The organism is Hyperthermus butylicus DSM 5456 (genome assembly GCF_000015145.1).
GTDB lineage: Archaea > Thermoproteota > Thermoprotei_A > Sulfolobales > Pyrodictiaceae > Hyperthermus > Hyperthermus butylicus.
On sequence record NC_008818.1, the window covers coordinates 802,228 to 859,898 of the forward strand.

The window sequence follows — 57,671 nt, forward strand, 5'->3', positions numbered from 1 at the left end:
CGGAGTTGCCACAATTATGAAGCTTGTCCGTTGTGAGTTCCTAATCTCGTCCCAGAGCTGAGTATAGCGGTTTTTCATCTCTTCCAGCTTCTCCAGTACAGGGTCGCTAGGCTTAACCTTACGGCCAAGAGCTTGAGCAATAGCATAGCGCAGCGATACTATGCGTTCGCGCAGCTCTATGAGCCTATTTACCCAGAACACGTAGAGCTTAGGGAGGAGCACTACCCTTACAGCTACACCCGTCGGCGGCGTATCTATAACCACATAGTCTACATCTCTCCTAGCATACAAGCTTGCCAGTATCCTTAGAAAGATCTCCTCCTCGAATCCTGGCGACTCACGTATAGCCTTGACGATATCGTCTATGCCTAGTGCCGAGAGCCCCGGAATAAGACGGCGTAGTAGTAACGCATACTCCTCCGAGACTTTGCGGGCAAGCACATCAATACCATATTAACCGCTCTTAGCCCAGGCTTAACCTCGGCTTCCTCTAGGGGCTTACGGAGCCCAAGGTATTCTAGGAGGTGGCCAGCAGGATCAAGACTTGCAAGTAGAACCTTGCCACCACTAGCACTAAGCTCATATGCAAGCCTTATGCAAACAGTTGTTTTGCCAACACCGCCCTTGCCAGTAACTATAACTATGTGTGGTTTAGACCAAGCCGATACATCGAGACCATCAATAATCCTCAAGGCTCGCTACCACTCCCCGCCAAACCTGCTAAAGAAGTCTGCTATGGTATCACTGCCCCTCCACGTCCGGTCAAATAGTATGTGAACCTCCTTTTCAAGATAGGGAGCTAACTCAGCAGCAATACCAAGAGGCGCGAGAGGGAGGCCCACAAGGCTTCCAAGCACCATGCTTAGAAACGCGTGTTCAAGCTCTATGTACTCTAGCTCTAAGGCCTCAACGCTCTGTTCGATGAGAGCTTCACCCATACCTTTAAGAAATGCAAAGAACTCCCTAACAACGCGCAACAACTTGCCAAAGAGGCTCAATGTTGTACCCACGCTCCCATTCTAGGCTTGACTGTATACGCCTGCGAGAAAAATACTATCGCTGGGAGAGGCAGAGAATGTTGAAAGTATGAGAGGGTTGAGACCTCGAAAAAACCGTGTGGGAGAGTGTCTTACAGAAGTTCCTTCTCTCATGCTGGCTGGGTTCCTGCTTGCTTCTTAATCATTTGCAGTCCGCGGACGAAGAGGTATAATAGCACTAGATCTAGCGCGAGCGATATCGCAACGATGCTGCCTGCGCCGTACTTCTGTATCGGCGGGTACTTTGGCGCAACGTATACCAGCCACCAGAACAGAGCTACCGTCACTGTTATCCATAGGAACCATGCTGGCACTTGTATTAGCCAGGTGACTTTGCCACGCACCTTGAGTATGGCGTATACCCACAGGGCGCTGGTTAGTAGTGCTAGTGCTGCTAGTAGCTGGTTGGTGCCAGCGAAGGCAGGCCATATGATGTTATATGCTGGCTGTAACTTGCCACCAATCATTACGTATGGATAGGCTAGCACGAAGCCTATAGCTGCTGCTATGAAGCTTGCCGAATACCTGTTAGCGATAAGCTTGTATGCTGAGCGGCTCCTCTCCTCTAGCCAGTCGAACATCTCCTGCCACGCGAACCTGGCAAGCCTTGTTGCAGTGTCAAGCGTTGTTAGAATGAATGATGCTAGAGCTACTGCCGCAAAACTTGCCATCACCTTGCCGACAGTGTCTAGGCTGCCGAACGCCTTACCAACCATGTAGCCGTAGCCATAGATGAACCTCTGAACCTTATCGAGAGCTAGTATGCCACCCTCCTGGTAGTCCGGTATGAGGTTAGCCTTGCCTGCCGCCTCTAGCAGCTTGGGGAAGTCTGGCTGACTCCATGCCAACGCTATCGGGATGATAACTGCAAAGCTTGAAACAGCACCTTCAGTTAGCATGCCACCATAACCCACTAGTAGCGCATCAAGCTCGTTTGCTAGCTGCTTGCTCGTAGTACCGCTCGCCACGACACTGTGGAAGCCGCTTAGAGCGCCACAAGCGATTATCAAGACTATTGCTGGCCAGAATGGCGTCTCTACTCCCACGAAGATTTTGGGAGCAAAGCTGGTGTATGCTGGAGCGCTGAACTTGTAGGTGAATACGCCTAGGACTCCTATCAAGCTTATGATTACGAAGCTCCATAGCAGGTAGGCGTTGAGGTAGTCGCGTGGCTGTAGTAGGTACCAGACCGGCAGCACGCTAGCTACAAAGGCATAGGCTGCTAGGAGGATTACCCAGAAGTGGTAGGAGTCTATGGTGAAGCCCAGGAAGCTTATCGTCGGCAGATAGAATGGATACTTCATTGCATACGCTATGCCGAGCACCAGGATTAGTGCTATTATTGCAGTACTCTTAACGGTGCCCAGTCCCGTCCTATACATGAGTATGCCCAGCATCACTGCCAGCGGCATGTATATCATGGCTACCGTGGCTGCCTCAGGTGTTCCAGCAAGTACCTTTGCTGCAACGCTTAGGAAGGCTCCTATGACTAGGATTAGCGCTGCATAGACGTATGCTAGGAAGATATACCTAGCCTTGCGGCCCATAACGTTCTCGGAGACCGACATTATCGATACTCCGCCGTGCCTCACGCTAGCCATCAATGCTAGGTAGTCGTGGACAGCGCCGATGAACACGTTGCCAAAGAGAACCCATATTATTGGCAGTAGCCAGCCATAGGCCATCGCTATGGCTGGTCCTACTATGGGGCCTGCGCCGGCGATACTGGCAAAGTGATGACCGTAGAGCACATACTTGTTCGCCGGCACATAATCTACACCGTCAAACTTGGCAAGTGCTGGCGTCTTCCTCGTAGGATCAGCCCTTACAACCTTCTGCTCTAGGAGCTTTTTACCGTAGAATACGTAGGCTAGAACGTAAATTACGATGATTATTGAGGCTGTAATACCTGCGGTTGCGAGCGCCACGGTCACCTCACCTCTCAGCCTGAAGCCTCTTCCCTATACTGGCTGGAGCAGTACCAAAGGCTAGTGCTGGGCCTATGAGGAGGCTAAACCAGCCGATTATTATTGCTGCAGTATCAGCTGTCATTCTCTCCTCGGAGCCTAGATATCCCTTGGATGGACCAGTAGCGAAGGCGTAGATGAACAGTATTACCCCCAGCGTTATCAGTAGGTATCCGAGCAATCTAACCGCTTGGCTCTGAGCCATCCGTACACGCCCCCGGTTCACAGCAGTATGCCAAAGCATTTCCTTGTGTTTGTTCGCGATTGTACAGCTTATTAAAAATTATCCTAGATTTGTTAAAGGCGTATACTATTTGTGAAACCGGTCTGAAGTAGGCAGTAGCTCGAGGACAGGCGATACTACTCTTACCCCTGGTGTGCCGCATAGTAGCCTAATAGACTGTAGCCATATTGCTGGTTTATCGCTGGAGGAGCTGGGTGTAGGCAGTTGAGCAGCATACTAATGCTCTACATCATAGCTATTGCTGCTGCTGTATCAGTTGTATGGTTCTTCCACATAAGGCGCGTCATGCTGATGAGGATGAGGGGGCTCGTATCCCTACTCGAGAGGAGTTTCAGACCGAGGGATACACAGTACATGCTTCTAGGCTACCTTGTCGGGTTCCGCGCAGAATACCTGCTCGGCGACGGGCCAGCTTCTAGGGCTTGGATACTCTACACAACCCCGCCCTACCACGTGTTCTTCTATCTCCCAGTCATAAGCCTGGGCAAGCGTAGGGAGAAGCTTGAGATAACACTGCGGCTCCGCAGCCCCTTGCCAGGAGAGGCCCATATCTATGATCCCGGTGACCGTGGCGTTGTGAGGGCCGTAGTGGCTGACACCGCTGGTGCTGGCCGGAGGCTCTATCGTGGGACAGTGAGTATTGCTGGCCGCGAATTAGAGGCACTCTATAGCGGCGACATAGCGCTCGCCAAAGCCAAGAGCCTCTTCGAGGAGCTTGTTGCCGCCGGCGTGGATGTTAGGAGGGTATCCATAGTTGATCGGCTCCATGCACTCCATGTCTCAGTGGTACCCCAGCTGGATACCGTTGAGGAGCTTGTTAAACGGGTGATGGGGTTCGCTGGAGAGCTACAGTCTAGCCGTTGAAGGCTTAGTTGTAGAGCTTGATGGACGCACCATACTCCGTGGAGTAGATCTCGCTGCTGAGCGTAATGACTACCTTGTTGTTCTGGGACCTAGCGGCTCGGGTAAAACCACGCTGCTCCGTGCTATAGCTGGGCTCGTACCGGCTGCGAAGGGCAGGATACTGATCCAGGGGAGGGATGTTACCAGGCTACCACCTTGGGAGCGAGACGTTGCCCTGGTACAGCAGATACCTGGGCTCCTCCCCCACCTCACGGTTGAGGAGAACATTGTACTGGCGGCTATTAGCCGTACTGGGCTCCCAAGGAGCGAGGCGCGGAGGAGAGCTAGGGAGCTAGCTGAGATCCTGAGAATAATGGATGTCCTCAACCGGAAGCCGGGGAGCCTCAGTGGCGGCCAGCTACAGCGTGCAGCTATAGCACTCGCACTCGCCATGGAGCCCTCCCTGCTACTCCTCGACGAGCCCCTAAGCCACCTCGACCGCCCACTAGCCGAGGAACTCCGGGGGGTGCTTAGAAGGCTGCACCGCGACTACGGTATAACGATAGTACACGTGACCCATGACCAAGACGAGGCTCTGGCGCTTGCCACGAGAATAGCGATAATGAGGAGCGGCAAGATAATAGCATTTGGGGAGGCACCTACTATATACTATAGGCCGCCTAGCCCCGAAGCCGCAAGATTTCTCGGCCACAACTTGGTTGACGCCCACCTCCTCGGCCAAGGCGAGGGAGTAATAGCCATACCTCCGGAGGCCATTGAGCTGGGGAGCGGAGAGTACGAGGCAACCATAGCTTCCGTTGAGGTTGAGAGGGGCCGTTACACTATGAGGCTGCTGGTTAACAACACCGTGGAGCTTAGAGCATACGTTCACCCGCTAAGGGCAAAGAGGCTGAGGCCCGGCACGAAAACCCGCTTTAATATAGACTGGAGCCTTACAATCACATACCCGGCTGAGACAAAGTGAAGCACCCTAGGGGGAGGAGGCTCTACATAATCTTAGCATTTGCACTGGTAGCCGTAGCTGCGGCTAGGTATGCTGTGCTGGTGCATACTGCTAGTAGCTCGCTTGCAGGCTTCTTCGGCAACGGGTTCTGCGATCCGGGCAGCTGCGCCTTCTATATAGAAACCAAGGGCATACTGAAGAGCTTAGACATAAGATTCTCCAGTGAATGCGTTAAGGCCCATATGCCGGGCTATGGTGTCCCCGTGGACGAGTATCTCGAGGCAAAACTGTGGAGGCTAAATAGCAGCACCTACCGTATCGTAGTCAAGACAACACCACACACATACCTGGACTACGTTGTGGAGACTAGTCCTTGCACGAGGCCCCGTGGCAATCCAGTTCAACTTGTCTATACCCGGGGGCTGATGGTGAGAGCTAGGACTGTTGCACCGGTAGAGCTCGAGGACGTCGTGCCCACCGCCTGGTACGCCTACACCATACTGGTGAGTTTTAATGGGAGCTGTAGCCTCAGCATAAAGCTGTACGCGTTCCAGGACCGTGTGGCGTGGGAGACTGTTCGCGAGGGACAGACCAACACTTCAACACTACTAGTGCCTGCTGGTGGCGCATTGGATGTGGAGGGTTATGGGCCAGAGTATACTAAGCTCGTGCTTGTAAACTACTCGGATACGAACTGCACAGCAACCGTTAGGGTCTACCGCGTCCCCGCTGTAAAGGTTGGAGCAGTATTCGAGGACTATAATGTAACGCTCTCCCTGCCACTGCTTACAGGGCTCCCAGCTGGCAGATAGGCTTGAGCTAGTGGAGGCTGAGCCCGCCAAGCTTGTCCCCTAGGAGGCTTGCAGCGTAGCCTAGGGCTAGTCCGGCTGCTACATCTGCAACGTAGTGGTTTGCTGTGTAAACTGTGGCAAACGACATTGACGCTACCCAGGCCACTGCTACCAGGAGGGAGCGCCTCGAGCCCCCGTATAGTTTGACATAGTAGTAGCCAAAGATCACCGCCATCCCAACATGCATGCTTGGCATTGCAGCATAGGGGTTAGGATCTATCCGAGCCCCCATAACAAGCTCAACCAGCTTTAGCACGAGGTTGGGAGGCCTCTCAATACATGGCAATGCTATCCAAGGCGGCGCCGTAGGTGATAGTACGTAGACAGTTATAGCTACAGCGCTCGCTACTAGGAATGCTGCTAGCAGCCTACGGAAAAGCTTGGGTTCGCGAAAGGCTAGGAGCACTGCGAAGGCGAAGAAGTAGACGGGGTGTAGGGCGTAGACTATGCCTGTATAGATGTCGAGTACTAGGAGCCGGTGAAACTGAAAGTACACCGCGAGTGGAACCCCGAACAACGCAACTTCAAGGTCTACGTAGGGAGCGTAGACAGCATAGCTCTGGAGGCGGAACGCAATACCACGAGCCATCTCGTACCCGGCGTAGGCTAGGACGAATGGAACCATGTAGAGTAGTACGCGCAAATACGGTCTATCCAGCCGCAGCTTCCACATGTTCACACCAATCTCTTAGCACCACTAAGCTTGGAGGTGTCCAGGTAGCGCTGAGCCCTCTTCCACCGGGGCCCGAGGATGTTCCGGAGCCTTTCAAGGGTTAGCTCGCCCTTCTCTCTGAACTCAACTATCCTCCTAGCAGTCCTAGGCCCAATACCCGGAACCCTCAACAACTCTCTAAACTTCGCGGTGGTAGGATCCACCGGATACCACTCAGGATGAGCCCATGCAAGCCGATCCTTCAGCCTCGCCGTATCGGGAGGAATGTTTCCCTGCTCGTCCAGGAGCGGCTCAAAATCCCCCAGCTTGAATCCATACCTTGACAGCAGCATCCAGGCCTCGTAGAGCTGCCTAATCCTCCACATCGGCGTAGGCCTCCGTATCTTCTCGGCGAGCGGTGTTCCGGGCACGGGGGTATAGGGGCTGAAGTGCATAATGCCAACACCGCTTGCAGCGAGGCCCTCAGCGAGCCGTAGAATGTCGAGGTCGGATTCGCCACTAGCACCAACAACCAGCTGCGTGTCTACACGCTGCGGGCTACCTGCTACACGAGCAGCATAGAGGAGCTTACTGAGAAGGTCGAGGCTCCAGCTACCCTTGCTCGGCGCTATCTCTGCAAACTGGGTAGGCGATGGAGCTTCAAGGTTTAGTCCGACACGGTCAGCGAGCCTCAAAGCTTCACGGATAAGACTCGGCGGAGTACCAGGCATGAGCCGTACATGAATGTAGCCGCTGTAGCCTCTCCTCCTAAGCTCCCAAACAACACTCAACAAGTCCTCAACAACACGCTCTGGATCACCGTAGAAGCCGCTACTTAGAAACAAACCCCTCACGAGACCCCGACGGTAAGCCTCAAGGAAGACCCGAACCAGCCTTTCAAGTTTCCAAGCCTCGCGGCGAACACGACAAGTAGTAGAGAGTGGACAATAGCGACAGTCCATCCGGCAAGCACTACTCAACAACGTCTTGAATAACGGACCCCCCGTACTGCGATACACTGGGATTTCTACACGCTCGAAGCGCTCAGCACCCTCCACTAAAATGCTCGGACTGCGCCACTTCCAGCTCCAAGCCACAAACTACCAGCCCAGCCCTATCCTCTACACGGGTGATACCAGGTATAGCCTTCCCGCCATGACGGTTTACCAGCACAGAATAGTGTGGGCCAAGATCTGGGTTGTAGCTTAAAGCCCAAGTTTTCTCCTTTGGAATATGGGCATCTCTTTTAGAGGCTCCTAGATACATCGCGGCGACGAGGACTAAACCTGCATCATCTACCTCGAGGCCACCAGCCTTGTGGGCTTCGAGTAAGTGATCACCGTTTGTGTAGACGGTTAGTTGGTCCGACACCCTATTCCAGCCTTGCACCATCATAGTCCACGTCTACGACTCTAGCCTCCAGAGACCCCCAATACTTCTCTAGCACGGCTGAGACCCTTCTCATAACCTGGTCCTCCTCACCCTCCCTTACAACTGCGAAGAGGGTTGGTCCTGCGCCGCTTATGTTGAATGCTAGCGCGCCTGACTGGAGAGCCTCCTTCTTGGCTTCCCAATAGCCTGGAATCAGCTTTGCCCGTGTCGCCTCAATTGGACCTCCATAATTTATTGTCTTTATTGCTTCGTATGGATCTGCACCGCTGAGGCCGAGGGCTAATGCAACCGCCTTTTCTACCCATTCAACTGCATCGCTGTGCTCTATAGTTTCTGGGAGAACCTCCCTCATAACTTGTGTTTTAGCCTTTCCAGGCAACAGTCTTAACACCATTGTCTTCGGGATAAAGAGGACTATTCTCATGCCTGGCGGTAGTCTTAGCCGTGCTATTCTCGGTTTTTTACGGTTTAGCAGAATGACCAAACCACCCAGTAGGCTGGCAGCAACGTTATCGTAGTGTGGTGCACCCGCTGTCAGCGCCTCAGCAAGGCCAGCAAATCGTACTAGCTCTATCGGCTCGAGAGGACTACCAAGGAGCGCGTTGATAGCGTACACCGTGGCTGCCGCTGTAGCACCACTACTCCCGAGACCCATGCCGGGCGGTATGCCCTTCTCAACAGTATACGTACATGAAGCTTCTCATCTAGATACTCTAGCAGTTTGCGGGCTGCCACGTATGCCGTGTTAGACTCACCACTAGGTGCACCAACAGCTTCAACTTCAACTCTCGGCTCTGAAGATTGTCTCCCAACAACTTCAACGGTGACTGTGTCGTATGCATAGCTCACAGCAAGTGCTGCAAGGTCGAAGAGTACGCCTAGATTAGCAATGCTTGATGGTGCTTTAACTCTCACCCTGGATACTGTCATTGCAGTGCACACCTATGGTATGCTAGGCCTTACTCGCTACCGGTAATTTGAACCTTTCTTATGGAGTTAGCCGGGAGACCATATAGAGCCAGAGCCACTGTAGGGCAATGATTGTAGATAGCATACTGCCCGTATGCTGACACGTGCTATCCTCATAAAAACATCTAGATAACCTATGCACCAGTGTAACCGGTGGCAGGCATGAGTACAAGACGTGATAGCCGTGAAAAGGGCCCTACCACGAAGGTTATCCAGGCACTGTCTTCAGCTCTGGGCAGCGACCCCTATGCTCCAATAGTTACCCCGATATATCGTACCGCGCCATTCATGTTTCCTAGAGAAGATTCGCCAATGATACGTGGTAGGCCCTACAAGTACTCTAGGGAGGATAACCCAACCATAGTTACCCTAGAGAAGGCTATTACGATTCTCGAGGAGGGCGAAGACACGCTTGTATTTAACACCGGGATGGCTGCAATCTCGACTCTATTATTTGCATTACTTGGCCCTGGCGACCGTGTAGTAGCGACACGGGAAGCCTATGGATCGACACTACACCTCCTCAAGGAGCTGGAGAGGTGGGGCGTCAAAGTCGTCCTAGCAGGCCCGGACAGCGGGGATATCGCCTCCGAGGCTAGCAAGCCTGGAACGAAACTCGTGTTTGTCGAGACTATTACTAACCCACTTCTACATGTTACGGATGTACCAGAGGTTGCCAAGGCTGCAAGAGAGTCGGGGGCCATACTCGTAGTGGACAATACTTTTGCAACGCCAATCCTCTTCCGGCCCCTACGCCACGGAGCTACGCTTGTAGTACACAGTCTAACCAAGTACATGGCTGGCCACAACGATGTAATGGGTGGCTCGGTAACCGGGCCAGCCAGCATAGTGTCTGACAGGCTCTGGGAGTGGAGGAAGATCATGGGTACAACTATGGATCCCGAGCAGGCATTCCTCGTGGCGAGGGGCTTGAAAACACTTGAAATCCGGGTGAAGAGGCATTGCGAGAACGCGCTCAAAATAGCTGAGTTCCTAGCTGAACACCCCAAGATACGCGAAGTGTACTATCCCGGCCTGCCTGGCAACCCATCTCACAGTGTTGCAAAACGCCTATTCCCATCCGGTATGTATGGCGGAGTTGTAAGCTTTAGAGTTAGGGGAGGAAGAAACGAGGTACTGAAGCTGATGAGGAGGCTCACACTAGTAAAGCCTTCACCAAGCCTTGGAGCTCCAGAGAGCCTACTAGCATACCCTGTTGAGAGTAGCCATTCATCACTATCGCCGGAGGAGAGGAAAGCTCTCGGGATAACGGAGGACCTTGTCAGGCTCAGTGTAGGCCTTGAAAACTATGAAGATATAATAGAGGACCTCGACCAGGCACTATCGGCGTTATAGCTCGATCAATGTTTTACACACTAGCCGGAGAGGCTAGCTCACATACATACATACATCAAGCATTGTGTTTGGGGATTGTTAAACCTAGGGCGTATCCACCCCTAAAAACCTGTATAGTACTGGCTCCAGCCGTTTCCTAACCTCAAAGATGTGATAGCCGACTAGTATCTCCTTAGGCCACCTAGACGACTTCCTACGCGCCTCATCCCAGAGCCTCATATGCTTCCTCGGTAGGAATACCACTACCTCCCGGAGCCCCCTAGCAGTTAGGTTAAACATAACCTTCGCCAGTATGTCTGTCACTAAGCTGTGAAGCTTGGGGTTTTCGAGCACGATCTCCGGTGGGACTTCATAGCAGCAAGCAGGGTACTCCTCAGCCTTCTCGTATGGGACTAGGACTAGGAGGTCGCTGAAGTATAGCCATTCTATGCCGCGTGGTTTGTTAGCCTTGCTGTCCCATAGGCCTAGACGGCGGAGGAGACCGCGAATACGTCTACTCACGGGGCTCTTGGTGTAAGGCTTGACATTACTGCAAGGTGTTACTATCGCAACGCTGCTCTGGGGCGTGTATTCCTCTCGGAGCCATGTCCACCACTTTGCTACTGCCGGGTGCTTGAATGCTTGAGGGCCGACAAGCTGTGGATCCAGAGGGGCTTCGTGGCGGGGCAAGAATCTCCCCTCACTGTCTTTACGGAAGCTTATCCTGCTAGGCCTAGCTGTCAAACTTATGCTTGGCTGATGCTGCAGACTATACTCTACTGCTGCCTCGGCCAAGACGACAACCCAGATAAGGTAATACCCATGAAACCGTGTAAAAGCCACGCGCCCCCACTCCAGAGCAGAGCGTCACCTCAGAGAACGAAGAGGTAGGAATGAAGGGGGAGCGGCGGACGGCTGAGCCACGCCAGGCCCGCTCATCAAGCCGCCAAGGGCGGCGGCTTTGCGGGCGGGCCCTGGAGTGCCGCCATGATATGATTATTGTAGTGCTAGACTCCCTTATGAGGATACTCCTAAGCGGGTTACGACTGGCTAGTCTACAGGGGCTGAGCTGACTCGTTGTCTAATTCTATGTTCGAATTGCAGGACCGGATTAGAATGGTATATGGTATAGGAGCCATTATTTGGACATAGTATTGTTCACTACGAATGACTGTTAATACCATTATTGTGTCTTGAAGGAGGGGGAGAGTGTGATGCGTATAGTTGATCTTACTATGACGTTGAAGACTGGCGCGCCCGTGTTCCCGGGTGATCCACTGCCAATAGTGCGTACATGGACCACTATAAGGGAGCATGGCTACTACTCGAATCTACTAGTGTTTGGCGAGCATACGGGAACCCATGTTGACGCTCCAGCACACTTCATTGAGGATGCACCTACGGTCGATGAGGTGCCAATAGAGAGGTTTATGGGCAGGGGCGTGGTAATCGATGCTTCTAGCCTTGATGGGAAGGCGCTAATTAACAAGGAGTTTATCGAGGCTGAGCTGAAGAAGCTTGGGGTTAATGTTGGGCCTGGCTGGGTGGTGTTATTTTACACTGGCCACGACGAGAAGGCTGGTAAGCCCGAGTGGTTCGAGCATCCCGGCCTTGACGAGTCCGGGGCAAGATACCTCGCAGAGAGGAACGTCAATGCCGTGGGTATTGATGCTCCTAGTATAGACCATGAACCGTTTCCTGGCCACAGAATCTTGTTGTCGAGGGGCATATTGATATATGAGAATCTTACGAACCTACGAGAGCTGCTCGGCAGGCCAGGCTTCCAGTTCATCGGGCTTGCCGCTGAAGATTCTGAGAGGCTCAGCGAGTCCGGTGCGCGCCATAGCGATACTTGAGGCATAAGCCGGGAGGCCAGGCAATGTTGTGACCTCTAAGCTATAGAATCGGGAAAGAGCCTATTCCGACGGGGGAGGCGCAGAGGAGGCGGGTAGGACCGCCCGGAAGGACTGTAAAAGATGCAAATGGGAATGATCCTTCCTAGATCACCCTATCGTTTTAGTATACGCCTATGCTGAATATTCTCTCCTCATCTGCTACTGCTGCTTCGCCGCGCGGCGCTAGAGATAGGAAGCCTAGGCTAGCAAAGACCGCGCCAGCAGCAGCAAATGCCTTCGCTATGGCGGGGGTGCCGCCTATCTTGTCTATCAGATTCTTGGCAGCCTCGTTAGCCCAGGACACACCACCCCAGTCTACGATGGCGCCACTGGCAGTCTTCGTGGCCTCGTTGACGCTGCTTGCTCCGGCCACAGCTAGGAGCCACGCGACAGCCATCAACACAGCCCCGATCTTGAGGGCGTTGTTGTTAAGCTTTATCCCCAGCATCCAGATAGCAGCAATCCCCATAACATGGTAGAGGAGCAGCAGTACGCCACCAGTACCCGCTAGGCCCTCTGCGCCACTATAGTAGCCCGTCAGTATTCCCGCCACGCCGAGCAGGCCAATCAACCCTATACCGGCGAAGGTTGGCTTACGAGCCTCCGCGCCATAGGATAGCCAGCCAGCAGCCGTCAATACCGCCGAACCTGGACCCGCAAAGGGAGCGGATAGGTAGCCTATGCTGAGCAGTATCTTGGAGTACACGCCGGGCTCCCCAGCACCTAGATGATAGGCAAGACTGGGCCTAGCAGTCTAGGGGGCTAGTAACACCGCTACAACCCAAAGATGATGTGTATGGAGAACTCTAAGAGCGTGCTAGGCGTGGAAGAATATTTGGAGAGAAGAATTGAAATACTGTTGAGGCTATCCTGTGCGGAAAACGGTTTGGCAGTTACTTTTTCGCGTACAGCCAGCAGGCTACCTTGTGACCCTGCTTGACCTCGACTAGTGGTGGCTCCTCCTTCTCGCAAAGGCTGCGTACCTGTTCGTTCTCATCGTAGGCTAGGCAGCGTGGCCTGAATCTACAGCCTTTGGGGAGGTGTATGGCACTTGTGACTTCGCCCTTTATTGGGAGGTAGCGTGTCTTCAGCCTGTTGCTGGGGTCGGGCTCGGGAATCGCTGAAATAAGTGCCTTGGTGTAGGGGTGGAGTGGGTTGTTTATCAGCTCGTCTGCCTCAGCCTCCTCCACTATTTTGCCCAGGTACATTACTGCTATCCTGTCACACACATAGCGCGCCAGAGCTAGATCGTGGGTAATGAATAGCTGTGCCAGCTTGTGCTTATCTCTTAGTTCATTAAGTATCTCCAGCACCTCAGCGCGTATGGAGACGTCGAGCATCGACACAGGCTCGTCGGCCACTATAAACCTCGGGTTTAACAGTAGAGCCTTCGCTATGGATACACGCTGCCTCTGCCCGCCGCTAAGTTGATGCGGGTAACGGTTCACGAAGTCCTCGGGTGGTGTTAGCTTAACCATCTCCAAGGCCTTCATAACTATCTCGAGACGCTCCTCGTAGGTCTCGCCAATGCCGTGTATTAGCAGGGGCTCCTCTAGAATCTCGCCTATCTTCATGCGTGGGTTTAGGCTGCCAAAGGGATCCTGGAAGACTATCTGTAGCTCACGACGCAGCGGCTTCATATACTTGTCAGGCACCTTGTAGATATCCACTATTCCCTGCTCCTTGTCAACAATGGCTTGGGGGGCTAGCTTAGCTATCTCCTCAAGTGTTTTCTCACTGGGCCTAAAGAGAACCCTACCGCTAACCACGGCGTTCTCTACAAGCCTTATCAGTGCACGGCCAGTCGTGGACTTGCCGCAGCCGCTCTCGCCAACGAGGCAGTATGTTTCGCCTGGCTTTATCTCGAGGCTAATCCCGTCTACTGCGTGTACGTAAAGCTGGGGTTTACGGAGAATAACGTCTAGCAGTGAGCGGCGTACCGGGTACCAGACCTTTAGGTTTTCAGCCTTAATTACGAAGCTCATACCCAGCCCTCACCCCTCACGCCTCCTACCTCCTCTTCAGCCTGGGCTCGACAACTGTCTCGAGGGCTAGGCCTAGGAGTACGAAGGCTAGCGAGGTAATGCCTATCAGTATGCCTGGTGGCAGTATCCACCACCAAATTCCATAGCTACCTCCAGAGCCTATGTAGGCGCGTGCATCGGCTAGTATGCTACCCCATGTTGGTAGGCCGTGCTGTATGCCTAGCACACTGAGACCTGCCTCTGTCAAGATGGCGTTTGGCACCGAGAACACCAGCGTTGCCATAGCATATGGCACTATCTGTGGTATAATATGACGGAATATTATCCTCACGTTGGAGGCGCCTATCGCCCCTGGCAGCATCTATGTATGGCTCGGCCTTAATGCTAAGCGTCATGGAGCGCACTATGATTGCTAGGCCTCCCCAGCCCAGCACCACTAGGACGCCGATGATTACAAACAGCCTATACCACGGACTAACATCCATCGCTTGCAGCGCTACACCGATGAGCACTAGGATTGGTAGGAGTGGAATATTACCGATAACGTCCACTGTACGCTGTATAAGCTCGTCAACCCAGCCGCCATAGTAGCCGCTAACCACGCCCGCTATAAGGCCTATAATCACGCTAGATACGGCAGCAAAGAAGCCTATTAGCAGTGCTACAGGGAAGCCGTAGAGCAGGCCTAGGTATAGGTCGCGGCCCTTGTCATCGGTACCCATGTAGCCGTAGGCGGAGCCCTGCACTATTATCTCCAGCTCCTGTACACCAAGCCTATTCTGCTCTATCTGCTCCATGAGGGTTTGCATCCGCACGCCTGGAGCAGAGTACAGCAATACAACGGTTATCTTATAGGTGCCCTGTAACGGTTCGACCGCACCGTTGACCATGCGGCCAAATAGCAGCTTAATAGCCATACCTTGCGCCCGCTCCCTGGTAAGGTTTTGCTCGCTGAAGATGCTGACAAACTGGTCAGCAAGTATATTAGCGTCATAACGCTCCACACCGCGCTCAGCTAGAGCCTTCACCGTCACCGTCTGTGGCCTATTGACGAGCACCGTTATGCCATCGGGCCGTGTGACGAATACGTACGGCGTTACATGTAGAGCCCTGCCACTAACGTTACCAGGATTAATCACAAGGTATTTTATCAGCAGCCCCTTCGGAAACTGGGGCTCCTTAAGCTCGTATGTAAGAGTATAATTCTGCACATAGCCTGCACGCAGTATCGTCGTACCAGTGCCTGGCAGCGTAAAGTTCAGTATGCTGATACCGCTAGCCGTGGGCGAGTCATAGACCTTGGCTACGTGGGGAGCCGTCGGGGCACCGAATACGCTAACCCAGGCAGGCTCTGCTAGCTCGGGATTACCCTCCCAGTACTTCATGTTGTAGGTCCACTTGTCGACGAAGTCTGGAGGCATTGTTGTAATAGCGTATACTGATATGACAACAAGCGCTACAACCAATATTATTCCAAGCTTGCCCATAGTCTGGCTCCAGACTTCCTTAAGCACCTCCCTTACGCCACGGAGTCTTTCAGACCAGGTTCTCCGGAGGGCCATCTCCGCACCACGAGTACCCATCCTACGAGCCACGCCCACGTCACCCCCGGAGGCACATGTTTCGGGGCTAGTATCTCACCCTCGGGTCTAACGCGACGTAGAGAACTTCTAGTATGAACCTAGCAACTATGTAGACAACCGTTGTTATGTAGACGAGGCCTATTATTGTGGGTGCATCGCCGCTCGAGATAGCCGCGTAGTATAGCGAGCCCATGCCCGGCCAGTTGAACACCGACTCCGTGATGATGAAGCCACCAATGCTAGTCGCAAGTGATAGTATGACAATGGTTGCTACTGGGCCCGCAATAACCCTTAGTATGTAGCGGCGTATCACCAGCCTCTCCGGCAGCCCCTTAGCCCTAGCCACAGCCACGTAGTCCTCACCTACAACACGCAGAGCTATAGCACGCACGCCGTAGAGCCAACCGCCAAGCAACGCTATGACAACGGTGGTTATTGGCAGCCAGGAGTAGTAGAGAAGCCCCTTTAGTGCACCCACCGGGTCCTCGGTGAAACTATTAATGTACTTTATAACACCATGATAGTTTGTCGGCGCTATACGCAAGTGGTAGCCAAAGATGAAGATGAACAGTATGCCAAGCCACCACACTGGCAACGCATTCATGAGCGCTGCATAACTGATAGCAGCCCTGTCAAGAAGGCTCCCACGTCTGTAGGCTATGAGAGGTGCTAGCCACAAAGCAATAATTGTACAGATAATCTCGGCAATAGTCAACATAACCACTGTACGCGGCAGCGTTATCAGTATAGCATCCTTAACCTTTAGCGGCAGCTGCTCACCAACAATGTTTGCAACCTCCTCGCTCTTCACATACCCCAAATCAAGTATCAGCGCCCTCACAGCCATGGGGACAACACGCTGAGTCCAGGGCTTATCAAGTCCATAAATTTGGACCAGCTCTTGTCTGCGTTGCTCAACGAGCTTCTGAATATCTGCTGTAGGAATATTCTGCTGCACCAGCTGCTGCCTATACGCTTGCAGCTCAGTCTCAACAATAGCCTGCAGAATCTTCTTATCATAGCCCGTAGCACCGATAATCACCGCCGTCGCCAACATTATTACGACTAGGGCTATTGTTAGTAGAACAGCACGGCGAACGAGAACACTAATAATCCTAGACGTTGACGACAAGAGCTAGCACCTCCCCCTATTGCCCTTAGTCCCAGCTACCATAGAACCCAGCTCGTGGGAATATAATTATAACTGCAACAGCCATGTTGATCAGGAAGAATACCGGGGAACAAGTATACAGAGACCACCATCCAGGACCCCTAGAACCCGTACAACACTGAACACATGAGAGGTGAAGTCTCACCCTCTGTAGACGCTCCAAACAAACAAACCACGTCTTACAGAGGGGCTGACTTTTGATTTAACGAATTCCGGAATGGGGCTGAAGCGCTAGGAGAAGTTATGGAAGGAAAGACCGGTGAGGGTGTGCGAAAAATAATGTGTGGAACGTCTTGTGGGAAATAGTTGCTAATCATGCTGACGCCATGCTAGCGTTTATGCTTAGCTACGCCTTGCAAAGACACCGTAGGCTATGGCTAGTAGCAGTATTAGGTTGATGACACTTACTATTAGTGCTAGGTTGGCCTTACTCTCTGCTGCAGCTGCCTTGTTCGTCGCTGTTGCTACATCGTCCTTGGTTGCTAGCCCACTTATACTGCTCTTGAGCGTGTCTGGCAGCTGCTGCACCGTCTTTAGCAGGTCTTGTATTTGTGTGTTTACACCACTAATGGCGTTACTAATCGCGCTAGCCACTTGCTCACCTAGTAGCTGTCTTAGCTGCTCTATTTGCTTCTGGATGTTCTCCTGTACTTGTTCTATCTTCCCTGCCGTCTCGGTAGTCTGTAGCGATACTGTCTGCTCCGCTGGCAGTGCTACACTTTCACTATAAGCTATCACTGTTAGGTCGTAGACAGAGTATTCTGCCAGCGTAGCTGTCAGGCTGGCTGGCAGCTTGATTAGGAAGCCACCAGGTGTCTCTTCAGCCTCGCCTACAGCTATTACCTTGTTGGTCTCTGGGTCGCGTAGCACATACTTGACATGTAGTGGTGATGGACCTGCAACTGTTACTATGATCCTTGCCTCCTTGCCTGGCGGTACTAGCGGTGTCTTGATACCAGTGATTGTTACCGGTGCTGGCAGGCCGAATACCCAGTCAGTTGGACCGAATGGGTACGTTGGGTCTCTGAATGCCTCTAGCTCCAGCATCTGGGCGTCCTTGTCGAACTTTACCAGCTTGAACGGTCCATCGCTAATCCATGCGTTACCGTAAGTGTCGATCCATGCCTTGGCCTTCTCTATCCTGTCAGCCCACTCGTCCGGTGTCATTAGCACTGTGCCGTCTGGTAGTGTGAAGTAGCCCTTGTAGGCGTCGTAACTTATCTCGTCAAGAGCCTCCTTTATAGCTGCGGCGTGGTCTGCTAGTACTAGGTTGAGCTGTGGTATGTTCTCCTTCCTGGCCCTAGTCTCGTCGAGCGCATAGGTCTTCTTGACGAATGCTAGGTAGTCCATTGCGAAGATTACTGGTGCGGGGTTGTACAGCGTGAATGCTGCGAAGTCGGCAATGTAGTTGGGGTCGAAGTGCCAGTAGTCAACGTATACCTCCACCTTGTTCTCGCTTGGCAGGAATCTGAACGCTACTATCTTTTCGTAGATCTCCTTAGCCGTAGAGGCGATTGCACCCTCGATCTGGCTCTTCTGCGGGTCATAGGTTATGTCTAGGTTCTCTGCCAGCCACGCCATTATGTCCGCGAAGGTTATTGGCTCACCGTCGTGCCACTTGCTGCCAACTAGCTTGGATACATCGAATACCACCTTGCTGACAGCCTCTATCCTGCCTAGATCCTTGGCGTATACCCACCTGTCGTTCTCAGCATCCCACCAGACAGCATCGTCGGGTACCGGTAGCTTGCCCTCTGGCCCAGCAGTCTCAACTGTGAACGGTGTTCTGAATGCTATTGGCTCACCATTGAACGGGTGTCTCCATATGCCGGGATCGTAGGTTGCGCGTGCTGGGTCTACGCTGTATACGTCATCAAAGCCGCCGAATGGGTTCCAGATAGTTCTAGCAGTGAATACCCATCTGTGGCCAACCTTTAGTGTGCCATCGCCGCCTGCTACGTAGGCGCCACGTATGAAGAATGGTGACCTCAGACCAGCGCCTAGGTCTAGGGTGACACCCTTAACCTCGCTCCTCGCTGGATAAGTGTCTAGAGTGGATACAATCCAGATCCTTAGGCTCTCTTGTATGCTTAGCTCGGTAGCCTTCTTTAGCAGGTCAATGAATTCCTCCTTGCTCTTGAAGCCGCCTAGGGATATGATCTTGCTGTACTCGTCAATGGTATCGTTCCTGTAGTTCCACCAGGTTGGCTCAGCCCAGCCTACTACCCAGCCGAACCAGGGTGCTGCGAACTGTGTCACCATCCATGGGTCCCAGCGGTCTATTGCACCCCTACCCCAGCCCTCAGTGTAGAAGTGCCACTCGAAGTCCTTGGGGTCACTCGCGTATACCTTAGTGATTGCCTCACCGAAGGGTACTATCTGCCTTAGCACCTTGATGCCAATGGTCTTCTCTAGCTCGTCGGCGAACATTTTACCAATATCTAGACGCTCGTCCTCCTGCCTTATGATGCCTATGACTTGTATTGGCTTACCATTGTAGTACCATACACCATCCCTGTACTCGGCACCAGCCTTCTGCAACACGCTGAAGACAATCTCCTTGGCTAGTGTTGGATTGTAGCTAAACTTATACTTGGCAACTACATCGATTACCTCCACGTATGTTGGGTCGCCAGCGCCATACACAGCGTACCTGGCAATGGCAAAGCCCTTGTAGATGTTCTTTACGATGTAGTCTCTGTCCACTAGGTAGTTCATGGCAAACCTTATCTCCTTGAAGCAGAACGGGTTAATGTCAAACTTATCGCTCTGCCAGAGAACCTTGCCACCAGCGCTGGTTACGCTGGTCTCCGGTATCTTGGCACATAGTTCTACAACAGTGATGTCCCTGTCCTCAATACTCACACCCACTGGCGGTACCTCCTCAGCGCCCGACGGCACGTAGGTTGCGTAGGCAATCACTACCGGGTCTACGCCTAGTTTCGTGGCTGCCTCCTCCTTGGTTAGCTTGCCCGGCAGCTCTACGATCATTACTGGAGCTGGGTTGAGGCCCAGGTCTACTAGGCCTGCTGGAGCCTGGTATAGCTCTATACCTTTCTCGCCTACAAGCTGCTGCGCGGCAGCTGGCCTTAGACCGAACAAGTAAACGTCGATGTCACCAGACTTTAGTGCTTGCACTACTTGCTCTAATGTAACCTGCTTCCAGATCACCTTGTCTGATGCTGGACCCTTCTCACCTTGCGCCTGGGCTGTAATCGCAACGCCTAGGCTTGGTAGGACAAATACCGCTATTAAGATTAGAGCTATGAGCTTTCTCACGATGGGTCACCCAGCGTATGCGGTTCCTACCCTAATCCGTGTTGTGTTTAGGTAAAGCATAAGGCGATGTTAAAAAAATTTCCTATGCTAGTTATTGGCTGGGATTGCAGTGGAACACGTGCGAGATTTGAATGCTGTTCTGAGAGAATTAGAGCCGAGCTGTAGATGGTTCGTTAGTTGGCATGTAAGCCTCAGCCCTCTGCTGGGAGCCAGACCCGCTGCTAGCACACTAAGCTCATAGGGTTTTTGACTCGCGGAGCGCTATGGCAGCCAGTGCTGCCGCTAGGAGCGTGGCTGCTGCTAGCGCGGGAAGCCTAAGCTTTACGACCTCCACACCTACAGCACTTGTACACCCCAAACTATCAACGTCTACAACTATGCTCTTTAGCTTTGATTCCACAAGTTCCAGCTTCAGCTTTCCAGCTGCTATGTTGTAGCTACAGGTAAGATTGTATAGTTCACCGCCATGCATTTGCCCTATATCGATTACACTGCAGCCCGGCACATAGATTGGCAGTTTACCGTAATCGCCCGGCAGAAATAGTATAGCACTATTAGCTTCCACTACTAGGATGGCATGCGTTACTGCGACCGGATAGAACCAGTTTAGCTCTAGTACACCAGGCTCAACACTCTTCATAACCGATGGTGGTAGTGTCTCCCTACTAGTCTTGAGGAGTACCATGTGTAGCAGCGAAGGGCCTAGTGCTAAGCTGCCACCCTCTGGCGGGAGATAGGCTACTGACACGTTTCCCGAACAGCTGGTATAGTTGCACTTGTAGTATAGTACCTCGAAGCCCAGGGGCTGCGAGGCAGTAGTGTTGACCACAGCCGGTTCAAGGGTTATATTCTGAACAGGTATGACGCAAAGCCCACCGAGATCAACCTCTCCAGACTCGACATGCACATCAGCCATAGCCACCACTATTAGTGCTATGGTCGAAAACATTAATGCTAGAAACCCCACTATAACGCTATATCCTCTACGCAAGGCGATATAACCCCGTGGTTGCCCCTGGGCTTCTCCTCGCGGAGTCTCCCTAGCCCCCAGAGGCTAAATCCGCACAAGTGTAGCTGTGATGCTGGGTGGAACTTGTTGAAGCTTACGAGTAAAATGCTTGCCGCAGGTATTGGACTGCTATTGCTCGCACTTGCCTCCTCGATAGCCGCTATGACGCCTACGTCCAAATATGTGTTTACCCGCGTGAAGAATATAGAGTCCGGCAACTCTACCATAGCCCTACTAGTCGCAACACTTGTAGACGAGCCTATAGAAGGCGTATCGGGTATCGATCTAAGCCTCGTAAATAACGGCGGTGACCTAAGGCTTGTTATGCTACGCAGAACCAATAGCGGTATAGTGACAGAGAACTATACCATCGCTTCGGGCTCATCAGTCAACATTACCGGCATAAGGCTAATGGATACCTTGCTGCTCCAATCACTACAAGGCCAGGGTGTAAACGCTACAGCATATATCACATTAACGATTTACGAGAGGAAGCTACTAGGGCTGAGTGCTGTAGCTCTTGCACTCTTCATAGCTGGTACCGTAGTTATAACTACAGCTATAGCGCTAAGGCTATCAGGTCTTGAGGTTGGCGAATAACCAGCCATGAAGAAGACTTGATTTTCCTAAAAACCTCGTCTTTGCACTGCCGAACGCGTGATGGTTAGAGATTCTCGCTGCAGTTAGTAGCGCTGGCGACGCTGGAACTCACCGAGCCTTCTCCGACCCCGGCGCTGCCATGACGCCTTAGGGGTCTCCTCGGGTACTTCTTCGGGCTGAGGAGCTTCGCTATCGTCGAGTCTGCGTATTCCGCCACGACCTCCAACATTGAGGACTACGTTGCCCCGATAATTAGTTGTCCAGGCGCCCTGGATCTCGACAGCCTCACCCTCCGACAATGTACCGGCTGCACGACCCCAGAGTGTTAGCTTCACCCTACCTGTCTCGTCGCCTACCACCGCCTCGCTTATCGTACGTGGACCCCTACGTGTCTCTATGACTCTGGGAGCTTCGGCTTCTAAAACACGGACTCGGACTGTTACGTTATCCATTCCGGGTTTAAGCTCTGATATTTTTACGGGGGTTTCCTTCTGGCTACGCATGGATACATCGACTCCAGCTACGCTAAACGAGTATGTACTGGCTCTCAGAGGCTTATATCCCTGCCGGACCAGTTGGCTGTGATGATGCTGGCCTGTGCTTAGCCCCCTACGGGCTGTGCTGAGAGGGGGCTTGGGAGCGGCGGCTGAGCCTTATTGCTTCAGGCTTGACGGGATCTGGTAGGAGGTCACGTAGCCTCCACACCCTTGTCTCACCGGTTACTAGCGAGCGTGAAGCGATCACAGTGTCATCGTCCGCAAACTCTGCTATCACCTGGCGGCAGGCTCCACAAGGCGGTAGTGGTAAGGTTGTATCTGACACTATTGCCACTGCCTTTATCCTGCGGCGGCCAGCTGTAATCATTGCCGCTACTGCCGCCCTCTCAGCACAGATTGTTAAGCCGTAACTTACATTCTCGACATTGACGCCCAGGTAGACTGTTCCATCGTCTGCTAGAACAACTGCTGCTACATGGACCCCACTGTAGGGGGCATAGCTGTTACCTATGACTTGCTTGGCCCTCTGGAATAGCTCCTCTAGATCCACCCCCAAGCTAGCCAAGGACTCTCACCCCTGGAGCCGGGGGCATGCTATGCATAGCATAGCTTCTCAGCTAACAACTCAAGACCCTAGAGGCACATTCCTCAAACACGTACGCCCAAGGCCAGCTACTCCAGCCGCGTGTAAGGCACCTGGATAAAATAGTGTCATGGTTACTGCTTCGCCTAGACCTGCTGGACGCCACGTTATTAGGTAGCGCTAAGCAGTGGAAAGTATGGGCGATGAGGGAGCCTGGGGGATCCCCCTAGCCCGGACGCCCCCGCCCACAATGGGCGGGGCTGGCTGAGGAGGTGGCCCCCTCCCCGAGCCCCGGGCCTATGCCTCCTGCTACCTACCGGAGACACCATACAACCCAACCTCCTCCGGGATGATTCTCACGTTCACCTTAAATGATGATTGAGAAGAGAACAATATCGTTATAGCTCAGAAACACTATTGAAGTCACAATAGTGCATATAGCTTACTACGAAAACCATTATGCTTCGAGCCTAGTGCTTAATCCTATACCTTGATCACAGATGGGCTGCTCCACATAGTCCTTACAATATGCAACATGCACAGGAAAAGCAACCATACAGTCTCAATGACTGGGCCATTGCAAATGACCCTTACATTGCGCACGTATCCTTCATTGGTTTGTTCCTAGCTCTTCTCTCGTTTTCGCCCTCAGAATCTTCAGTCTCGACGTGTTTGCTTTTCACTCAAGGGCAACCCTATGAGAGGCTTGGACTATCAATAGGCTGGGAGTATGTCAAGCTTGACAGGAGAGTGGCACAGAAGACAACGTTCAAACGGGCCCAGCGTGCCTAGTTTCAGCGTAGATGCTGGCTAGCGCTGTTTTGGGGTGGGCTAGTGTGACGGGTGTTAAGGTTCCCCTATACGATGTTCATAGGGAGCTTGGTGCATCGCTTGGAGAGTTTGCTGGGTGGCTAGTCCCCATAGATTATGGCAGTATTGTTGAGGAGCATGTTGCTGTGAGGAAGACTGTTGGGTTCTTCGATCTAAGCCATATGGCTAGGATAATCGTGTCAGGCCCCGATGCCGGCAAGCTGTTGGACAAGCTGGTGCCACGCTATCTTGAGTCAGAGCCAGGCACTATGCTTGGTCCAACAGCGTTCCTAAATGAGAACGCTGGCTTTGTTGACGATGTGATGCTCTACAACCTTGGCGGTAACCAGTGGATGATTGTTGCAAACGCTGTTAACCGGGAGAAAGTGCTAGGCTGGCTCAACGATTGGCTCTCAAGGCTAGGGTTTACAGCCAGCGTTGAGGACAAGACGTTGGAGCTAGCCATGTTTGCCGTCCAGGGTCCAAAGGCGGCTGAGCTTATGGAGAGGCTTGGTGCACCACGCGAGGTCTTGGAGCTGAAGCTGTTGAGGTTCCGGCTCAACGTAGAGCTATCAGAGGCAAAGGCAAGGGCATTTCTTGTTTCGCGTAGCGGGTGGACAGGCGAGGATGGCTTCGAGATCATAGCCCCAGTTGGTGAGGCTGAGAAGATACTCCGCAAGGCTGCTGAGATAGTTCGGGAGCTCGGAGGCAGACTATGCGGACTAGGCGCGAGGGATAGCTTGAGAATGGAGATGGGCTTCGTACTCTACGGCCACGAGATAGACGAGGAAACAACACCCGTCGATGCAAGGTACTGGTGGGTCTACCAGCCCGGCCCAAAGGAGGACTGCGTGGGCTGCAAGGCTCTTCGCGAGGCTCTACGGCGCGGCGCTGTAAAGGTAAGAGTGGGGATTAGGCTCTCGAAGAAGGCCCGCATAGTGCCACGGCAGGGAGACAAGATATACGTTGAGGGTGTTGAGGTAGGCCATGTGACCAGCGGCGCCTATAGTCCAGTCCTCGGCCGGAGCATAGCACAAGCATACATAAAGCCAAGCCACGCCCTCATGGGGCTCACCGTCGAGGTTGAACGGAGAGGCAAGAGGTACCAGGGCAAGATAGTCGACTTCCCACTAGTAAAGCCTACATCCTCACCACCACTCTAGCCATGGTGCTCCTTAAACGACAAAGAAAATCGGGACTCACAAGGCCACCGAGCAGTTTTACCCACTCACATCCATCAACCTAGACCCTATCCTCATAATACATAACAATCCACACTATCATAGTACTTGAGGAGATGCCGAAGCTGCACACCTAAAACAACACATTTCAGTATGGCTGAGCGCGGAGCACCAGCTCCAGCAACGACCCCGAAGATGATGCCCCAGCCCTCTGAGCCCTGCTGGATTCAATTCAATCCATCGTCTCCTATAGCTGGATTCAAATAGCCCAGCAATGGCTTTAGAAGCCTAAGCTCAGAGAGCCTCTGGAGACAAAGACATCACCAACCTAATGTCGACTTTGATTTAGCGTGCCCTCCAGGTGCAACAACCATGCCCATGGTGTATCACGATGGTAGAAGGCGGGCTGCAATATATGCTCCTGGCGCCTATGGCAGGGATGAGGGAAAGACTGGCCACGACCTAGTCATATTTAACGGCGGACTCCTATGGGATCTCATAGCCGTAGTAGACCCGTTTAACGCTGGCCGCGACGCAGGTGAGGTACTCGGGCTAGGCCGTAAAGGCATACCCATAGTGCGAAGTATCAAAGAAGCCATCGAGAAGGGTGCCGAAGCAATTATTGTAGGAGCTGCACCCGTTGGCGGCAAGCTGCCCGAGGAGTGGAAGCGAGATCTTCGCGACGCGCTTGAGGCAGGCCTCGATGTCTATAGTGGGCTTCACACCTTCCTCTCTGACGATCCGGAGCTCCGGGCTGCCGCAGAAAAAGGCAATGCCAGGATAGTTGACGTCCGCAAGCCTGATCCCCGCTATTACCGTGTCTGGGATGGCCGGGTTCTTGGCACTAAAATGAAGCGGGTCCTCATAGCAGGGACAGACTGCGATGCTGGAAAGAACATAGCAACCTACACTATATATCAAACCCTAGTACGTCGCGGAGCTAAGGCCTGCATGATAGGTACGGGCCAGACGATGTTGCTTCTAGGTGCTCGAGGCCTGGTAATGGATGCTATGCCAAGCGACTTTGTTGCTGGCGCTCTGGAAAAGATAATCGTTGAAGCCTACGAGCAAGGCTGCGAAGTAGCCGTGATTGAGGGCCAGGCTGCAATAACCCACGAAGCCTACGGCCACGTTACCCTAGGCATACTCCGTGGAGCTTCCCCAACACACATAGTGGTAGCACACGTGCCAGGCCGCCGCTGGCGATCAGCATTCAGCCACGCATGGATGCCCCTCAGAGCCCCCGAGCCAGGCGAAGAGCTAGTCTATCTCAAAGCACTGAATCCCTATCCGAACCCGGTACTAGCTGGAATAACGCTCAACACTAGCATGTACAGCTTGGAGGAAGCGAAACGAATCGAGGAAGAGTATACCCGTACATACATGGTGCCAGCTGTTGACCCATTGAGAACAAGCGTGGACGCAATAGTGGAACGGATCTTGTCGAGCTAAACTCTAGCCAGGGTTGCAAGGGCTACAAGTCGGGAGCCAGTAAGCAGTTCCAGTTGTTGCAGCAAAACCCGTATCCATGTTAGGCCTATTTTCTCGCTGTACCGAGCCCTAAATCAACGTCTACAGTCTCGGAGCCTAGTGGTCCCTGGAACCATATCTCATCTGTGAGGCTGTGCAACAAGTGATACGCTCTTATATACACCGTTCCACCGGACCACACGCTCATTCCTCTTCATAGGTGCTACCTGCCTAATACGCGGTAGATACCTGGTAGTATATTGTGGCGCTGCACTAAACACTGTTCTTGCGTGGGATATACTCTACTGGTGGGACTGCGTGAGCCTCGTAGAAGAGCCTCTCGCGCTTGAGTCCCTTTCGGAGAGCCTCTACAGCCTCGTAGACGAGGCACAGGCTACTGGGCTCTCCCTGCTACGCTTTATGTCCGCAGTGCGCAGTGTTGTCACAGCCTTAGTGCTTGGCGGAAGACTTGAGGGGGCTAGGCTACTAAAGATCGCTGAGAGCTACTCTGCCTCGGAGCGGCCGGCTGCAAGAGCCCTCGTGGTGTTTGACGGGTTTGCCTTCTACCTATACGCAAAACCCTACATAGACGTGGGCGACGTCGATGTCGCCATTGACGAGGCTGGTGATGTCGCTAAGGAGCTTGGCATAGAGGTTGTACCCATCATCGCAGGATACGAGTTTAGCGTTTACTGCCGAAAAGTACGCGAAGAGTATTGAAGTCGAGACTGTGAAGCTAGAAGCCTAGGACTTTACCTCCTTCAGCTTCTCCTCTACAAGTCTTCGGGCTAGTGCTGGGTCTGCCCTGCCCCGAGTCTTCCTCATAACCATGCCTACCAGGAAGTTTATCGCCTTCGGGTTTTTCAGCGCATCCCTCACGGCCTTGGGGTACTCCTTGAACACCTCCTCCACTACGCTACGCAGCACCTCCACATCCGCTATCCTACGGAACCCTAGCTTCTCAACCAGCTTCTCGGGGTCAGCACCCTGCTTAGCTATATGCTCAGCCATTTCCTTAGCTTGTCTAATGCTGATAACACCGCGGTCAAGGAGCTGCATGAGCTTTGCAAGGTGCTCAGGCTTGACCTTGGTGTAGAGTCCCCGTAGGTCCTCATCTTTTAGCCAGTTCAGCAGGTCATTTACAAGGTAGTTGGCCATGCGCTCATAATTACCCCTATACAGCCTGGCAGCGTCCTCAAAGAAGTCTGCAAGAACCTTACGCGAGACGAGTATCTTTGCAAGCTCCATCCGCACCCCATACTGGGATGCTATCCTCTTAGCCCTTGCATCTGGTAGCTCGGGCAGACTGTTGCGCAGCTCCTCCACTAGCTTCGCACTTATCCTTACTGGCGGCAGGTTGGGGTCAGGCATGTATCTGTAGTCCTCCTCCGTCTCCTTAACACGAGCTGGCAACGTCACCTTGCGCACCGGGTCCCAGTGGCGGGTCTCACGCTTCACATTCCGGCCCTTCATTAGGAGGTCGCGTTGCCTTGTAATCTCGTAGTAGAGGGCCTTCTTCACCTCGCTGAAACCACCAATATTCTTTACCTCGACCCTTTCTCCACCTTCAATGCTTACGTTAGCGTCCACGCGGATTGAGCCTTCTAGCCTGCAGTCACAAATGCCGAGATGCTCTACTATGCTGTGGAGTTTTTCGAGAAAGGCTACAGCCTCCTCGGGGGACTCCATATCTGGCTCGGTTACTATTTCGAGAAGTGCTACGCCGCTCCTATTGTAGTCCACTAGCGCATAGGGGCTTGCTAGTGGGCTACCGCCGGGGTAGACAATCCTGCCAGGATCTTCCTCCAGGTTTATCCTCCGTATCCTAATCTTCTTGGGCCCCTTGCCCGTCTCTATCTCGATATAGCCGCCCCTGCATATGGGCTCGAGGTACTGTGTTATCTGGTAGTTTTTGGGAAGGTCGGGGTAGAAGTAGTGCTTCCTGTCGAACCGGAGAATGTTGGCTACCTCGCCGTTTATTGCTAGGCAGAGTTGTATCGCCTTCTTGACCGCCTCCTCGTTGACTACTGGGAGAGCGCCGGGGAGACCGAGGCAGACAGGACAGACATGGGTGTTTGGCGGGGCGCCACGGTAGTCAGCGCTACAGCTACAGAATAACTTGGTCTTGAGACTTGTTATTTGTACGTGGACTTCAAGCCCTATAACCGCCTTGACACCGCTTACAGCCATACCCTGTCTGGCACCGTGAAGGGTTCTAGATCTGCTGCAGGTTAAACCAGTTATCGTGACTGCAGAGGCTGCTGTGGAGTAATAATAGATATCACCCCCACCCAGCCAGAACAGTCACTCCCTATAGTGGGGTAGCCGGGTCGTCTAGCGGCCAAGGATGCGGGGCTTTGGGCCGGCCGGCTGGCCGGGAGGAACCCCCGTGACCGGGGTTCGAATCCCCGCCCGGCTACCACTACAACCCGGCTCTCTTCCCCCAATCCCTGCGAATAGCCTCCGCTAGGCCATCCATCGTATACTTTTCTGCTACTATGGTCCTGGCCCTGGCTAGCTTGGACTCCTTCAGTGCTGCCAGGGTAGTTGGCCCTATTACTGCTGCAGTAAACTTGTAGGAGCCGTTGTAGTGCCTGGCCAGTGTCTGGACTATGCTCGGGCTGGTGAAGACCACGTAGTCGAACTCATCTGCTATGCTTGCAGCTATTCTTGCAAGCCTCTCTACGGGTTTCGCGGTGTAGAGGTGTACTATGCGGACTTCGACACCCATGCTCTGCAACAACATGAAGTCGTTATGCTCTGCCGCCGCAGATCTGGGTATTAGTACGCAGCGCGGATTTCTCCGACGGAGCTCCTCCGCCACTGCTTTTCCACGGTACTCGCCTGGCACTAGGTCAACCCTTAGCCCTGCCTCTGAGAGCACATTCGCAGTGCGGGGTCCGACAACTGCTACGTGTAGTCTACCTTGCTCCTGTAGCCTTCGTATCTCAGGTAGCAGCTTTGCGAGAAACCTTGGCGCCCTAGGACTCGTAAATACTATCCAGTCACAGCCCCCGAGCAGCCTAGCAACCTCTTCCACAGCCCCGCTCCTCGCTACGACTTCTACAATGGGTATGTGTGCCACATACCCTATCTCGGCTAGTGGGCCCGGCTGGGAATCGGGAGGACGAAGCAGTAGTATCGTCGGCTTACCCGCTAACTTAGCCGCCAAAGCTTCTCCCTCAGCTCAACCACTCTACCAATAACAATGACAGCCGGGGGCGCGATGCCCGCCTCGCGTGCCTTCACGGCTATGTTCTTTAGGGTGCCGATTACCACGCGCTGGCCCGGAGTTGTAGCATTCTCAACAATCGCGACTGGAGTCTCGGGATCTATGCCAGCCTCTAGGAGCTGGCTGGTTATCACTTCAAGTCTCCCTACACCCATGAGTATGACCAGTGTGTCCACGGCGGATGCTATGGCTGCATAGTCTATGCGTTGTTTCTTGCCCTCAGCTTCTCGCCCGGTTACAACTGCAAAGCTTGACGCTACATACCTGCTTGTAACGGGTATACCCGCATAGGCTGGGCCTGCTATGGCACTGGTAATCCCTGGCACAACCGCACAGTCTACGCCACGCTCCCGTAGGTACATGCACTCCTCCTCGCCGCGACCAAAGACGTAAGGGTCCCCGCCGTGTAGCCTCACGACCGTGAGACCCTGACATGCCAGCTCGTAGAGCAGCTTGTTTATCTCCTCCTGCGTCATAGCATGCATGCCTGGCCTCTTACCAGCATATATCAGCTTCGCACCTGGCTTGGCTTCCTCTAGCAGCTCTCTCGGAATAAGCCTGTCATAGACTATGACGTCTGCTTCCCGGATCAGCTTTAGCCCCTTGACGGTTATCAGCTCAGGGTCTCCAGGACCTGCACCAACGATGTAGACTCTACCACTGCATTGCATTACAGGCTTATCCCCTCCCTTGCTGCTAGCCTCCTCAGCTCGAATGCTGCCTCTAGGCCTACCTGTGTAGGCTTATCCGGATCACCCTCGACCCTTACTTCAACCCTTCGGCTGCCATCGGGAGATGCTAATGCTGCATGGAAGTAGAGGGTGTTGCCACGCAGCTCAGCGTAGGCTCCGAGTGGGGTGTGGCAGCCACCGCCAGCATAGGCTAGGAATGCTCTCTCAGCCCTAGCCTCGGCCATAGCCTTCTGGTCTGAGGCCTTCTCGAGGATCGGGAGTATGTCGCTGCGACTGGACAGAGTATAGACCCCTATTATGCCCTGGCCAGGCGCTGGGGGCAGGATGTCTGGAGGTATACGCCAATACTCTATGTCTACACCTAGCCTCTTTAGCCCGGCCTCGGCAAGCACTATGGCGTCATACTGTCCTTGCTCTAGCTTTCGAAGCCTGGTATCCACATTACCCCTTAAAACCTTGAAGACTAGGTCGCGGCGGACATGTTTGAGCATTGCAACCCTACGGGCGCTCGATGTTCCAACGATAGCGCCGCTGGGCAGATCCCATATCGTCTTCTCCTTCCCGCCTCTCACAACGAGCACGTCGTAGGGTGGATCCCTCGGCGGCGTCATGGCTAGTACTAGACCGGGCGAAATAGCGCTAGGTACATCCTTTAGACTGTGAACTGCTATGTCAGCACGTCCCTCCAGTACTGCAAGGTTTACCTCTTTCTCGAAGAGGCCCTTGCCGCCTATAGCTGTAAATGGTTTGTCCTGGTGTATATCACCTCTAGTCTTGACTATCACTAGTTCATACTCTAGGCTTGGCTCGACACGTTTTATTGCCTCCAGAGCTATCATTGTCTGTGCTATGCTGAGCTTACTACCCCGCGTAGCTACGCGGAGCTTCATGGTTATCTAAGCCTCTTAAAGGCCTTCCTAAGCTTCTCGATAGTCTCGGAGACTACGTCGCTCGTGTGGGCTGCACTCGTGAATATTGCCTCCATCTGGCTTGGCGCTATGAATACGCCTAGTTTTAGCAGCTCTTCGTGTAGCTTCAGGTAGAGCTTCTTATCGCTCTTTGCTGCGTCCTCGGGGCTCCAAACCTCACCCTTTACGAAGAATATCTGCAGCATGCTCTCCACATGGTTTACAGCAGCGTCTATACCATAGCTTAATACGAGCGATTCTAGCTCTTCTGCTAGCGCTCTGCCCGCCTCAGAAGCTACCCGGTATGGTGTGCCCTCCTCGAGAACTTCAATAGTAGCCAGCCCTGCAGCCATTGTTACTGGATGCGCGTTAAATGTTCCAGCATTGAAGACTTTGCCGCTAGGTGTCAGATGCTCCATTATCTTCCTGTCAGCCACAACTACGCCGATTGGGAAGCCGCCACCTACTATCTTGCCCAGCGTGGTTATGTCTGCCTTTACTCTATAGTATTCCTGGGCGCCGCCCAAGGCTAAGCGGAACCCAGTGATAACCTCGTCCATTATTAGCAGTGCTCCATGCTCGCTTGCTATGCGGCGTAGCTCCTGGAGGAACCCCTTCTTTGGCGGTATGACTCCTGCATTACCTGCAACTGGTTCGACTATTATTGCTGCCACCTCGTCACCATGCTTTGACATTATCTTCTCTACGCTTTCAATGTCATTGTATTTTGCTACGAGTGTTAGCTTGGCAACTTCCTCGGGTATACCCTTGCTTGTCGGTACTCCATACTCTGCTGCTGCACTACCAGCTCCCACCAACACAGCATCATGGGCGCCATGGTAGCATCCATTAAACTTTACAATGTACTTCCTGCCAGTGACACCTCTTGCGAGCCTTATCGCAGTCATTGTTGCTTCTGTGCCCGTGTTTACAAAGCGAACCATTCCACCGGGATGGTAATACTTGAGTATCTTTTCTGCAAGTCTTATCTCCAGCTCGTAGGGAGCGCCGTAGAGCCAGCCCTTCTCCAGCTGCCTCCTAACAGCCTCCTCCACACGGGGATGTTTATGACCGAGGATTAGGGGGCCATAGGCCAGCACGTAGTCTATAAGTTTCTCGCCATCAACAGTGTAGATGTATGGGCCCTCAGCCCGCTCAACATAAAATGGGTAGGGCTTAACCGCTGCACGAACAGGGCTGTTGACGCCACCAGGAAATAGTGTGAGTGCCTTCTCGTAGAGAGAGCGGCTCACCTCGCCAGGCAAAGCGGGAGCCCTCAAACATTCAGGAGCCGCTTAGGTCCCTTATACTGTGAACGCCGAATATCCACGAGGACAGTCACTGCTAATAGGTTGTTGGAGGCCCCAACGGCTAGTCTCGGGTGAGGAGTGGGTCACGGGTCTGAGCCCCACGGACGAGTAGGGGCTAGCCCCCCTCCAACCCAGACACGGCCGTGGGGCTGTGAGGCTGGGGGGCATAGCCGATGACGAGCGGTGCATCAAAAACACTGTAGTATGGAGAATTATAGCTATAGATACTGGTCTTGAAGCAGCTAGCTGCGTTACTCCTCCTTCTTCTTCTTGGCTCCTCCTCCGCCACCCTTACCCTTCGGCTCTATGAACTCTCTGAAGTACCAGCCGTGAACCCTCTTTATGTGCTCTAGCAGCGCCTTCCTACGGAACATGCCTCGACCACAGACGGGGCATGGCCTAGCACTTACCATGCCTTCGTCACCCTGGGTTGTGGTGGTGTACAGCTGCAGAGGCTAATACTTCTCCCCTAATTGGGGCTAGCTACTGCTACCGGTGGCTTTGAGGAGTGCTTTCCGGGTTTTCTCGAGCGTTGTTGGGGGTACCGCAACTATGAATGGTGCTGCGTATCGGGGTTTTGCCGCCTCCACTATGACTTTCTCGCTGCCGCCTGCGTGGAGGTATCCTTCGGCTATGAGTCTTGCCCTGGCTGCTGCTTCGCGGGGGCTATATATTGCGGGATAGTATGCTGCTACTGCTATGTCCCACGCCATGTCCTCTATGCGTGTGCTCCGCCTGGCTTGTTCAAGGTCCACAATGTATAGGCCGCGGGGTGAGTCTATGAAGTTGCTTGGATTTGTATCCCAGAGCACTATTCCCTCCTGGTGTACTGCTGCCAGGAGCCCTCCTAGCTCGCGGTAGACTGGGGGTAGTGGGCTGCGCTGTAGAGCTGCAGCTAGATCTGTGCCCTCGACGTAGCTGTAGGCCGCTATCCTCCTCCGGGGATCAACTAGTATTGGTTCGGGCACATTGAACCCCTTCTCGGCTAGCAGCCTGTTAAAATAGTACTCATTGTTTAGCCTGGATAACGGGTTTAGCCGGGGCTTTGGAAGTGGAAGCGAGGTTATCGCTGCTACTATCCACTTGACCGCCGTTACATCCCGGTACCTCTTAATCACCGCTGTACGAAATCCCGCCACCTCGACCAGCTCGACACTCCTTATAGCAGCAACGCGTTGCTTCATAACACTCTTAGCCATGTCGAGGAGTCTCTTTACGCCGGTTAGCGCGTAGAGCTGCTCTTCGAAGTCTAGGAGCCTCGTAGCTAGCTTAGCAGAGTCAAGGCGGACGAGTAGCAGCGGGTCTACGAGTAGCGGGTGTGGACGTACCGAAAACCCCTCCATGAGGAGTGCTGGGTCTATGAGGCTTATGAGCGATGTCGAGGATAAGCTCTGGGCGAGCGCTGAGAACCTCACGCTGCGGCTCTTCCCCTCTTCCCGGTCTCCGATGACATCTGCTATGCGGATAAATCGGGGCCACTTGGCTAGCCTTCTCAACCACTCGTAATACTTGGAGCTTCGCAGCGCTGTGTTGAGCGGAGAACGTAGCCATAGGTAGAGGTGCTGGAGCCTTGAAAGCCTGGCAATCGCCGGATATATGTCAGCCATGTACGCTCTTTCAACGTTTACCTGCAGGAGCTTCTGAAGCCTCCTAGCCTCCTCAAACCGGAGCCTCTCCAGATACCTTCCCGCAAGAAGCTTGTACTCCTCCCAGTTCCGGGTCTCAACTGGCTTTAGCAGGAGGAGGCTAGCCAGTGTCTCCCCGAGGGTTGAGGATTCTATGTCTGAGACAAAGAGGTCCTCGTCTACCGTTAGTACTACCTTGTCCCCGCTACGTATAGCACAAGTTTCTCCGCCTAGGCGTAGCTCAAGTACATAGCTCGGGGAGAGCTCGTAGACAGCTAGGAGTCTCGAATCACTGCTGCACAGCGGCATGGCCCGCTAGCTCCTCCCCGCAACGCCAGCCACACATTCCCTCTCCGGACAGCTAGCCGCGAGGACGTATAGCCCTGCTTTGGACTATATAGCGTAGCCTGGGTGCTCCGGGGTTTGCCCCGGGTCTGTATGTACTATGACGAGGTCTTCAGACTTCATGAGCCTCCGTATGGTTCACACCCAGAGAGCCCGGAAAGGCTAGCAATAGCGCTGGAATCGCTGGCCAAGACGGGGCTCTATACGCTGGTGCATATACAGCCAGCGCCTAGGCGTGGCCTGGAGCGGGATAGGATACTTGAAGTACACGATCCAGCCTATGTCGAGAAGGTTGAGGAGCTTGCTGGACGTGGCGGCGGCTACATAGACCCAGACACCTACGTTGGGAAGTACACCATACTCGCAGCCCATGCATACACAGCCTCAGTGCTCGATGCCGTTGACAAGCTAGTTGAGGGAGACTGCAACATAGCTATAGTACTCGGACGTCCACCGGGACACCACGCCGGCCGTCGCGGCGTCGCAATGGGGGCTCCAACGCTGGGCTTCTGTATATTCAACATCTCGGCACTAGCAGCAAAACACGCTGCCAACCGCGGCGAGAACGTGCTAGTTGTAGACTTCGACCTGCACCACGGCAATGGGACCCAAGACATACTCTACAGTGATGAAAGGATTGTACACCTAGACTTACACCAGGATCCTTCAACAATATATCCTGGCACGGGCTGGCCATGGGAGAACGGGTCTGGGAGGGCTAGGGGTACAAAGCTAAATGTTATAGTGCCTGTTGACGCTGGAGACGATGTCTATATGATGCTGTTCCAGAGGGGCTTAGAGCTTGCACAAGCAGTACAGGGAAGTCCGAGCCTAGTCATTGTTGATGCCGGGTTTGACGCCTATGCAGGTGATGGGTTTGGCATGTTGTACCTCACAACGAACACGTACTACGAGCTGGGCACTACGCTGAGAAGAATGAGGACACGGATACTCGTCGTGCTTGAGGGTGGCTATAGTATTGGGCTGAGGAGGGCCCTACCAGCATTCATCGCGGGCCTGCTTGGCGAGGCCAACCCGTATCCAGAGAAGAGGAGCGAGAGCCGCGACGCGGTGTGGAGGACTGCACTGGAGAACTTTGAGCGACTTGAAAAAGCAATAGCAGAGGCAAAGAGAAATGCTGGCAGGTTCTAGCTCTAGAAGGGTGATATGAAGTCCTCCGGCTTTGGCGGCTCTGGCGGCAGACCCTTCCTTTCACGTATCTTCTTCACTAGGTCCATTAACATGTTGTCTGGTACGGGTGCCCACCTGCTGAACTCTGTGCCCCAGAATGCTCTGCCTTGTGTAGCGCTCCTAAGCTCTGGCGCCAGGTCGAAGCTCTCGGCTACCGGTATCTCCGCTATAATCCTCATCATTAGACCATACTCCTTCATGTCTATTATCTTGCCGCGCCTCCTAGATATGACTGCTATCACGTTGCTTACATACTCCTGTGGTACACGAATGTCCAGCTTCTGTATGGGCTCGAGCAGTGTTGGTTTAGCTGTGAGCATACCGGCGAATATTGCGTTCCTAACAGCTGGGTAGATCTGGGCTGGGCCCCTGTGTGCGGGGTCCTCGTGTATCACTGCATCGTGCAGTACCACCTTGATGCCGCGAACAGGCTCCTTGGCTAGTGGACCCTCCTTCATTGCTAGGCGGAAGCCCTGGATAATAGTGTCCTTTACCTCACGTAGGTGCTGTACACCGGTTGTCTTGTCTACAAAGACATTGATGTTCTCATCGATAGCCCATATCCTCTTGGCCTCGTCGTAGTCCCAGCCTGCCTTCTCCTTTAGTATCTTAGCCCTCTCATACGGATCCTGGTCCTCGCGGACAACACCAGACTGTATGAGCTTTATTGTCTCCTCGTCAAGCGGCTCAACGCTTATGTATAGCTTGTTGTGCTTGTTGGGGCTCTTGCCCTCGAATACCTGGCTCTTAGCCCTAATGGTCTCTCTGTACACTACTATTGGCGGGCTTGTCTTTACCTCGAGGCCAAAGTTCTCCTTTAGCCACCATACAGCAATCTCAATGTGCAGTGGACCCATACCGCTTAAGAGGTACTCGCCGGTCTCCTGGTTGATCTTTACCTGTAGCGTTGGGTCCTCAATGCTTAGCTTGTAGAGGGCGTCAATAAGCTTTGGCAAGTCCTTCGGGTCCTTCGGCTCGATGGCTACCGTTACTACTGGCTCTGATACGTACTTCAGCTGCTCGAATGGTGACACCTTCTCCTTCCACTCAACAGCAACAGCTGTCTCACCAGCACGTGCATCCTCGAGGCCAAGGGCAGCACCAATGTTACCTGCTGGGATCTCGTCTACAACTTCACGGTCTGGACCCATGTAGATGCTTACCTGTAACACCTTGGCCTGCTTCTTAGCGTTTATCAGCCAGACCTCCTCGCCCTGCCTTAGGGTACCGCTGAATATCCTGCCAGTTGCTACTAGCCTCCTTATCTTCGGGTCGACCCTCATGAATGATATCGCATAGACCAGTGGGCCGTTGGGATCAGCCTCTAGCATTGCCTTACCTACTTCACTATTGATGTCGCCCCTCCATATCTTTGGTATCCTGTATCTCTGAGCATCCCTCGGATTCGGTATGAACTTGACCACTGCGTCTAGTAGCGCTTCATGGAGTGGTGCAACCTTCGTGGCGAACTCTTCTACTGCATCCTTACCCTTCTTGTATGCTTCAATAATATCGCTGAACTTTATCCCCTTCTTCTGGGCCATCGGGATACTTATGCCCCACTTGTCACGTGCACTACCGAAGATCACCATACCGCTTGTTGGGTTTAGCAGCCACTTCTCCCTGAACTCTGGATCAGCGTAGAGGCGTATCAGGTTGTTGACCTCCTTTATTATCTCTATGAAGCGCTGCTGTATCTGCTGGGGAGTGTACTTTAGCTCCTTTATCAGCCTGTCGACCTTGTTTATGAATAGTATCGGTCTTACTCTCTCTTCGAGGCTCTGCCTCAGCACGGTTTCAGTCTGGGGCATCACACCCTCAACAGCATCTACGACCAGGATAGCACCGTCCATCAGCCTTAGGCTCCTGGTCACGTGGCCGGAGAAGTCTACGTGGCCGGGGGTGTCTACGAGGTTGATTACGTATGGCTTGCCCTGGTACTCGTGGTAGAGGCTTATGTTTGCCGACTTTACCGTGATGCCTCTCTGCTGCTCTACCTTGAGGTAGTCTAGTGCTAGCGCCTCACCCGCGATACGCTGCGAGATAATACCAGCGGCTGCTAGTAGCGAGTCGCTAGTCGTCGTCTTGCCGTGGTCTACATGGGCAACGATACCAATGTTACGTATCCGCTCGATGTTATTCATTATCTTTAGGATTTCGTCTACATGCTTGACACGCATACCCTACTAACACCCGGTGAAGGGGCGAGTAACGGTCCCCGGGTTATAAAGTACTGGGCTCTCTCTTGTTGCCCCACCCGGCTCCCGCTCCATGGGCGTCAGGATTGCTGCTACTCCCGCTCTGCTTTGGAAGACGTATATGGAGCATGTATTACGCGGTACACCTTTACGGCTCTCTCATAGCCAAGAACCTTCTCAAGCTCAACTATTGATGCTCTGCATATAGCCTCTATACTGCCGAATTTTTCAAGGAGCCTCTCCGCGAGCCTAGGCCCTATGCCGGGCAGGCTCTGGACAACATATAGCTGCTGCATCCACAGCTTCTCGAGCCTCGGCTTCCTATGTATAACCACGGGCCTCTGCTTCAGAGCCTGCTCACGACACGCAACACTATAGATTATTTTTGCTGACTCTTCCGGACCACTGCTCCAGACGATCCTTACACTATAGTCGAGGCTTATCGCCAATAGGGCAAGCTTAACCTGCAATGCACGCGAGGTAACCCTTTCCAGCTCTGCTGGGTCACCCTCAACGAGTATTATTGGGACTTCATAGTGCTCGCTCAGCCTTCTAGCCTGGTCGTAGAGCCTGCCATCGAAAAGGCTTGCTGCAAGGTCGTGCATGGTCTTCCTCTCGAATGCAACCCTATCCGAAACAATGTAATCGCCGACACCTGCAACAGTGTAGATTACGGCTGCACCCATCTCCCTCAATAAGCGGGGAATGGGGCTAGCCTTCTCCCTCTCGTCAACGTAGACCCGCGGCCTACTACACTCGGGCAAGAGCTGTACCCCGTTTAGCTGCTGCACAACCCGTTAATAGCTTGTAAACCATGGAGCTAGGATGCCCTGGAGGGGCTGTGAGGAATACGCTAGAGGCCGACACGAAACCCCGGGAGAGTCGCGTGAGGATAGTCCGGCGCACCGAGCCCTTCAAGCATTGCTTGGACCTGCTGTGGCAGCAAGTTTTAGGGGTTCAGCACCGGGTACCCCGGGCCTGGGGTAGGACTTAGACTAGGGCTGCGAGGGGGGATGCCTTGGCTAAGACTAGTGGGCGTAAGAAAAAGGAGCCCGTGAGCGGCACGAAGAAGGAGCTTGTCATACAGACTAGACCCGCCATAACAAGGGACCAGGTCGAGAAGGATGAGAGGAAGCGTCGCCTCCTCCTAGTGTTAAAGGCTATGGAGGACCAGGGCGGCATATATGAGAGGAGTCTAGCCCACCTAGTCTACTGGCTACAGAAGGAGAAGGACTTCGACCTAGGCTACAACTTCTACCTTGTAGGCGACGTACCAATATCTAAGGAGCTACACGAGGACATTGTGGCACTACTCTATGTGGGCCTCGCCGAGACCGACCCCAAGACCAAGAAGCTTAGGCTTACAAGCGACGGGAAGGAGTTCCTAGAAACCAAGGGTTACGACAAGGAGTTCTATGATAAACTACAAGCAGCCATAGACGAGTATAAACCGAAGATAGCAGCTATAGATGCACAGATAGAACTCACAACGATACTCTCCAGGCCACGTGCAGCCCGGAGAAGGAGGCTCTTCTAGCCTTCCCACATCCGCACCTTTTCCATCCTCCCCGCCTAATCCTGCCTCCCGCTGTACTGCTGCGCCGCGTTAGCGATAACCCCCTCCCCAAAGACACTCCTACCATATCTCTACACGGCGGGGGGTCAGGGCCCCGGCGACGCCGCCGCTGGCGGCTGGGTGAGCCGGGAGACGAATTGCACGTCGCCCACCATTCCTCCATTACCGTCCTAGGGTTCTAGGAGTGATATGAAGAAGCCCTGGGTCTGGTGCAGGCTTGGCAGGAACCTTGCCGTCTTGCGGGCTACATCACCGTAAACAGCATAGCCATGGGCGGCGGGGATTCTTGGTCTCCGTAGGCTTGCTGCGCCACGCTCAATAATCTTTACTACCTGCTCCTCACCCTCCATGGGTAGGATGCTGCAGACAGCATAGACTGCTGGAGCCCGGTACTTTAGCGCTGTTTCCAGCATCGCAGCTTGGAGTGGGGGGAACCTTGCAACCCAGTTGAGATCGTCTAGGTGGAGCTTTATTGCTGGATCCTTGCCCACTGCACCACTGCTTGTACATGGAGCATCTAGCATTACTTTTGACGGTTTTAGCCTTAGGTGTAGTGTTGTAGAGTCTGCTTGTACTACCTCGATACGGCTAATATCAACACCATACATGCGTAGTAGGCGCTTTGTCCTCTGGAGACGCGCCCAGGAGACGTCTACAGCTATTATCCTCGCCCTGTTCTCAGTGAGCTGCATCACCAGCGTATCCTTTACGCCGGGGGCCGCAGCCAAGTCCAATATCACGTCTCCAGGCTCCGGCTCTAGGGCCTCGACAACCATTGCTGAGGCCTTGTCCTGGAACACTATTTCGCCACGCCACATCTCCTCAAGATGGTGTAGTGGTTCACTAAAGTCTACAACCTCCAGCATGTAGGGTAGATCCCGGTCTCTGCGCACTATGACGCCTTTCTCCTCTAGCCGGGCTGCAACACGATCCGGATCAGCCTTGAGCGTATTGACCCTTATCCACCACTTCTCCTCGTTGAGAGACGCCAAGAGCCTTTCAGCACTGTAAGGGCCGAGAAGTTGGAGTATCAGTTTGGTAAACCAGGTGGGAAAAGAGTATTTTATTGCAAGTTTCTCAGCTTCAGAGCCTGCTGTCTCAATAACGTCCTCTATACTCTCCACATGGCGTGGCAGTGTCTTCAGCAGTTTCCTCCGCAGCCTCTCTACTCCATCGATGTAGGGCTGGAGGTACTCCTTCTCCGGGCCTAGGAGGGCTAGCCATAGCCTTGCAGCCCTCTTGGAGCCGCCCGTAGCGCCATAGACGTACTTTTCTATGTGCCTTACCGTGTGGTAGTCCGATACTATATCATGAGAGACCTTGTAGAGCACCCTTGGCGGTACAATGTTCAATGCTTTACGGTACTCTCTCGCTGCAGCTTGGTAGGCCCTATCATGGCTTACATGCCTTGTCAGTACATGGTAGAGGACACGAGCACTAAAGTCTACTATGACCTTTACTTGTCTCTCCATAGCCTATATACGCACCCGAGAACTACCAGGGTTACCGGGATACAGCCAATATTGTATCATGAGCCAGTGATGATAGGTGGGCTTACCAGAGCCCGCAAAAGGGGGCCGTGAAGAGTGTGGCCGTATCTGAGGAGCCGGCACAACCCCAGAATCTTTACAGGCTAGCTCTGCTTTTCTCCGAGGAGGTAGTCGAGGAGCGACCTCTGCCCCCGTGGAGGTTGCGTCGTAGCCTGCTTCTCCACGTACCAGCCCGGAGCTATACGCTTCAGTGTGGACCATGTTCTCCGTACGAACCACGGCGGGTTTGCAGGGTTCCGCCTATACTCTTCTGCAAGCCATGCTATGGTCTCGGGATCTGTTGGATAGCCAGAGCCCCTTACACCGTAGAGCCTGCGTAGCATCCTTATCTCCGCGTCACGCACAACCTTAGCAACAATACTCGCCGCAGAGACTATGGGATACGTTTTATCAGCACCCGGCTCGGCTATGACGCGTACGCCTAGCCTACCAGAGAGTCTTGCAGCCAGCTTCTCGGGGCTACCCACAGCATCGACGTAGACTGCCTCGGGGCTATCGTGGACACCAGCTATCCTTGACGCTATGTACTCGAAGGTCTCGACTTCTAGCTGGTTTAGGTTTACAGCATCTAGGAGCGCTGGAGGCAGCTTCACTATAACACTGTGTAGTGCTACGCGGAGAATCTCGCCGTAGAGCTTTGCACGGACAACCGGTGTGAGTTGTTTACTATCCCTAACCCCTAGTGCTACAAGCTTGTCGATATCATTGCTGCACACAGCAACTCCTACAACGACCATTGGCCCTATAACTGGCCCTCTACCAGCCTCGTCGATGCCGATAGCATAGCGGCATCTTCTCCGTTGCACCATTCTACACGCCCCTTCCAACTGTTAGCCACAAGTATAGCCTGCTAGCCCCTCATATGCTATGCATGCTGCCTCCTCTGGGTCGACCAGCTCAACCCCCTTAAGCTCTAGGCCCCAGCGCTCCACGAGTTCCCGAAGCAGTGGCTCAGCAGCTTCGAGTTCCGGCATGCAACTGTTATCGTGCAGGAGCAGCTTACAACCCACATAGGCTTTAACCTCGTTGCCGCTTCTAGCTATGCTCACCGTTTTCACTGCGCCAACGCCCTCTACGTCCAGTCTCTCAGCCAGCCTCGCCACGAGGCTGCACTCGCCGCTACCCGTAACCGGCTGGCCCGACATGGCTGCCCGGTATACCCTCGCTAGGCACGCCAGCTCCTCGCCTAGCCCGAGCCGAGCCTTCTGAACAACAATGTCAGCCGCATGCTCTACTAGGCTAGCTCTATAGGCGTCCCCTCCAGTAAATGCTGCATTGATATGCCTCTTAGCCTCAGCTGCCAGGTTCACGCCGCTACGGGCCAGGGCATCAAGTACTACTAGCGTGCGGAGGTGCAGCGGAGACTGCAACCGTGCAATCAACTGTACTGGTAGCTCTGAGAGATTGTATCCAGACACGACCATGTAGGCTGCTTCTACGAGCTTTTCACCACCATACCCTTCAACTACTACCGTTGCACTAACTGCTTGCTCGCGGAGCCAGCCAACGAGGCCAAGTATGGAAAATAGTGTTGGCGAGTCCCGTGGCGACAGCGGGTAAACCTGCACTTCTACCCCAAGCTCACGGTAGCGGCTGGCCCTCACTAGCGCTTCAACACCATCGCCCACGACGAGAACAAGATCCGCTGTTGCTGCACGACGCAGTAGCTCCCTACCCTCGCCAATCTCGGCAAAGATGAGGTTAGTAATTAGCCCCGTCAAGCCTTTACTACACCCTTGGCGCTGGAGGAGGCTCAGCCTAGTATGCGGTCTTCACAGCACAGCTGGGAGCTACGCTCCCGGATTCCACATCACAGCCTCCACCTATGAGGAAGGATGTGTACGGGTTTATGACTTCAACCTTGCCTATCTAGCTCTACCAGTCTCTTCCGACTTCTCGGTGCGACGTTCGCTTACCTCTACGCGCTGCCTCGAGTATTGATGGAAAGAGCGCATCGGTAATGTCTTCGAGTAGTATCACGCCTGCATACTTGTAGCCGGGGCCTGCAACAACCCACGTAGTCAGCACCATATATCACCATTTCCTCTAGCGCTCTAACAATACAGTCATCAATGTAGACTATTGGTGGCTGTGTTAGGGAGACCTCGGCGACAAGCTCTTCCGAGCGTAAGGCATAGCGGAGATCAAGCCCTATGTAGCCAGGGTCTAGTACACCTACAATTCTCCCGTAGTCATCTACGACCGGCATTATGCGGAGCTTCTGTCTTATCATCCTCTTAACGACGTCTCTGAGTTTTTCGTTCCAGTTTGCAGCAGTTATGTGCCTTATCGGGAACTCTCTAACCTTTATACATGTCTTCTGGCCACGGAGGATCTCAAGGAGAGACTCCACGGTAAATATAGCGGGGGGCACCTTGTGGGGTAGCTGTGACTCAACAATGCTGACGTTGCCAAGGGCAAGCGACGCCGTTAGGGAGGATATGAGGGCTGGCACGACTAGTGCTGGTGTACCACCTATCTCTGCCACGAAGAATGAGAGGCCAACAGATACCTTTGAAGCTGCACCAAAGAGGCTCGCCATGCCGAGGTAGGCATAGACCCCTGGGGGTATCCCGGTGTAGTCGTGGACTATGAGGCCAAAAACTTCACCTATCATAGCCCCGGCGAATAGGCCTGGTGCTAGCAGCCCACCACTACCACCACTACCGACTGTCAAGGACGTAACTACTATCTTTAGAATAGCCAGCAGCAGCGCAGTCAAGAGTAGGCTATCGCCGAATAACCTTACTAGACCCGGCATTTCGCCTTGCTGAAATCCTTCGAGCATCAACGAGAGTAACTCCTCACCAGTACCGAGCACATGGGGCACAAAAGCGCCTATGACACCAACGAGCAACGCACCAATGACGGGGCCAATCCATTGGGGGATACGATGTTCTCTATGGAGCTTCTCGAAGACCCTCCTGGTTCTCGTGAACACGTAGACATACATATAGGCAAAGGGTGCAGTGAAAAGACCTAGCAATATGTAGGATGCTAGCACATCCAAGCTATACATCCTCGATAAACTGTCAATTGCGAGTGATGGCAGCTTATACCCTGGGCCCAGGATGTGTAGGGATAGGGAGTACGAGATTATCGACGCGAAAAGGGCTGGTATCAAAGCATTTAGCTCCATATCCCTCATGTAGAGTACTTCCACGGCGAATATTGCTGATCCTACGGGGCTCTGAAAGATGAATGATAGAGCCGCAGCCATGCCGGCTACAAGCATTATCTTTCTCTCCACAACACCCATGCCAAGGTATTTTGCTATTGAGGAGCCTGCAGCACCACCAATCTGTATTGAGGGACCCTCTGGCCCTGCACTACCGCCGGTGCCTAGCAGTATAGCCGATGCCACCGCCTTTACTATGGCTACCCTCGGCCTCATTATACCGGCCCTATGGTGGTACGCGTATACCGCCGCGTCTGTACCGCCACCAGCCGCCTCGGGCTCAAACTTGTAGACTATCAAGCTTGCAGCTAGCGCGCCGACACCGAGTATAACGGGTATCAGTGGTTTGTGTCGAGCTAGGAGCGCAACTATGGAGTAGTCTGATATCTTCATAACTATTTCCGGCCCAGCTACGCCATGAATGTAGGCTGCGCCCGCAAGAACAAGCCTTAGAAGCACATAGAACAAGCCTATGGCGAGTGATGAAACTACAGCAGCAACAATGCTTATGAGGAGCCAGCGTTCAACATAGCCCAGGTGTTTTAGCACAGCCCGTACAGCTTCGTCAAGCTTCCTAGCCAGAATCGCTATTACCGCCATGACTCTACGCGTCCCCATCAATGCTAGCTGGAGCGGTGAGTTGAATAAGAGGAGTATTCTCCTTAAGCCCCCGCGCCACTGGGAGGGCTGGGTGGCCAGGGTATGGCGGCGAGCCAGCCCCTCGTGGATCTTGCGCAGGTAGCAAACGGTGCCCTCGAAGAGGCGCGAAAGGCAATTGAGTCTGGAACCTTCCTAGTACGAGTCTATGCGCTGCCACGCCCCAGGCTGAAGATTAGAGCTTCGAAGAGACTGATTGAGGTCGACGAGGGCCGCATGGCCAGACTAGAGTACGCATTATTCCGCGCGGTATCGGAGGCTAAGGCGAAAAACGCGAAGCCAACGTTTAAGGAGTATGCCGAACTCGTTGGCGACTACAAAGCTGCAGCAGCCTATCTTGCCACACTATGGCGTATGGGTTACGTGGTCTTCGACGATAATGAAAAGGCCCTCAAGATATACGAGGCTGCTGTATCGCTAAGCCAGAAGGGCTATGAGAGAAGGATCGCCAAGGCTCTAGATGCCACATTCGACCTAAACCTTGAGGTCCTACAGAAGCTACCACATGACGACATACTATGCGTATACCGGGAAGGCGAGTACATGTGCCGCTACATTGTTGCTAACTGCGAGCGCAGCCAGGCTAAGGCCCAGGTACGCGCCCTAATGGATACCGTCAAGGCACCGAAGAGCTAAAAAGGCAACACTACTGTTTTTAGACATTAGGCCCAGCGGTAGGTCACCTGCTACTTTATCTAGAGCCCCGGCACCCCATACGCATCAGCGCACGGCCCAACCAGCTCCTGGTGGTGACGGTTTGGTGCTCACTATTCGCTGGTGGCTTCATGCATGTTTTGAGATAGAGTATGAGGGGAAAAAACTAGTTATTGACCCCCACGATGGCGGCAGTCTTGGTGTCGGGCTCAACCCTCCAGCAACAAGGGCAGACTATGTTCTTATAACACACGACCATTACGATCATAATGCCGACAGCGTAGTAGCTGGCGATAGGACCTTAGTCGTAAAGTGGAGGACCGGCGAGTTTAGCCTGGGCCCATTCCGTATTAAGGGCGTGAAACTTCCCCACGACGAGTATGAGGGGAGGCTCCGCGGCTTCGTTGTAGCATACCGCATTGAGGCCGGCAACATTAGCATTGTACACTTGTCTGACCTGGGTAGACCTTTACGCCCGGAGGAGGCTGAGGAACTAAAGCCTGTTCACATCGTGATGCTGCCTGCAGGTAATGTGTACACGCTGCATCCGCGCCAGGCTCTCGATTCTGCAGCGCTTCTTGACGTAAAGATTGTTATCCCGATGCACTACTGGATTCCAGGTATGCAGCTACCCTTAGAGCCCCTGGATACCTTGCTACGCTACGCTAAGAAGTGGCGTGTGGTTCGCTACGACTCTAACGAGATTAGTCTAGGCCTTGAGGACATCCCTGAGCAGCGTACGCTGCTAGTGCTGGCACCACCAGGCCAGGGTGCAGGTCGACATGGTTGATTGCGGCGAGACTGTGCTCGAGCTGCATGGGACGGTTAAGAGGTTTAAACATGGCCCTACAATAGGCCCCATATCGTTTACCGTGCGTCGGGGAGAGGTCTTTGCGCTTATAGGCCCGAATGGCGCGGGGAAAACAACCACCATAAGAATGGTGCTTGGCATCTATAGGCCTGATGAGGGTTCTGTTCTTCTCTGCGGCTCGCCCCCGGAAAGGCTGAAGCTTTACAGTCTTGCAGCTTACGTGCCTGAGGAGACAGCTGTATACCCTAAGCTTACTGGGTGGGAGCACCTAGTATTCTACGCCACACTATATACCGGTGATAGGACCAGAGCTGTCAAGGTTGCAGAGAGGGCTGCAGAAGTCTCTGGGCTTGGAGACGCCCTTGGCAGGCTCGTGGAGGGATATAGTAAGGGTATGAAGAGGAGGCTCATACTGTCTCTAGCTCTTGCACTTGAAACACCGCTCCTCGTATTAGACGAGCCCACGTCCGGACTCGACGTTCATAGTGCTGTTAGGATGAGAAGGCTTATCCGGAAAGCAGCAGACGAGGGGCGGGCTGTCCTCCTTTCGAGCCACAACATGTTTGAGGTGGAGTACCTGGCTGACAGGGTTGCCTTCATAGCTTCTGGCAAGATAATTGCCATAGGCACTCCGGCAAGTCTTAAGCAGAGATACGCCGCGGAAAATCTTGAAGAGGCGTTTGTGAAGGCTGTAGAGGCTGCAGCTACGGTGTAGCGGCGTTGAAGCTGCTACGTGTGCGCATACTTGCAAGGAAGGAGTATCTAGAGTTTATACGCGATCGACGCACAATAGTGTTAATGGCTGTTTCAGCGTTCCTCCTACCGCTCCTAGGCGTGCTTGTAACAGGACTTAAAACACAACAGGAAGCACTCGTAGCGATAGTTGACTGCGATAATGGCAGTTATTCTCTACAGTTAACAAGCCTTCTTGTCAAGACCTTCAACTCCACGCCTGGCTTTAGGGTTGAACGCATACTCGGTAACGGTTCATGTAGTCCTGTAGAGGGGGCAGTGTTAACCATAATTGTGCCGCGAGGGTTCACAGAGAATATGTCATCCATCGACAAGCCGGGCTACGTGTTTCTCTATAAGCTCGTTGGCAGTACAGCTGCAGAAGATGCTACCTCCATAGCCAGGTACGTGGTATACCAGTTTTCGAGGCTCGTTGCTGAGCATCGTGTAGAGCTACTGGCGGAACAGGCAGGTATAAGCGTAGATCCCAAATATGTACTTGATCCGGTGCGCGTCGCCTCCAAGACCGTGACTGTCGAGGGTAGGCCAGCAACTGAGGCTCAGGAGAGACAGGCTATGGTTGCTCGGTTCTTGGCATTCTCTGTCTTCTTCGTGCTGAATCCGGCTGCCGTTGCAGTTGCAGACTCTATTGCTAGGGAGCGAGAGCTGGGCACCGGGGAGCTGTTAGCTGTCTCTCCCATAACAAGGTGGGAGCTCGTACTTGGAAAGACCGTTGGAGGGCTAGTTGTTGCAAGTATTGCTGCTGGCCTCGACCTGGCAGCTGCACTAGCCTACATAGAGTTCTCCGGAGCACTAGTAGGATTTGAAATGGCTTGGTTCCACGCGCTACAGGTTGTGCTGGCCGTACTGGTTACAGCCGCTATAACAATGCTTGTCACGCTACTAATACCTGGACGGCGCGCCGCCACCATGGTTGCTAGCCTCGTAACCGGTGCCGCGACACTAATCTTCTTTGCAACCCTCTTCGTAGACCTTACCTCACTTCCCCCCATTATCAAGGTCGCACTCTACGCGATACCCTACACTCATACAGCACTAGCAATACTATCATACGCGCTAGGCGACACTATTACGGCATTCCTTCACACAATGCTCATCACTGGATTAACAGTCGTCGCCATCTATGCCGCAGCGTCGCTATATAGGCCAGATAGGCTTGTTAAGAGATGGTAGACATGTGCAGGGATGATGTCTGCGCCGCCGCAGACGAACCCCCGGCGAGCCCCAGGCAAGGAAAGACCGGAGGGGGCGATGAGCGGGGAGGCCGCACTGACCCCGCTAAATCTGGCTACACCCAGTACGTTAAACAACCTGGCAAGCAGCGCCAGACGATACCGCGAAAACAAGTATATGAAACTCGCTGGCGGCAGCCTATACCTTGAGAATCCTTGAACCCCATCTAGAGTTATTGGAGGCTAAAACTTCAAGTTATTGTTGCATCCCACGGCCAGACCATGTTCATGACGTCTTCCCTTCTATTGTTAGTAAACTCCAAACCACCTACGTTATACTACGATATATTACGTGATCGGTGCCACTCACTGCACATGCTAAGCTATACCACTGCTATTATTCCACATGCTATGCATCAGCCTATCACGTTCATTGCCTCAGCGGGTTACACATAAACACTCATAAACGCTGGTCCGTTGACCAAGATGATAGGTGAAGAGTTAGAGATTACACCCTCTCTTTACCTACTATCCACATTATTTCTTTTTTCACTAAACACACTCTCATAGTCCAATATACGGCCAAGGGTTCTCCTACATTCCGTCACGCCTTTAACGTATTTTGTAACCTCCCCTTCCCGGAAAGAGACCAGCGCGAGCCTTTTATCAGCATCGTATTCCATATACTTTACGTTGCTAGCATTTACTGCCAGACTTTCAAAGAAGCGGCGCGGGTTCTCTACTGCACACAGGCTATCGGTGCTAAACACGCCTTTATCTGCATGCAATACCACCCTCCCATTCATGAGCACTGTTACCGTATCGGCTTCCAGAATTGCTGGCGTAACGACATGATATGCTCTAATGTATTATTTGATTCTAGTTACCTTAAGGTATAACTCGCAGCTAGAAGCTCTGACATGCAGGCAGTTTTACACTCTTGCTGCAACGCTCATTGCTGTGCCGATGCCGGCGTAGTAGAACTCGATAACCGTTATCTTGCCGCTCGGGAAAGCTGATGCCTCTGCGAGCTATGTTAGCTTTGCTGACTAGAGATAATGTTATTGAATTCTGGATGAAACAACAAATAAAAAGTTCGTTCTTTATGATATTGAACCTTGTCACTGATTGTATTTGCCGTAAGGCCATGCCATAGATAGGGCTGTAGTATACATAGGGGCTACTTTCATGGTTTAGCTTAATGACTATGCAAAAACTAAGATTAGTATGAATGAAAAGCTAGATCTATAACTATTGCGGATAAAAGGTAAGCTTGACGGGCTGTATAAAGGTGCAAGCAGGTAGCTGCCGTTGCTCTTGTTAGCGCAGCGACAATCTGGTATTTATATTGGAATAACGACGAATGATGGCTACATGGATAGTACGTTGCTCTGGTGCTGTATTGATCGCTACTTTGGCATTGCTATTACAATTTCTTGCAGTGAATTGTATTGGGATAAGCTGATTATGTGTGTTTCATAGTCGCTGTTTGCTAGTATTGCTTCTATTTTCTCAGCTATTTTCCTACCATGTACCTCTACTACAATCTGTTTAATTAGTTCAGGATTTAGTATTCCCATTTTTGCAGCATCCTGAATTATTTTCTCTTCATGGCCTTCAACATCAATCTTCATTAGGTCAATCTGGCTTAGCCCATGTTCCCTGAGTAGAGTCGCCAGACGTACTGTTCTCGTTGAAATGATGTATGACGGACTGCTCCATCCTAGCTGTTTCAGATAGCTTGTTTCAAGCGATGCATTTGCCCAGTATGGGGGAACGTAAAGGCGTGCTAGGCATCCATCGCAGATTGATACTGCTCTAGGATCTACGCGGGCCACGCTCTGGAGCTGGTTGAACTGGAGATTTCGGTATAGTATGCTGCGCGCGTGGTGGTTTGGCTCAACCACTATAAACAGACCTTGCCTGTTTACGAGTTGAGCTGCACGAATAGTGAAGAAGCCTAGATATGCGCCTATGTCCACTATGGTGGAGCCAGGTTTTATTTTAACCGTTGTCCCGAGCTGGTAGTCGTTAAAGCAGAATATGTGGAGTATATTTGCCCAGGCCTCGGGGAGCTGGCTGCATGGTACTGCAAGCCTGGCACCCTTCACTATTACCGTCAGCTCAGTGCAGCATATCCCGCCGGCCTCTACTGCCTCAATGAGCTGAGCTATACTGTGCTCGTCTATGCATCCTTTAGAGTTTTCTGCGAGCCAGGCAATGTATTCCCTGTCACTCATAGGTTCTGTTTGGCTCAAAAGGTTCCCCCAGAAATGACGTCATGCTACACGATATTAGGCTTAGCCAGCTAGACTAGATAGGATGGGGATGAGGCTCTGGGGGCTCCACGAGCCCCAGGAGGGGCTGTGAAGAATAGTCCCATCACCGACCCATGACTTGGGAGTTAAGGTATTAGGGCTCTACAGCGTCAAGCTCCTGCCTCTGGCGGGTGATGAGCTGGGTCCTTCCGGTTGCCCGCGGAGGCTGCCAAGCCGATGTCGATGGTTTCGCGCACTGACGTTCAATAAGGGGGTGAGCAATGGTTGCGGCTTAAGGTTCTAGGATGTAGCGGTGTTGGAGGCATTGTCGATGCTCCGGCATCACTCTGGGATGCCTTGGTAAAGCTAGCACTCGTAGCCATTAAGGGGGAAGGCAGAGTCGAAGGTGTTCCTGCTTCAAGCAGGTGTATCCGGAGCCTACTTGACCTAATGCGTGGACTTGGCTTTGACGTACGGCTCGCTGCTGGAGTTGTAGAAGCTAAACATGTAAGTGAGCCGAGACGCAGCATTAGCGTTAATATCGACTGTGGACTCTTCCTCGGAGCTATCGCCCTAGCAGTAGCATCTCAGTACCTGGAGCCTGGTGTAACACTTGTACTGAGGGCCCGAAACGAGAGACTGTTAAAGGCTGATCTGCGGGGCCTGCTTGAGTTTGCTACTGCTCTTGGCTTGCGGGCATGGCCAGGTGGATCGCTTTCACGCCTAGTTATCGTTGAAGCTACGAGTGTTGGACCACTTGCAAGACCAATTAAGCTCTATACGGGGCAAGGCTACATTGCTGCTGCAGCTCTTCTAGCCCTGGCAGGGAGAGGCGGTACACTCTACCTGCCACCTTGGAAGCCTCTTCGGGGGAGAAGAAGGCTAGAACACGTAGCAGCAATATTATCCGCTTTGGGTTACCTAGTCGAAACCACCACAATAATCCGGGTCAAACCCAGCGAGGGTAAGGCAGAGCTTAGGGTAGCGCAGGGCTATGCTGAAACCCTCCTGTTAGCTGCTCTTGTTGCTCCCTGTGCCAGGGGAGGCATCATAGAGGTTCAAGGACTCCCCGAGCAACAGTGGGGCGATGAGAAGGATGTTGAGTATCTACTAGCAGCCATGGGATACAACATTGAACGTAACTGCAGCAGAGGAGTATGCAGCTTGAAACTGCGCTGGGAGGAGCCCAGGAGCCTTACATTCAGTGTAGAGGAGTCCCCAAGCCTCGCCTATGGCGTTACAGCGCATGCAGCAGCTTGGGGTAACACTGTAGTGTCAGGACTTGCCACACTTGCTAATGAAGTACCTGGAGTCGAGACTGTTGAAAAGGCTCTCCAAATGCTCGGCGTGGAGGCCTATCTTGAGGAGGCTGGCGACCGCCTATACGTTGGGGAAATACCATTAGAGCTACAGGAAGGCTACATACCTGTTTTAGAGTGCTTAGGGAGTCCGCTAGCATGTTCAGCTGCTATAGCGTTGCTTCACCGGCTTGGCAAGGGAGCAGTAAACGGCGTCGAAAGCCTCGACGACCATGCTCCCGGCGTACTTGAAGCAGCCCTAAAGCTCGGCATGGCGATCGACATAGCCTAGCAGAATGCTAAACCTTTATTTCCAAGAACCCGCTCTTCCCGGCAGCTTCTCTGGGGAGCTAGGCATGCCCGTAGGCCGCAAGTACACAGCATACCGTAAAGCACTAGAGCAGTTGAAGCTTAAGCAGCTAGACGTATACCGCTACAAGGATCACGACGAGATCCGCCTACTCACACCCGACAACCGTGTCGTACTCGTTAAGCTGCCCAAGCACCGTGAAGAGATGACGGTTGAAGAGTTCATCGAGACTATTAAGAAAGAGCTAAGGCTCTAGCCCACCCCCGGTTTTTGCTGCATGCCTAAGGCATGACGGTATACCTTCGCGCGGCACCATCTCTGGACATCGCTGTATTGCGAAGCCACATCTTCTCTCTAGGAAGTCTACTAGTCTGCATGGCTGGTCGCGTACCCGGTTTTCCATGTAGACACAGCGTGGCCCAGCATAGGCGAATATCTCTGGGTGTATCCGGACTAGCTCTTTCCAGGCGCGCCATGCCAGCATCCTTATCTCCCATTGTGCATGGCTACACATGCGGAGCGGTAGGAAGCTCTCTAGGAGCTCTCTAGCATTCATAGTGAACACAATACGTGTACGGACAGCTTGGGGCAACAAGAATCTAGCATCCTCCCTCGGCACGCCAAGGCTTAGTAACCGATAATACTTTGCAGCAGCTAGAAGATACGCTTCGACAGCCCCCCGGAGAGTTACATTATCGCCCGTAAGGCTTGGCGGGATGACAAATCCTTTAGATGCTATGGACGCTAACGTAGCCGTATCAAGCACTGATACAGCTTTCTCCAGTACCAAAGCATAGGCTTCGTAGTCGCTGCGACCCCGCGGCTTCTCCGCACACTCCACGCCTAGAGCCTTACAGAGCTCTAGAGCCATGTTGCGTAGGAAGCCCTCTGTATACCTCATACTCTGCTGGGTATAGCTCGCAATACGGTGACGGACAAGCTGATGACTACACACACGGCTACACTCAGCCTCGAACGTGTACACGGCATGCTCCAAGGGAGAACCATGACCACGTCTTATAAGCTCCATAATCCATCGTTCAACCCCAGCCTCATCCATCTCCCAGGCTTTCTCGACTGGCTTCTTTGACACCGTGATCCGGGCAGCTGCCGCCACAAGCCGAGGAGCATCCTTGGTATACCTTAGCAACCTAAGCCGAACAGGAGGTTCAAGTACCACTGTGGATTGCAATACTACCCTCAGAGAGACATATAGTGACGAGACTACAGGGAATGAGCTGTGGCCAGATAATACTTCACTTCATTAGGAAAAGGATATCCCAGGACTAGAGTTCACAATGTTTACATGTGCTATTCTCTGTTAGCTCTACTACTACCTCGTCACCATTTGTCTCTGTTTGTTTAGTCTCGAATAGCTCTGTTGCGCGCTTGTCTTTTTCTAGCTCGGATAGCTTCATACGCTTTTTGAGGTGTATCATCCTCATGGCTTTACGGTCTTTCTGCTGGCTAGGCTGCCATGCCTTCCCCCTTATAGGTGATTGTGGTATCTCTTTATGTTCGCCGCCAAAGTAGATTACTTGGACTCCCTTGCTCTCGTCGCGATACACTGTTACTCCCTTGAGGCCTCCTAGCCATGCCACGAGGTATGCTGTGTAAACCTCGTCTTTTGTAGCATCCTTTCTCAAGTTTATGGTCTTGCTTATTGCTTGATCTACGTAGAGCTGGGCTGCTATCTGGTGTGCTAGGTGGTACCATAGGTCAAAATCCATACTCATTGTGAAGAGCCTAGCTAGCTTCTCTACCTCTGCAAGGAAGCCATTCATTATACCCATTTGTATAAGCTTCTCTCTTACCTCCCCTAGGGCCCAGCGTAAACTACCCTTATGCCTGCCTATAGTCTCGTAGACCACTTTTACAGCATCTAGTGGCACATTGTATCTCCTTGCAGCCTCCAAGAGCTTCTCGCGGAAAGGCTTCACGACCTCCAGGAACTCACCTATTGCTACTACACGCCTATATACGAGGGCGAAGTACGGTTCTATGCCACTACTGGTACCAGCTATGATGCTTATCGTGCCTGTAGGTGCAACTGTTGTCATAACAGTGTTTCTCGGCGCCCTGGCCCCAAGGCTCCTACCGTAAGCTTTCAATACCTTCCAGGCCGCCTCGGGATTATAGACTGCAAGCGCTAGTAGCAGCTTGGGGCTATTGACAACTATGACTGGACTGCTCCGGAGAGCCCTCTCATAATCCTCCCTCGTAACTCCGAAGACCTCGCGGAGCACCTTCTCCACAGCTTCCCAGCGCACTAGCTTGACCGTACCGTTAGGCTCTATGCGGCTTTTAGCTTCGCCTACAAGTCTTTCCAGCATATCCTCGGGTATCTCAACTGCGTGATAGCATACTTTGAGCCAGCCATCCTCTACACGGGAGATCCTAGAGGCCTTTAGTAGTGCCGGCGTGTGCAGCTCCACTAGCTCCTCTGGCTCAGCCTTCTCCACGCATCTCATACTCTTCCAGTCGTACCTCCTACACTCGAATGCAGGGGCATGGCCTAGCTTGGCGCCTAGCTCCCAGCTACGCTTCCAGCTATACACCTCCAATGCTGCCATGACTATGAGTGTAAATGCTACTGCCTCCTCGCTATCGTAGGGATAGCCTAGCTTTGCAAGAGCATCGGCTAGGCCCATTATGCCTAGGCCTATCTTCCTAGTAAACTTGTTTGCAACTGTCTGCCTCGGGTCAGGGTGCTTGTTAAAGTCTATTACGGCATCCATGGAGTCAACAGCTAGTTGTATGTCGCTCATAAACTGGGCCAGGTCAAACTTTCCATCGGAGATGTACTTGTCTATGCTCATGCTGCCAAGATTGCATGACTCGAAGGGGTATAGGGGCTGCTCGCCGCATGGATTGGTGGCATAGACTGCTCCTAGCCATGGTGTTGGGTTCCACTTGTTGTGGTTGTCTGGGAAGAATAGGCCGGGGTCTCCGCTTGCCCAAGCGTTCTCGACTATCTTCTCCCAAAGCTTGCGCGCAGGATACTTCCAGGCATATGGATTCTTTTGTTCCGGACTAGTTTCCCAACCTGTGTATCTTGCTTGCTCTTTGAGCGCCTCCAATGCTTTTGTCTTTGCCTCCTCTAGAACGTCTTCAAAGATGTTTAGGTACGGGTTTTCTAGTAGCCAAGGATACCTCTCCAATAGCTCTCCAAGTCTACCCAGGCCGGTTGCCCTTGAAACACTATAGTGTAGCCGGTAGACCCCGTCGCCGCTATCGCTGTAGCGGGGGTTTACCATCCACCAGTCTTCGCCCCGGAGTATTGCCTGCATGAATGCATCGTTTGCTGCTACACTTATGTTGAAGTTTGTAAGGTTAGCATCCTGCAATGGCGGCTCTTTGGCTTGTATAAAGCCGGCATCTTCAACTGTTTCCCAACCCTCCTCACTAAGCCTCATTACTATCTCTTTGTAGACCGGGTCTATCTCATAGCCCTCCCTCTCTAGATGCTCGATTAACCGTTTAGTCGTGTCTATCAATGCCTTCAGCTGTGGCGGGAGCATGTTGCGGAGGGCATGCCAGGGATTGAAGTGAGGGTTATATATGTCAGGATGCCAGGCATGCATTATGCCCATGTTTGCTCCGCGCCGCTTACCACCCTGCTTCACAGTCTCAGTAACCATGTCGTAGATTTGCATGAAGCTTAGTGGACCGGAGGCTTGGCCACCAGTACTCCTCACAATATCCCATCTTGGTCTTAGCTCGCTAAAGCTGAAGCCTTGACCCCCACCCCACTTGAACGTCATAGCCTGTACAGTGGCAGCATCCATAATGGCTTTCATGTCGTCATATACCGGTGTTACATAGCATGCTGAAAGAGTACCATAGGCACCATCAACATACATGTTGAATAGGGTAGGAGAGTTAAACATGAACTTGCGAGCTATAAGTAAACGGTAAAGCTTGACTGGGTCAACCCTCGTGGAGAACCCCCATGCAACTCTAGCCATAACCATTGAAGGTGTTTCCATCGGTACTCCATACTCGTTACGTACCATGTATCTTGCTAGAAGGACTCGTATAGCATTGTATGTGAAGCCCTTGTCCTCGGGGCAAATTTCATCCTTTTCAACACATTCCGGTAATCCTACCAGCCTGCCGCCATTGGGGGCAAGCTCACGATATGCCTTACGGACAAATGCATAGATTTCGCGTAGTAGCAGCTCCTTTGCCTTCTCTTCGGCCTCTGGCTTGTATAGACTTTCCCTTATCAGCTCAAGTTGTTCTCGGTCGCTACTAGTCATTAGCACTGCGGACCCCTAAGAGTAGGATCTATCCGCCGCCCTTTCGCTACCTGGTTAATGACGCGAGAGTAGTACCTTATGAGTATAAGGCCTAGCTGATAGCTGCCACCATATACCCCAATATCAACACGTGATGCTTAGCTAGGGCTTGTCTGCAGGCTTAGCGGTAATATCCGTGATACCTCCAGTTCACATTTGGGAGTTATGCTGCCTGTCAGGCCTGACTGAAGTGAGGCTAGGTAATGCTTATAGCTGGTAATACTTTGGGATTGAGTTACGCTATGTAGATTATGATCTTGTCGTAGGGCTCTTCTTCGAAGTATACCTTACGTTTTGCCTGCATATAGAGCATCAAATCTCTCGATGTTATAACGAAGTAGTCGTAAAGAAAACTTGCTGGAGTTATTACCGTAAGGTAATGCTCAAACTCAAGGTCCGTGTAGATTACCTCAAAATTTCCAACATAATTTCGGCCGACGATGTCTACACGTGGAGGGCTTAGCGGCTTTAGCTCGTCTGCAAACCCTATGAATACTGTGCGGCGGTTACGATCCTCCACATTGCGCTTGTATGTATAGCCTCCCTCTACGATTACACTGCGGGGCTCAAAGTATAGTGTCATGTTTTCACCACGTATCGTCATAGTATCTCCGGCTACGACGAGTCCAAGTGCGCCACCATTCCAGCGTATGTAGTAGCTTGCACGTCTTGTCAACCGTGCACACCTAGGGTTTCATGGCTGTAGCGGTAGGAGTTAAAGACTGTCCCTCCCTGTGAACCTTGTGAGCAAGCTACTCTTCATCGCCCAGCGGGACTTCGAGGAGTTTTTGTAGCTCGGCTGCTAGCATTTTTGCTGCAACAGACTGTGGAAGCGCTGTATCCTCTTTGCGTAGCTGTGTTGGCGCTTTGACCCGCATGCCTACACCGTCGCGTATCTCTATCTCGTGCATCCGTAGGCTGTGTTCGGTCTGTCTCATCTTCTCGATTATAACGTATCTCCGGAGCTCTCCTCTCACTACGGCTTTGCGAAATCTTATAATGCCATCAGCTACGTGTTCTATGCCGAAGCCAAAGCCTAGACTTGTTGTTACAGCATACTGGCTTGTTAGTAGTGCTGTGAAGTCCCAGCGCGCCAGTATCCTCTTAACATAGTAGCTGTATCTCCTGGCCATTGCTGGCTTGTCGAGCCAGAAGGCCGACATGGAGTCTATTACTAGGCGTGCCCTGCCATAGCCTAGGTAGCGTTTAGCCTCTATGATCTTGTTTACAAGCGTCTCCACATCTAGCTCGGTTAGGGACCATGGATCGTCGTGTCGTCCCATAAGCGCGTCTATTATGACTAGCTTTCCATCATCTATCGCCTTCTCGAAGTCA

At 52.9% G+C, this 57,671-nt stretch carries 57 protein-coding genes and 1 tRNA gene (2 of these 58 only partly in view); 18 read left to right on the forward strand and 40 right to left on the reverse strand.

Features of this window, described 5'->3' with window-relative positions; genetic code table 11:
• The 5 genes from HBUT_RS04225 to HBUT_RS04245 form a co-directional block, all read right to left on the reverse strand.
• A protein-coding gene (locus HBUT_RS04225; RefSeq protein ID WP_011821977.1) for an ArsA family ATPase crosses the window boundary here: on the reverse strand, positions 1 to 441 show its 5' portion. 297 nt of this gene lie to the left of the window's left edge; only the first 441 of its 738 coding nucleotides appear in the window; the start codon lies at positions 439 to 441; its stop codon lies off the left edge, out of view.
• Positions 369 to 692 (reverse strand): ArsA-related P-loop ATPase, encoded by a 324-nt coding sequence (locus HBUT_RS10010; protein ID WP_011821978.1) that lies wholly within the window; start codon positions 690 to 692, stop codon positions 369 to 371. Before HBUT_RS10010 ends, HBUT_RS04225 begins: the two co-directional genes overlap by 73 nt.
• A gap of 6 nt (positions 693 to 698) precedes the next feature.
• Positions 699 to 998, reverse strand: coding sequence for a DUF7990 family protein (locus HBUT_RS04235; protein WP_011821979.1), 300 nt, complete (start codon positions 996 to 998; stop codon positions 699 to 701).
• A gap of 149 nt (positions 999 to 1,147) precedes the next feature.
• Positions 1,148 to 2,965 (reverse strand): carbon starvation CstA family protein, encoded by a 1,818-nt coding sequence (locus tag HBUT_RS04240; protein WP_011821980.1) that lies wholly within the window; start codon positions 2,963 to 2,965, stop codon positions 1,148 to 1,150.
• 7 nt (positions 2,966 to 2,972) lie between these two features.
• A complete protein-coding gene (locus tag HBUT_RS04245) occupies positions 2,973 to 3,209 on the reverse strand; it encodes a hypothetical protein (protein WP_011821981.1) in 237 nt (78 codons plus the stop codon).
• A gap of 243 nt (positions 3,210 to 3,452) precedes the next feature.
• Here HBUT_RS04245 and HBUT_RS08920 point away from each other — a divergent pair, with 243 nt between their 5' ends.
• The 3 genes from HBUT_RS08920 to HBUT_RS04260 are packed head-to-tail and all read left to right on the forward strand — an operon-like array spanning position 3,453 to position 5,867.
• A complete protein-coding gene (locus HBUT_RS08920; RefSeq protein ID WP_011821982.1) occupies positions 3,453 to 4,112 on the forward strand; it encodes a hypothetical protein in 660 nt (219 codons plus the stop codon).
• 31 nt (positions 4,113 to 4,143) lie between these two features.
• Positions 4,144 to 5,076, forward strand: coding sequence for an ABC transporter ATP-binding protein (locus HBUT_RS09245; RefSeq protein WP_048061463.1), 933 nt, complete (start codon positions 4,144 to 4,146; stop codon positions 5,074 to 5,076).
• Positions 5,073 to 5,867 carry a hypothetical protein gene (locus HBUT_RS04260; protein WP_011821984.1) on the forward strand — a complete coding sequence of 265 codons (795 nt, stop codon included), beginning with the start codon at positions 5,073 to 5,075 and terminating at the stop codon, positions 5,865 to 5,867. The genes HBUT_RS09245 and HBUT_RS04260 overlap by 4 nt, the downstream gene beginning before the upstream one ends.
• A gap of 7 nt (positions 5,868 to 5,874) precedes the next feature.
• Here HBUT_RS04260 and HBUT_RS04265 read toward each other — a convergent pair whose 3' ends face one another.
• The 5 genes from HBUT_RS04265 to HBUT_RS09520 are packed head-to-tail and all read right to left on the reverse strand — an operon-like array spanning position 5,875 to position 8,880.
• Positions 5,875 to 6,579: a phosphatase PAP2 family protein gene (locus HBUT_RS04265; RefSeq protein ID WP_011821985.1), complete on the reverse strand. Its 705-nt coding sequence runs from the start codon at positions 6,577 to 6,579 to the stop codon at positions 5,875 to 5,877.
• A 2-nt stretch (positions 6,580 to 6,581) separates the two neighbouring features.
• Entirely contained in the window at positions 6,582 to 7,655 is a 1,074-nt protein-coding gene (locus HBUT_RS04270) for a radical SAM protein (RefSeq protein WP_228546767.1), read from the reverse strand.
• Entirely contained in the window at positions 7,603 to 7,929 is a 327-nt protein-coding gene (locus HBUT_RS04275) for a hypothetical protein (protein WP_048061464.1), read from the reverse strand. The genes HBUT_RS04270 and HBUT_RS04275 overlap by 53 nt, the downstream gene beginning before the upstream one ends.
• A 1-nt stretch (position 7,930) precedes the next feature.
• Positions 7,931 to 8,605, reverse strand: a complete 675-nt coding sequence (locus HBUT_RS04280; protein WP_011821987.1) for a homoserine kinase — start codon at positions 8,603 to 8,605, stop codon at positions 7,931 to 7,933.
• Positions 8,521 to 8,880 carry a homoserine kinase gene (locus HBUT_RS09520; RefSeq protein WP_011821988.1) on the reverse strand — a complete coding sequence of 120 codons (360 nt, stop codon included), beginning with the start codon at positions 8,878 to 8,880 and terminating at the stop codon, positions 8,521 to 8,523. Before HBUT_RS09520 ends, HBUT_RS04280 begins: the two co-directional genes overlap by 85 nt.
• Positions 8,881 to 9,081: 201 nt before the next feature.
• Here HBUT_RS09520 and HBUT_RS04290 point away from each other — a divergent pair, with 201 nt between their 5' ends.
• Complete coding sequence (locus HBUT_RS04290; protein WP_011821989.1) at positions 9,082 to 10,275, forward strand: cystathionine gamma-synthase family protein; 1,194 nt, start codon at positions 9,082 to 9,084, stop codon at positions 10,273 to 10,275.
• An 84-nt stretch (positions 10,276 to 10,359) separates the two neighbouring features.
• Here HBUT_RS04290 and HBUT_RS04295 read toward each other — a convergent pair whose 3' ends face one another.
• Complete coding sequence (locus tag HBUT_RS04295) at positions 10,360 to 11,049, reverse strand: DUF5591 domain-containing protein (protein ID WP_011821990.1); 690 nt, start codon at positions 11,047 to 11,049, stop codon at positions 10,360 to 10,362.
• A 419-nt stretch (positions 11,050 to 11,468) separates the two neighbouring features.
• Here HBUT_RS04295 and HBUT_RS04300 point away from each other — a divergent pair, with 419 nt between their 5' ends.
• Entirely contained in the window at positions 11,469 to 12,110 is a 642-nt protein-coding gene (locus HBUT_RS04300) for a cyclase family protein (RefSeq protein ID WP_011821991.1), read from the forward strand.
• Between the two features lie 160 nt (positions 12,111 to 12,270).
• Here the strand turns inward: HBUT_RS04300 and HBUT_RS04305 are convergent, their stop codons facing one another.
• The 8 genes from HBUT_RS04305 to HBUT_RS09525 form a co-directional block, all read right to left on the reverse strand.
• The gene (locus HBUT_RS04305) at positions 12,271 to 12,855 is read right to left on the reverse strand and encodes a hypothetical protein (RefSeq protein WP_011821992.1); all 585 of its coding nucleotides are present in this window, start codon (positions 12,853 to 12,855) and stop codon (positions 12,271 to 12,273) included.
• Between the two features lie 187 nt (positions 12,856 to 13,042).
• Complete coding sequence (locus HBUT_RS04310; protein WP_011821993.1) at positions 13,043 to 14,134, reverse strand: ABC transporter ATP-binding protein; 1,092 nt, start codon at positions 14,132 to 14,134, stop codon at positions 13,043 to 13,045.
• A gap of 25 nt (positions 14,135 to 14,159) precedes the next feature.
• Positions 14,160 to 14,429: a hypothetical protein gene (locus HBUT_RS10015; protein ID WP_267195212.1), complete on the reverse strand. Its 270-nt coding sequence runs from the start codon at positions 14,427 to 14,429 to the stop codon at positions 14,160 to 14,162.
• Entirely contained in the window at positions 14,323 to 15,729 is a 1,407-nt protein-coding gene (locus HBUT_RS10020; RefSeq protein WP_052287752.1) for an ABC transporter permease, read from the reverse strand. Before HBUT_RS10020 ends, HBUT_RS10015 begins: the two co-directional genes overlap by 107 nt.
• A 34-nt stretch (positions 15,730 to 15,763) precedes the next feature.
• On the reverse strand, positions 15,764 to 16,849 hold the full coding sequence (locus tag HBUT_RS04320; protein WP_228546768.1) for an ABC transporter permease: 1,086 nt from the start codon (positions 16,847 to 16,849) through the stop codon (positions 15,764 to 15,766).
• Positions 16,850 to 17,230: 381 nt separating this feature from the next.
• Positions 17,231 to 20,167 (reverse strand): ABC transporter substrate-binding protein, encoded by a 2,937-nt coding sequence (locus HBUT_RS04325; protein ID WP_011821994.1) that lies wholly within the window; start codon positions 20,165 to 20,167, stop codon positions 17,231 to 17,233.
• Between the two features lie 235 nt (positions 20,168 to 20,402).
• Positions 20,403 to 21,158, reverse strand: coding sequence for a hypothetical protein (locus HBUT_RS04330; protein WP_011821995.1), 756 nt, complete (start codon positions 21,156 to 21,158; stop codon positions 20,403 to 20,405).
• Positions 21,134 to 21,355, reverse strand: a complete 222-nt coding sequence (locus HBUT_RS09525; protein WP_153801387.1) for a hypothetical protein — start codon at positions 21,353 to 21,355, stop codon at positions 21,134 to 21,136. The genes HBUT_RS04330 and HBUT_RS09525 overlap by 25 nt, the downstream gene beginning before the upstream one ends.
• 16 nt (positions 21,356 to 21,371) lie before the next feature.
• On the opposite strand from HBUT_RS09525, the gene HBUT_RS04335 reads away from it, so the two are divergent.
• Positions 21,372 to 21,776 carry a hypothetical protein gene (locus HBUT_RS04335; RefSeq protein WP_153801388.1) on the forward strand — a complete coding sequence of 135 codons (405 nt, stop codon included), beginning with the start codon at positions 21,372 to 21,374 and terminating at the stop codon, positions 21,774 to 21,776.
• 83 nt (positions 21,777 to 21,859) lie between these two features.
• Here HBUT_RS04335 and HBUT_RS04340 read toward each other — a convergent pair whose 3' ends face one another.
• Together HBUT_RS04340 and HBUT_RS04345 are read right to left on the reverse strand one after the other, a co-directional pair.
• On the reverse strand, positions 21,860 to 22,279 hold the full coding sequence (locus HBUT_RS04340) for a single stranded DNA-binding domain-containing protein (protein WP_011821997.1): 420 nt from the start codon (positions 22,277 to 22,279) through the stop codon (positions 21,860 to 21,862).
• A 106-nt stretch (positions 22,280 to 22,385) separates the two neighbouring features.
• Complete coding sequence (locus tag HBUT_RS04345; protein ID WP_011821998.1) at positions 22,386 to 22,838, reverse strand: cytidine deaminase; 453 nt, start codon at positions 22,836 to 22,838, stop codon at positions 22,386 to 22,388.
• 854 nt (positions 22,839 to 23,692) lie between these two features.
• Here HBUT_RS04345 and gcvT point away from each other — a divergent pair.
• The 3 genes from gcvT (at position 23,693) to HBUT_RS04365 (ending at position 27,037) form a co-directional block, all read left to right on the forward strand.
• Entirely contained in the window at positions 23,693 to 24,829 is a 1,137-nt protein-coding gene (gene gcvT, locus HBUT_RS04355; protein WP_011821999.1) for a glycine cleavage system aminomethyltransferase GcvT, read from the forward strand.
• 390 nt (positions 24,830 to 25,219) lie between these two features.
• Positions 25,220 to 26,299: an N-acetyltransferase DgcN family protein gene (locus HBUT_RS04360; protein ID WP_011822000.1), complete on the forward strand. Its 1,080-nt coding sequence runs from the start codon at positions 25,220 to 25,222 to the stop codon at positions 26,297 to 26,299.
• Between the two features lie 336 nt (positions 26,300 to 26,635).
• Positions 26,636 to 27,037 carry a hypothetical protein gene (locus HBUT_RS04365; protein WP_011822001.1) on the forward strand — a complete coding sequence of 134 codons (402 nt, stop codon included), beginning with the start codon at positions 26,636 to 26,638 and terminating at the stop codon, positions 27,035 to 27,037.
• A 24-nt stretch (positions 27,038 to 27,061) separates the two neighbouring features.
• Here the strand turns inward: HBUT_RS04365 and gatB are convergent, their stop codons facing one another.
• A complete protein-coding gene (gatB, locus tag HBUT_RS04370; RefSeq protein WP_011822002.1) occupies positions 27,062 to 28,507 on the reverse strand; it encodes an Asp-tRNA(Asn)/Glu-tRNA(Gln) amidotransferase subunit GatB in 1,446 nt (481 codons plus the stop codon).
• Positions 28,508 to 28,640: 133 nt separating this feature from the next.
• Between gatB and HBUT_RS04375 the strand changes: the two genes are divergently transcribed.
• A tRNA-Gln gene (locus HBUT_RS04375) sits at positions 28,641 to 28,739 on the forward strand.
• Here HBUT_RS04375 and HBUT_RS04380 read toward each other — a convergent pair.
• From HBUT_RS04380 to HBUT_RS04400, 6 genes are all read right to left on the reverse strand, one after another.
• Positions 28,740 to 29,489 carry a uroporphyrinogen-III synthase gene (locus HBUT_RS04380; RefSeq protein WP_011822003.1) on the reverse strand — a complete coding sequence of 250 codons (750 nt, stop codon included), beginning with the start codon at positions 29,487 to 29,489 and terminating at the stop codon, positions 28,740 to 28,742. It abuts the tRNA gene before it with no gap.
• Positions 29,474 to 30,220, reverse strand: coding sequence for a uroporphyrinogen-III C-methyltransferase (cobA, locus tag HBUT_RS04385; RefSeq protein WP_011822004.1), 747 nt, complete (start codon positions 30,218 to 30,220; stop codon positions 29,474 to 29,476). Before cobA ends, HBUT_RS04380 begins: the two co-directional genes overlap by 16 nt.
• The gene (gene hemC, locus HBUT_RS04390; RefSeq protein WP_011822005.1) at positions 30,220 to 31,131 is read right to left on the reverse strand and encodes a hydroxymethylbilane synthase; all 912 of its coding nucleotides are present in this window, start codon (positions 31,129 to 31,131) and stop codon (positions 30,220 to 30,222) included. The genes cobA and hemC overlap by 1 nt, the downstream gene beginning before the upstream one ends.
• Positions 31,132 to 31,133: 2 nt before the next feature.
• Positions 31,134 to 32,414 (reverse strand): glutamate-1-semialdehyde 2,1-aminomutase, encoded by a 1,281-nt coding sequence (gene hemL, locus HBUT_RS04395; RefSeq protein ID WP_011822006.1) that lies wholly within the window; start codon positions 32,412 to 32,414, stop codon positions 31,134 to 31,136.
• A gap of 296 nt (positions 32,415 to 32,710) precedes the next feature.
• Positions 32,711 to 32,872 carry a hypothetical protein gene (locus HBUT_RS09530; protein WP_153801389.1) on the reverse strand — a complete coding sequence of 54 codons (162 nt, stop codon included), beginning with the start codon at positions 32,870 to 32,872 and terminating at the stop codon, positions 32,711 to 32,713.
• Between the two features lie 66 nt (positions 32,873 to 32,938).
• Positions 32,939 to 34,393 carry a BUD32 family EKC/KEOPS complex subunit gene (locus tag HBUT_RS04400; protein ID WP_011822007.1) on the reverse strand — a complete coding sequence of 485 codons (1,455 nt, stop codon included), beginning with the start codon at positions 34,391 to 34,393 and terminating at the stop codon, positions 32,939 to 32,941.
• A gap of 114 nt (positions 34,394 to 34,507) precedes the next feature.
• On the opposite strand from HBUT_RS04400, the gene HBUT_RS04405 reads away from it, so the two are divergent.
• Positions 34,508 to 35,581 carry a histone deacetylase family protein gene (locus HBUT_RS04405; protein WP_011822008.1) on the forward strand — a complete coding sequence of 358 codons (1,074 nt, stop codon included), beginning with the start codon at positions 34,508 to 34,510 and terminating at the stop codon, positions 35,579 to 35,581.
• Positions 35,582 to 35,583: 2 nt separating this feature from the next.
• Here HBUT_RS04405 and HBUT_RS04410 read toward each other — a convergent pair whose 3' ends face one another.
• Together HBUT_RS04410 and HBUT_RS04415 are read right to left on the reverse strand one after the other, a co-directional pair.
• Positions 35,584 to 37,800: an elongation factor EF-2 gene (locus HBUT_RS04410; protein ID WP_011822009.1), complete on the reverse strand. Its 2,217-nt coding sequence runs from the start codon at positions 37,798 to 37,800 to the stop codon at positions 35,584 to 35,586.
• Between the two features lie 110 nt (positions 37,801 to 37,910).
• Positions 37,911 to 38,582, reverse strand: coding sequence for an ERCC4 domain-containing protein (locus HBUT_RS04415; RefSeq protein ID WP_011822010.1), 672 nt, complete (start codon positions 38,580 to 38,582; stop codon positions 37,911 to 37,913).
• 254 nt (positions 38,583 to 38,836) lie between these two features.
• On the opposite strand from HBUT_RS04415, the gene HBUT_RS04420 reads away from it, so the two are divergent.
• Entirely contained in the window at positions 38,837 to 39,355 is a 519-nt protein-coding gene (locus HBUT_RS04420) for a hypothetical protein (protein WP_011822011.1), read from the forward strand.
• Positions 39,356 to 39,564: 209 nt separating this feature from the next.
• Here HBUT_RS04420 and HBUT_RS04425 read toward each other — a convergent pair whose 3' ends face one another.
• The 4 genes from HBUT_RS04425 to HBUT_RS04440 all read right to left on the reverse strand — a co-directional run bounded on the left by HBUT_RS04425 (position 39,565) and on the right by HBUT_RS04440 (position 44,740).
• On the reverse strand, positions 39,565 to 40,866 hold the full coding sequence (locus HBUT_RS04425; protein WP_011822012.1) for an RsmB/NOP family class I SAM-dependent RNA methyltransferase: 1,302 nt from the start codon (positions 40,864 to 40,866) through the stop codon (positions 39,565 to 39,567).
• A 161-nt stretch (positions 40,867 to 41,027) separates the two neighbouring features.
• Entirely contained in the window at positions 41,028 to 41,753 is a 726-nt protein-coding gene (gene rnhB, locus HBUT_RS04430; RefSeq protein ID WP_048061468.1) for a ribonuclease HII, read from the reverse strand.
• Between the two features lie 21 nt (positions 41,754 to 41,774).
• On the reverse strand, positions 41,775 to 42,665 hold the full coding sequence (locus HBUT_RS04435) for a hypothetical protein (RefSeq protein ID WP_011822014.1): 891 nt from the start codon (positions 42,663 to 42,665) through the stop codon (positions 41,775 to 41,777).
• Positions 42,666 to 42,862: 197 nt separating this feature from the next.
• Positions 42,863 to 44,740, reverse strand: a complete 1,878-nt coding sequence (locus HBUT_RS04440) for a chloride channel protein (protein WP_083756327.1) — start codon at positions 44,738 to 44,740, stop codon at positions 42,863 to 42,865.
• Positions 44,741 to 44,824: 84 nt separating this feature from the next.
• Between HBUT_RS04440 and HBUT_RS04445 the strand changes: the two genes are divergently transcribed.
• The 4 genes from HBUT_RS04445 to HBUT_RS04460 all read left to right on the forward strand — a co-directional run bounded on the left by HBUT_RS04445 (position 44,825) and on the right by HBUT_RS04460 (position 48,170).
• Entirely contained in the window at positions 44,825 to 45,415 is a 591-nt protein-coding gene (locus tag HBUT_RS04445) for a hypothetical protein (protein WP_011822016.1), read from the forward strand.
• A 124-nt stretch (positions 45,416 to 45,539) separates the two neighbouring features.
• Entirely contained in the window at positions 45,540 to 46,223 is a 684-nt protein-coding gene (locus HBUT_RS04450) for an MBL fold metallo-hydrolase (protein WP_228546791.1), read from the forward strand.
• Positions 46,216 to 46,959 (forward strand): ABC transporter ATP-binding protein, encoded by a 744-nt coding sequence (locus HBUT_RS04455; RefSeq protein ID WP_011822018.1) that lies wholly within the window; start codon positions 46,216 to 46,218, stop codon positions 46,957 to 46,959. Before HBUT_RS04450 ends, HBUT_RS04455 begins: the two co-directional genes overlap by 8 nt.
• Before the next feature lie 5 nt (positions 46,960 to 46,964).
• On the forward strand, positions 46,965 to 48,170 hold the full coding sequence (locus HBUT_RS04460; RefSeq protein WP_011822019.1) for an ABC transporter permease: 1,206 nt from the start codon (positions 46,965 to 46,967) through the stop codon (positions 48,168 to 48,170).
• A gap of 520 nt (positions 48,171 to 48,690) precedes the next feature.
• Here HBUT_RS04460 and HBUT_RS04465 read toward each other — a convergent pair.
• Positions 48,691 to 48,957, reverse strand: coding sequence for a hypothetical protein (locus tag HBUT_RS04465; RefSeq protein WP_048061469.1), 267 nt, complete (start codon positions 48,955 to 48,957; stop codon positions 48,691 to 48,693).
• A gap of 621 nt (positions 48,958 to 49,578) precedes the next feature.
• A complete protein-coding gene (locus tag HBUT_RS04470) occupies positions 49,579 to 50,427 on the reverse strand; it encodes an FkbM family methyltransferase (RefSeq protein WP_011822020.1) in 849 nt (282 codons plus the stop codon).
• 285 nt (positions 50,428 to 50,712) lie between these two features.
• Here HBUT_RS04470 and HBUT_RS04475 point away from each other — a divergent pair, with 285 nt between their 5' ends.
• Together HBUT_RS04475 and HBUT_RS04480 are read left to right on the forward strand one after the other, a co-directional pair.
• Positions 50,713 to 52,017 carry a hypothetical protein gene (locus HBUT_RS04475; RefSeq protein WP_011822021.1) on the forward strand — a complete coding sequence of 435 codons (1,305 nt, stop codon included), beginning with the start codon at positions 50,713 to 50,715 and terminating at the stop codon, positions 52,015 to 52,017.
• Positions 52,018 to 52,081: 64 nt separating this feature from the next.
• Entirely contained in the window at positions 52,082 to 52,291 is a 210-nt protein-coding gene (locus HBUT_RS04480) for a hypothetical protein (RefSeq protein WP_048061470.1), read from the forward strand.
• Here the strand turns inward: HBUT_RS04480 and HBUT_RS04485 are convergent.
• The 4 genes from HBUT_RS04485 to HBUT_RS04500 all read right to left on the reverse strand — a co-directional run.
• Positions 52,280 to 53,215, reverse strand: coding sequence for an FAD-dependent thymidylate synthase (locus HBUT_RS04485; protein ID WP_228546792.1), 936 nt, complete (start codon positions 53,213 to 53,215; stop codon positions 52,280 to 52,282). The two genes, HBUT_RS04480 and HBUT_RS04485, sit on opposite strands and share 12 nt — an antisense overlap.
• 106 nt (positions 53,216 to 53,321) lie before the next feature.
• Positions 53,322 to 56,297, reverse strand: coding sequence for an adenosylcobalamin-dependent ribonucleoside-diphosphate reductase (locus HBUT_RS04490; RefSeq protein ID WP_011822023.1), 2,976 nt, complete (start codon positions 56,295 to 56,297; stop codon positions 53,322 to 53,324).
• Positions 56,298 to 56,571: 274 nt separating this feature from the next.
• Positions 56,572 to 57,012 carry a hypothetical protein gene (locus HBUT_RS04495; RefSeq protein WP_011822024.1) on the reverse strand — a complete coding sequence of 147 codons (441 nt, stop codon included), beginning with the start codon at positions 57,010 to 57,012 and terminating at the stop codon, positions 56,572 to 56,574.
• A gap of 76 nt (positions 57,013 to 57,088) precedes the next feature.
• Positions 57,089 to 57,671, reverse strand: the 3' portion of a protein-coding gene (locus HBUT_RS04500) for a KaiC domain-containing protein (protein ID WP_011822025.1). Its footprint extends 242 nt past the window's final position; only the last 583 of its 825 coding nucleotides appear in the window; the start codon falls outside the window, past its right edge — the gene reads right to left on this strand; the stop codon is at positions 57,089 to 57,091.

Excerpts from the sequence above, each read along its gene's own strand:
- HBUT_RS04245 (WP_011821981.1), bottom strand. The coding sequence starts at position 3,209 with ATGGCTCAGAGCCAAGCGGTTAGATTGCTCGGATACCTACTGATAACG.
- HBUT_RS04265 (WP_011821985.1), bottom strand. The coding sequence starts at position 6,579 with ATGTGGAAGCTGCGGCTGGATAGACCGTATTTGCGCGTACTACTCTAC.
- HBUT_RS04280 (WP_011821987.1), bottom strand. The coding sequence starts at position 8,605 with ATGGGTCTCGGGAGTAGTGGTGCTACAGCGGCAGCCACGGTGTACGCT.
- HBUT_RS09520 (WP_011821988.1), bottom strand. The coding sequence starts at position 8,880 with ATGACAGTATCCAGGGTGAGAGTTAAAGCACCATCAAGCATTGCTAAT.
- HBUT_RS04290 (WP_011821989.1), top strand. The coding sequence starts at position 9,082 with ATGAGTACAAGACGTGATAGCCGTGAAAAGGGCCCTACCACGAAGGTT.
- HBUT_RS04300 (WP_011821991.1), top strand. The coding sequence starts at position 11,469 with ATGCGTATAGTTGATCTTACTATGACGTTGAAGACTGGCGCGCCCGTG.
- HBUT_RS04310 (WP_011821993.1), bottom strand. The coding sequence starts at position 14,134 with ATGAGCTTCGTAATTAAGGCTGAAAACCTAAAGGTCTGGTACCCGGTA.
- HBUT_RS04340 (WP_011821997.1), bottom strand. The coding sequence starts at position 22,279 with ATGCGTAGCCAGAAGGAAACCCCCGTAAAAATATCAGAGCTTAAACCC.
- HBUT_RS04360 (WP_011822000.1), top strand. The coding sequence starts at position 25,220 with ATGCCCATGGTGTATCACGATGGTAGAAGGCGGGCTGCAATATATGCT.
- gatB (WP_011822002.1), bottom strand. The coding sequence starts at position 28,507 with ATGGCTGTAAGCGGTGTCAAGGCGGTTATAGGGCTTGAAGTCCACGTA.
- cobA (WP_011822004.1), bottom strand. The coding sequence starts at position 30,220 with ATGCAATGCAGTGGTAGAGTCTACATCGTTGGTGCAGGTCCTGGAGAC.
- hemC (WP_011822005.1), bottom strand. The coding sequence starts at position 31,131 with ATGAAGCTCCGCGTAGCTACGCGGGGTAGTAAGCTCAGCATAGCACAG.
- HBUT_RS09530 (WP_153801389.1), bottom strand. The coding sequence starts at position 32,872 with ATGGTAAGTGCTAGGCCATGCCCCGTCTGTGGTCGAGGCATGTTCCGT.
- HBUT_RS04400 (WP_011822007.1), bottom strand. The coding sequence starts at position 34,393 with ATGCCGCTGTGCAGCAGTGATTCGAGACTCCTAGCTGTCTACGAGCTC.
- HBUT_RS04410 (WP_011822009.1), bottom strand. The coding sequence starts at position 37,800 with ATGCGTGTCAAGCATGTAGACGAAATCCTAAAGATAATGAATAACATC.
- HBUT_RS04425 (WP_011822012.1), bottom strand. The coding sequence starts at position 40,866 with ATGGAGAGACAAGTAAAGGTCATAGTAGACTTTAGTGCTCGTGTCCTC.
- rnhB (WP_048061468.1), bottom strand. The coding sequence starts at position 41,753 with ATGGTGCAACGGAGAAGATGCCGCTATGCTATCGGCATCGACGAGGCT.
- HBUT_RS04440 (WP_083756327.1), bottom strand. The coding sequence starts at position 44,740 with ATGGGGACGCGTAGAGTCATGGCGGTAATAGCGATTCTGGCTAGGAAG.
- HBUT_RS04445 (WP_011822016.1), top strand. The coding sequence starts at position 44,825 with ATGGCGGCGAGCCAGCCCCTCGTGGATCTTGCGCAGGTAGCAAACGGT.
- HBUT_RS04455 (WP_011822018.1), top strand. The coding sequence starts at position 46,216 with ATGGTTGATTGCGGCGAGACTGTGCTCGAGCTGCATGGGACGGTTAAG.
- HBUT_RS04480 (WP_048061470.1), top strand. The coding sequence starts at position 52,082 with ATGCCCGTAGGCCGCAAGTACACAGCATACCGTAAAGCACTAGAGCAG.
- HBUT_RS04490 (WP_011822023.1), bottom strand. The coding sequence starts at position 56,297 with ATGACTAGTAGCGACCGAGAACAACTTGAGCTGATAAGGGAAAGTCTA.